50 protein-coding genes and 4 pseudogenes are annotated in these 57,185 nt (G+C 69.4%); 15 read left to right on the top strand and 39 right to left on the bottom strand.

All coding sequences use genetic code 11. From position 1 onward, the window contains the following. Positions 1-311: 311 nt before the first annotated feature. The 7 genes from AB0I21_RS45250 to AB0I21_RS45220 all read right to left on the bottom strand — a co-directional run bounded on the left by AB0I21_RS45250 (position 312) and on the right by AB0I21_RS45220 (position 5,347). Positions 312-578, bottom strand: a complete 267-nt coding sequence (locus AB0I21_RS45250) for a hypothetical protein (protein ID WP_360570288.1) — start codon at positions 576-578, stop codon at positions 312-314. Positions 579-1,002: 424 nt separating this feature from the next. After that, the gene (locus tag AB0I21_RS45245) at positions 1,003-1,722 is read right to left on the bottom strand and encodes an RICIN domain-containing protein (protein ID WP_360570286.1); all 720 of its coding nucleotides are present in this window, start codon (positions 1,720-1,722) and stop codon (positions 1,003-1,005) included. Between the two features lie 25 nt (positions 1,723-1,747). After that, the gene (locus tag AB0I21_RS45240; RefSeq protein WP_360570284.1) at positions 1,748-2,296 is read right to left on the bottom strand and encodes a hypothetical protein; all 549 of its coding nucleotides are present in this window, start codon (positions 2,294-2,296) and stop codon (positions 1,748-1,750) included. Positions 2,297-2,533: 237 nt separating this feature from the next. Then, positions 2,534-3,337 carry a methyltransferase domain-containing protein gene (locus tag AB0I21_RS45235; RefSeq protein ID WP_360570282.1) on the bottom strand — a complete coding sequence of 268 codons (804 nt, stop codon included), beginning with the start codon at positions 3,335-3,337 and terminating at the stop codon, positions 2,534-2,536. Between the two features lie 201 nt (positions 3,338-3,538). Continuing rightward, positions 3,539-4,408, bottom strand: coding sequence for an alpha/beta hydrolase (locus AB0I21_RS45230; RefSeq protein WP_360570280.1), 870 nt, complete (start codon positions 4,406-4,408; stop codon positions 3,539-3,541). Then, positions 4,401-4,682: a hypothetical protein gene (locus tag AB0I21_RS45225; RefSeq protein WP_360570278.1), complete on the bottom strand. Its 282-nt coding sequence runs from the start codon at positions 4,680-4,682 to the stop codon at positions 4,401-4,403. The genes AB0I21_RS45230 and AB0I21_RS45225 overlap by 8 nt, the downstream gene beginning before the upstream one ends. A 56-nt stretch (positions 4,683-4,738) precedes the next feature. After that, on the bottom strand, positions 4,739-5,347 hold the full coding sequence (locus tag AB0I21_RS45220; RefSeq protein WP_360570276.1) for an RNA polymerase sigma factor: 609 nt from the start codon (positions 5,345-5,347) through the stop codon (positions 4,739-4,741). 685 nt (positions 5,348-6,032) lie between these two features. On the opposite strand from AB0I21_RS45220, the pseudogene AB0I21_RS45215 reads away from it, so the two are divergent. Then, positions 6,033-6,176: pseudogene (locus AB0I21_RS45215) on the top strand (IS5/IS1182 family transposase); the annotation flags it as partial. 26 nt (positions 6,177-6,202) lie between these two features. Here the strand turns inward: AB0I21_RS45215 and AB0I21_RS45210 are convergent. The 6 genes from AB0I21_RS45210 to AB0I21_RS45185 form a co-directional block, all read right to left on the bottom strand. Continuing rightward, complete coding sequence (locus AB0I21_RS45210) at positions 6,203-7,240, bottom strand: aminotransferase class V-fold PLP-dependent enzyme (RefSeq protein WP_360570274.1); 1,038 nt, start codon at positions 7,238-7,240, stop codon at positions 6,203-6,205. Positions 7,241-7,756: 516 nt separating this feature from the next. Next, a complete protein-coding gene (locus AB0I21_RS45205; RefSeq protein WP_360570272.1) occupies positions 7,757-8,221 on the bottom strand; it encodes an ester cyclase in 465 nt (154 codons plus the stop codon). A gap of 435 nt (positions 8,222-8,656) precedes the next feature. Next, the gene (locus AB0I21_RS45200; RefSeq protein ID WP_360570270.1) at positions 8,657-9,586 is read right to left on the bottom strand and encodes an NADP-dependent oxidoreductase; all 930 of its coding nucleotides are present in this window, start codon (positions 9,584-9,586) and stop codon (positions 8,657-8,659) included. A 578-nt stretch (positions 9,587-10,164) separates the two neighbouring features. After that, on the bottom strand, positions 10,165-13,149 hold the full coding sequence (locus AB0I21_RS45195; protein WP_360570268.1) for a BTAD domain-containing putative transcriptional regulator: 2,985 nt from the start codon (positions 13,147-13,149) through the stop codon (positions 10,165-10,167). Next, positions 13,047-13,451, bottom strand: a complete 405-nt coding sequence (locus tag AB0I21_RS45190) for a cyclic nucleotide-binding domain-containing protein (protein WP_360570298.1) — start codon at positions 13,449-13,451, stop codon at positions 13,047-13,049. Before AB0I21_RS45190 ends, AB0I21_RS45195 begins: the two co-directional genes overlap by 103 nt. 81 nt (positions 13,452-13,532) lie before the next feature. Beyond that, positions 13,533-14,039 carry a cupin domain-containing protein gene (locus AB0I21_RS45185; RefSeq protein WP_360570266.1) on the bottom strand — a complete coding sequence of 169 codons (507 nt, stop codon included), beginning with the start codon at positions 14,037-14,039 and terminating at the stop codon, positions 13,533-13,535. Positions 14,040-14,204: 165 nt separating this feature from the next. Here AB0I21_RS45185 and AB0I21_RS45180 point away from each other — a divergent pair, with 165 nt between their 5' ends. The 3 genes from AB0I21_RS45180 to AB0I21_RS45170 are packed head-to-tail and all read left to right on the top strand — an operon-like array spanning position 14,205 to position 17,254. Beyond that, positions 14,205-15,716 (top strand): FAD-dependent monooxygenase, encoded by a 1,512-nt coding sequence (locus AB0I21_RS45180; RefSeq protein ID WP_360570264.1) that lies wholly within the window; start codon positions 14,205-14,207, stop codon positions 15,714-15,716. 11 nt (positions 15,717-15,727) lie between these two features. After that, entirely contained in the window at positions 15,728-16,564 is an 837-nt protein-coding gene (locus AB0I21_RS45175; RefSeq protein ID WP_360570262.1) for an alpha/beta hydrolase, read from the top strand. A 39-nt stretch (positions 16,565-16,603) separates the two neighbouring features. Beyond that, positions 16,604-17,254: a TetR/AcrR family transcriptional regulator gene (locus tag AB0I21_RS45170; RefSeq protein WP_360570260.1), complete on the top strand. Its 651-nt coding sequence runs from the start codon at positions 16,604-16,606 to the stop codon at positions 17,252-17,254. Between the two features lie 108 nt (positions 17,255-17,362). Here AB0I21_RS45170 and AB0I21_RS45165 read toward each other — a convergent pair whose 3' ends face one another. Then, entirely contained in the window at positions 17,363-18,613 is a 1,251-nt protein-coding gene (locus AB0I21_RS45165; protein ID WP_360570258.1) for an ROK family protein, read from the bottom strand. Positions 18,614-18,675: 62 nt separating this feature from the next. On the opposite strand from AB0I21_RS45165, the gene nagA reads away from it, so the two are divergent. Beyond that, positions 18,676-19,848, top strand: coding sequence for an N-acetylglucosamine-6-phosphate deacetylase (gene nagA / locus AB0I21_RS45160; protein ID WP_360570256.1), 1,173 nt, complete (start codon positions 18,676-18,678; stop codon positions 19,846-19,848). A 65-nt stretch (positions 19,849-19,913) separates the two neighbouring features. Here the strand turns inward: nagA and AB0I21_RS45155 are convergent, their stop codons facing one another. From AB0I21_RS45155 to AB0I21_RS45130, 6 genes are all read right to left on the bottom strand, one after another. Next, entirely contained in the window at positions 19,914-20,537 is a 624-nt protein-coding gene (locus AB0I21_RS45155) for an ISAs1 family transposase (protein ID WP_360570296.1), read from the bottom strand. Between the two features lie 6 nt (positions 20,538-20,543). Further along, positions 20,544-20,843: a transposase family protein gene (locus AB0I21_RS45150; RefSeq protein WP_360570254.1), complete on the bottom strand. Its 300-nt coding sequence runs from the start codon at positions 20,841-20,843 to the stop codon at positions 20,544-20,546. Positions 20,844-21,003: 160 nt separating this feature from the next. Then, positions 21,004-21,348, bottom strand: coding sequence for a DoxX family protein (locus AB0I21_RS45145; protein ID WP_360570252.1), 345 nt, complete (start codon positions 21,346-21,348; stop codon positions 21,004-21,006). 481 nt (positions 21,349-21,829) lie between these two features. Continuing rightward, a complete protein-coding gene (locus AB0I21_RS45140) occupies positions 21,830-22,411 on the bottom strand; it encodes a dihydrofolate reductase family protein (RefSeq protein ID WP_360570250.1) in 582 nt (193 codons plus the stop codon). 274 nt (positions 22,412-22,685) lie between these two features. Then, positions 22,686-23,087: a hypothetical protein gene (locus AB0I21_RS45135; protein WP_360570248.1), complete on the bottom strand. Its 402-nt coding sequence runs from the start codon at positions 23,085-23,087 to the stop codon at positions 22,686-22,688. 282 nt (positions 23,088-23,369) lie between these two features. After that, positions 23,370-23,882: a hypothetical protein gene (locus AB0I21_RS45130; RefSeq protein ID WP_360570246.1), complete on the bottom strand. Its 513-nt coding sequence runs from the start codon at positions 23,880-23,882 to the stop codon at positions 23,370-23,372. Between the two features lie 142 nt (positions 23,883-24,024). Between AB0I21_RS45130 and AB0I21_RS45125 the strand changes: the two genes are divergently transcribed. Then, on the top strand, positions 24,025-24,771 hold the full coding sequence (locus tag AB0I21_RS45125; protein ID WP_360570244.1) for a hypothetical protein: 747 nt from the start codon (positions 24,025-24,027) through the stop codon (positions 24,769-24,771). A gap of 258 nt (positions 24,772-25,029) precedes the next feature. Here the strand turns inward: AB0I21_RS45125 and AB0I21_RS45120 are convergent, their stop codons facing one another. From AB0I21_RS45120 to AB0I21_RS45105, 4 genes are all read right to left on the bottom strand, one after another. Then, positions 25,030-25,896: a S41 family peptidase gene (locus AB0I21_RS45120; RefSeq protein ID WP_360570242.1), complete on the bottom strand. Its 867-nt coding sequence runs from the start codon at positions 25,894-25,896 to the stop codon at positions 25,030-25,032. Between the two features lie 450 nt (positions 25,897-26,346). Beyond that, positions 26,347-27,096 (bottom strand): MFS transporter, encoded by a 750-nt coding sequence (locus AB0I21_RS45115; protein WP_360570294.1) that lies wholly within the window; start codon positions 27,094-27,096, stop codon positions 26,347-26,349. Positions 27,097-27,307: 211 nt separating this feature from the next. Next, positions 27,308-27,961, bottom strand: coding sequence for a response regulator transcription factor (locus AB0I21_RS45110; protein WP_360570240.1), 654 nt, complete (start codon positions 27,959-27,961; stop codon positions 27,308-27,310). Next, positions 27,958-29,898 carry a sensor histidine kinase gene (locus tag AB0I21_RS45105; protein ID WP_360570238.1) on the bottom strand — a complete coding sequence of 647 codons (1,941 nt, stop codon included), beginning with the start codon at positions 29,896-29,898 and terminating at the stop codon, positions 27,958-27,960. The genes AB0I21_RS45110 and AB0I21_RS45105 overlap by 4 nt, the downstream gene beginning before the upstream one ends. A gap of 165 nt (positions 29,899-30,063) precedes the next feature. Here AB0I21_RS45105 and AB0I21_RS45100 point away from each other — a divergent pair, with 165 nt between their 5' ends. Next, positions 30,064-30,780: a hypothetical protein gene (locus tag AB0I21_RS45100; protein WP_360570236.1), complete on the top strand. Its 717-nt coding sequence runs from the start codon at positions 30,064-30,066 to the stop codon at positions 30,778-30,780. 288 nt (positions 30,781-31,068) lie between these two features. Here the strand turns inward: AB0I21_RS45100 and AB0I21_RS45095 are convergent, their stop codons facing one another. From AB0I21_RS45095 to AB0I21_RS45075, 5 genes and pseudogenes are all read right to left on the bottom strand, one after another. Further along, complete coding sequence (locus AB0I21_RS45095) at positions 31,069-31,209, bottom strand: hypothetical protein (protein WP_360570234.1); 141 nt, start codon at positions 31,207-31,209, stop codon at positions 31,069-31,071. Positions 31,210-31,523: 314 nt separating this feature from the next. Next, positions 31,524-31,948: pseudogene (locus AB0I21_RS45090) on the bottom strand (transposase family protein); the annotation flags it as partial. A 604-nt stretch (positions 31,949-32,552) separates the two neighbouring features. Next, on the bottom strand, positions 32,553-32,699 hold the full coding sequence (locus AB0I21_RS45085; protein ID WP_360570232.1) for a hypothetical protein: 147 nt from the start codon (positions 32,697-32,699) through the stop codon (positions 32,553-32,555). 149 nt (positions 32,700-32,848) lie between these two features. Further along, the gene (locus tag AB0I21_RS45080; RefSeq protein WP_360570230.1) at positions 32,849-33,865 is read right to left on the bottom strand and encodes a LacI family DNA-binding transcriptional regulator; all 1,017 of its coding nucleotides are present in this window, start codon (positions 33,863-33,865) and stop codon (positions 32,849-32,851) included. Positions 33,866-34,052: 187 nt separating this feature from the next. Continuing rightward, positions 34,053-35,858 carry a cellulase family glycosylhydrolase gene (locus AB0I21_RS45075; protein ID WP_360570228.1) on the bottom strand — a complete coding sequence of 602 codons (1,806 nt, stop codon included), beginning with the start codon at positions 35,856-35,858 and terminating at the stop codon, positions 34,053-34,055. 277 nt (positions 35,859-36,135) lie between these two features. Here AB0I21_RS45075 and AB0I21_RS45070 point away from each other — a divergent pair, with 277 nt between their 5' ends. Continuing rightward, the gene (locus AB0I21_RS45070) at positions 36,136-36,447 is read left to right on the top strand and encodes a hypothetical protein (RefSeq protein WP_360570226.1); all 312 of its coding nucleotides are present in this window, start codon (positions 36,136-36,138) and stop codon (positions 36,445-36,447) included. A gap of 144 nt (positions 36,448-36,591) precedes the next feature. Here the strand turns inward: AB0I21_RS45070 and AB0I21_RS45065 are convergent. From AB0I21_RS45065 to AB0I21_RS45050, 4 genes and pseudogenes are all read right to left on the bottom strand, one after another. After that, positions 36,592-36,870 (bottom strand): annotated as a pseudogene (locus tag AB0I21_RS45065) (transposase); the annotation flags it as partial. Between the two features lie 421 nt (positions 36,871-37,291). Continuing rightward, positions 37,292-37,462, bottom strand: coding sequence for a hypothetical protein (locus AB0I21_RS45060; RefSeq protein ID WP_360570224.1), 171 nt, complete (start codon positions 37,460-37,462; stop codon positions 37,292-37,294). 103 nt (positions 37,463-37,565) lie between these two features. Further along, complete coding sequence (locus tag AB0I21_RS45055) at positions 37,566-37,970, bottom strand: globin domain-containing protein (RefSeq protein WP_360570222.1); 405 nt, start codon at positions 37,968-37,970, stop codon at positions 37,566-37,568. Beyond that, positions 37,967-40,615, bottom strand: coding sequence for a LuxR C-terminal-related transcriptional regulator (locus tag AB0I21_RS45050; protein ID WP_360570219.1), 2,649 nt, complete (start codon positions 40,613-40,615; stop codon positions 37,967-37,969). The genes AB0I21_RS45055 and AB0I21_RS45050 overlap by 4 nt, the downstream gene beginning before the upstream one ends. Positions 40,616-40,896: 281 nt before the next feature. On the opposite strand from AB0I21_RS45050, the gene AB0I21_RS45045 reads away from it, so the two are divergent. Continuing rightward, positions 40,897-42,312 (top strand): squalene monooxygenase, encoded by a 1,416-nt coding sequence (locus AB0I21_RS45045; RefSeq protein ID WP_360570217.1) that lies wholly within the window; start codon positions 40,897-40,899, stop codon positions 42,310-42,312. Positions 42,313-42,609: 297 nt separating this feature from the next. Here the strand turns inward: AB0I21_RS45045 and AB0I21_RS45040 are convergent. The 3 genes and pseudogenes from AB0I21_RS45040 to AB0I21_RS45030 all read right to left on the bottom strand — a co-directional run. Beyond that, positions 42,610-42,935, bottom strand: a pseudogene (locus AB0I21_RS45040) (DDE-type integrase/transposase/recombinase); the annotation flags it as partial. A 318-nt stretch (positions 42,936-43,253) separates the two neighbouring features. Further along, on the bottom strand, positions 43,254-43,421 hold the full coding sequence (locus AB0I21_RS45035) for a hypothetical protein (protein WP_360570215.1): 168 nt from the start codon (positions 43,419-43,421) through the stop codon (positions 43,254-43,256). 73 nt (positions 43,422-43,494) lie between these two features. Further along, the gene (locus AB0I21_RS45030) at positions 43,495-49,992 is read right to left on the bottom strand and encodes an FG-GAP-like repeat-containing protein (RefSeq protein WP_360570213.1); all 6,498 of its coding nucleotides are present in this window, start codon (positions 49,990-49,992) and stop codon (positions 43,495-43,497) included. 260 nt (positions 49,993-50,252) lie between these two features. Between AB0I21_RS45030 and AB0I21_RS45025 the strand changes: the two genes are divergently transcribed. Beyond that, on the top strand, positions 50,253-50,972 hold the full coding sequence (locus AB0I21_RS45025; RefSeq protein ID WP_360570211.1) for an IS6 family transposase: 720 nt from the start codon (positions 50,253-50,255) through the stop codon (positions 50,970-50,972). 149 nt (positions 50,973-51,121) lie between these two features. On the opposite strand, the gene AB0I21_RS45020 is transcribed toward AB0I21_RS45025, so the two are convergent. Further along, on the bottom strand, positions 51,122-52,150 hold the full coding sequence (locus AB0I21_RS45020) for an acyl-CoA desaturase (RefSeq protein ID WP_360570209.1): 1,029 nt from the start codon (positions 52,148-52,150) through the stop codon (positions 51,122-51,124). A gap of 117 nt (positions 52,151-52,267) precedes the next feature. Here AB0I21_RS45020 and AB0I21_RS45015 point away from each other — a divergent pair, with 117 nt between their 5' ends. The 4 genes from AB0I21_RS45015 to AB0I21_RS45000 all read left to right on the top strand — a co-directional run bounded on the left by AB0I21_RS45015 (position 52,268) and on the right by AB0I21_RS45000 (position 55,894). Then, positions 52,268-53,569 carry a sensor histidine kinase gene (locus AB0I21_RS45015; protein WP_360570207.1) on the top strand — a complete coding sequence of 434 codons (1,302 nt, stop codon included), beginning with the start codon at positions 52,268-52,270 and terminating at the stop codon, positions 53,567-53,569. Then, positions 53,521-54,156, top strand: a complete 636-nt coding sequence (locus AB0I21_RS45010; RefSeq protein ID WP_360570206.1) for a response regulator transcription factor — start codon at positions 53,521-53,523, stop codon at positions 54,154-54,156. Before AB0I21_RS45015 ends, AB0I21_RS45010 begins: the two co-directional genes overlap by 49 nt. 281 nt (positions 54,157-54,437) lie before the next feature. After that, positions 54,438-55,388, top strand: a complete 951-nt coding sequence (locus tag AB0I21_RS45005; RefSeq protein ID WP_360570204.1) for a nitroreductase — start codon at positions 54,438-54,440, stop codon at positions 55,386-55,388. A gap of 209 nt (positions 55,389-55,597) precedes the next feature. Next, positions 55,598-55,894: a hypothetical protein gene (locus AB0I21_RS45000; RefSeq protein WP_360570202.1), complete on the top strand. Its 297-nt coding sequence runs from the start codon at positions 55,598-55,600 to the stop codon at positions 55,892-55,894. A gap of 45 nt (positions 55,895-55,939) precedes the next feature. On the opposite strand, the gene AB0I21_RS44995 is transcribed toward AB0I21_RS45000, so the two are convergent. Both AB0I21_RS44995 and AB0I21_RS44990 read right to left on the bottom strand, forming a co-directional pair. Next, entirely contained in the window at positions 55,940-56,455 is a 516-nt protein-coding gene (locus AB0I21_RS44995) for an inorganic diphosphatase (protein WP_360570200.1), read from the bottom strand. A 41-nt stretch (positions 56,456-56,496) separates the two neighbouring features. Further along, complete coding sequence (locus AB0I21_RS44990; protein ID WP_360570198.1) at positions 56,497-56,679, bottom strand: hypothetical protein; 183 nt, start codon at positions 56,677-56,679, stop codon at positions 56,497-56,499. Positions 56,680-56,940: 261 nt separating this feature from the next. Between AB0I21_RS44990 and AB0I21_RS44985 the strand changes: the two genes are divergently transcribed. Then, positions 56,941-57,185 (top strand): TCP-1/cpn60 chaperonin family protein (locus AB0I21_RS44985; protein ID WP_360570196.1); only part of this gene is annotated, 245 nt, incomplete at its 3' end.

Genomic DNA, 57,185 nt, shown 5'->3' with positions numbered 1-57,185 from the left:
ACGCCGGGCGACCGCCAACGACGGTAACCGTACGGTCGTACGGGCAAAATCGCGTGTCATGACACGATCAGAACATCCATAACAGTCAACACAAAAGGCCAGCTGAGCTGGCCTTTGTCACCCGGTCGGGACGGCGGGATTCGAACCCACGACCCCTTGACCCCCAGGTCGTCGGAGGCCCCAGCGACGTGCTCAAGCACGTTCTCCCAGGTCACCACAAGCATAAACCGGCCGAGTAAGGGATCCACGCATCACCTCACCGCCGGATCCGGGCTATCGTCCGGAACTGGCGTTTGTCGTTCGTGCCGCGCTCAGCGACTCGGCGGGCGGGGTGAAGTCCTGTGCGATGAGTCCCACAAGGTCGTCGGCGGTTTGCCGCCGGTACCTGGCTGGTGGAGGGGCAGGACGGCGACGATGTTGCGCACGTGCGCCATGCCGCCGTCGCTGGACATGGCGGCGTTGACGCCGACCGCGTCCTGGACTTCGGGATGCAGGCCGTAGCCAGTGAGGGTGTCGACGACGTACTGCCGGACCCGGTCGGCGGCCGGGCTCCCGGTGACGTAGACCTCCTGGGCCATGCGTAGCACGTGCTCGAGCGCGCGGCCGGCGGAGAAGTCGGCGGCCGACGCGGAGGCCTGCGGAGGCGACGGCGGCGACACCGAGGGCGGCGACAGCGGCCAGGACGATCAGGGCGCCGGCGGCGACGAGCGGCCCTCGGGAGAGAGCGGCAAGGCGCCGGTCAGGCGTCCTTCTCGAAGAGGAAGACGAAGGCAAGGTGGCGTTCTCCTGGAACCGCGGGGTGATCCGGATCGCGCCCGCGTGCTGGGTCCCGAGCCGCTCGGCAGTGCCATGAGCGTGCGGCCACCGGCTGGATCGAGTCGTTGGCCTCCAGCGCGTGCAGAACTCGTCCGAAGGCTGGCAGCGGCCAGGCGCAAGCCCTTGGGCGAGCGACGTGGTGCGGGTCCAGGGGGCCCGGACCCGCACCACGGGTGTGTTGCTGGATCAGGCGCCGCCGACGCCGAACGCCTTCGGGCTGAGCAGGAAGTGCTGGGCGTTGTTGCGGGCCTGCAGCGCCTGGCGCTCGGCCGGAGTCGCGTTCGCCGGAACCCGGCCCACGAACGGCTGCTGCACGACGGCGCCGTTCGCCTGGACCTCCATGTTCAGTCCACTGAGGACGTTCTGCACGAACGGCACCTGTACGTCGCCGACCCGGACGAACACCTGGCTCGGCGTGCCGTCGCAGGGCCGCAGTTCGAACGCGGCACCGGCCTGTTTGGAGTCGCCGACCACGTCGATGCACAGGGCACGGACGCCCGGCTTGCCGAACGTGGGCTGGAAGACGAAGCTGACGCCGCCTGAAATGGGCTTGCCGTTCTGATCGAACTTCTTGCTGTTGTCGAAGGTCCAGACCTGCGACTCGGGCGTGTCCTGCGCCTGGCCGATGCGTGGCTTGGCGACGATCCGCGCGCCCGCGTTCGCGCCGGTCGGCACCAGTAGATTCTTGGTGCCCTGAGGCTGAATCACCCGATCCTTCGCCGGTGGCACGTCCCCGGGCGCCGCGTTCGCGGTGCCGGCGAGGCCGGACAGCAGACCGGTGGCGAGCGCCGCGCCGGCGACGACGGCGAAGCCGCGAAACATATTGGTGTAGTACATGAATTTCTCGCTTTCGTTATGGCTTGGAATGGTGCCGATGCCGTCAGAACACGCACGCCGGCACGGCATGGTTCAGGATCCGCGTACCGGACGGCTACTTCTTCACGACGGGCTTGCCATCGGGCCGTACGACGGACCAGTTGCCGCCGACACCCTCGCCGAGCGTGTCATCCGGGGACTGGTCATTCTTGAACAGGTACAGTGGCCAGCCGTCCAGCGTGACCTGCGTGAACCCGTCAGCGCGCGTGACCGTGCCGACCAGGTTCGTATCGACACCGCTCAGCTGCACCGGCGTACCGTCGGTGAGCAGCGGCGGCCAGACGATCAGGCAGTCCTCGGCGCAGTTGACCTTCGACGGCCGGTTCTCGTCGGCCTCGAAGCGGTACACGATCCGTTCCTTGAATCGCACGACGTCCGCCTCGTTTCCGGCAACGGCTGCTTTGCCGGCGGTCAGACTGATCTTTTCCCGCACCGGCGGGGGGACCTGTTGCGGTGCGGGCTGGCTGAGCGTGCTGTCCGGTTCTGCGCCCGCGGAGGCGGACGCTGTCGCCGAGCCGGCCTGGGTCTGGTCGCCGGACGAGCCGCAGGCGGCAAGGCCGCCGAGGGCGACGGTGAGTGCCAGGACAGCGGTCAGGGTCTTCATTGCAGTTCTCCTGTTCTGCGGAGCTCTCGATCCGGTCGGCTCCGCACTCGGTCATGTGTTGGTTGCCGGTTGGCCGCCGTGAGGCGGCCACGCCCACCGATACCGCTGGGGCGATCCCCCGTCTGGGCTGCCCAAGCCGACGACCTCGGCCATCTGCAGCGGCCGAGAGATCGGGCATGGGGCAGCCCTGCGCGGCTTCTGGCTCAGGAACCCCAGGGCACCCGACCGGCTCGGCACTCAGCGTGTGGTGTCGAGGCGCAGTAGGGGCGCTGGCTGGTAGTCGGTGGCGATCCTGGTGATCGGGGGGTCGAGCGGGACCGGGTTGCGTCGGGCGACGACCCGCACGTAGCCGAGGGTGCGGCCGGCGTCGGTGCTGATCGCGTCGATCTCGACGGCGTTGCCTGGGTTGACGAGGTGCTGCCAGTCCAGCCAGCGGCGCCAGCCGTCGGGCATGGTGTCGGCGGTCGACACCGTCACGATGCCGGTGCGGTCCCAGTGGTGGCGCCACCATTCGGCGCTGTGCAGGCACCACAGGCTCGGCTCCCACCACTGTTGCAGGTGGTCGGGGACGCCGGTGGTGAGCTCCTGGATGAGGCCGGCGCCGGCGATGGCGATGGCGCCGCCGGGCTGCACGAAGCGGGCCAGGTCGGCGAGGTACAGGTCGTCGGTGCCGTAGTAGACGTAGGAGTCGATCGACACGATGGCGTCGAAAAACCCTTCTGCGAACGGGAGGTGACGGGCGTCGGCGTGGATGGGGTACAGGCCGGCGGCGACGCCGGCGTCGCGGATGCGCCGCAGGTTCTCCGTGGCGGAGAACCACAGATCGGTGGCCCAGACCTGCACGCCGTACTCACGATGGAGAAAGATCGACGAGGCGGCCCGTCCGCAGCCGAGGTCGAGCACCCGCATGCCAGGGCGCAGGCCCAGATCGGCGGCGAGCCATTCGGTGAGCCACAGCGGGTTCGCGCCGCCGCTGGCGGCGGCGCGTAGCCAATCCGGTGAGTAGGCGTTCGATCGTGGAAAGTCCGGCAGGTTGGTCATGCGGTGTCTTTCTCCGGTTGGAGGGATTCGGTCGGCGACCAGCACTCAGGCGCGAACGCGGCGGCGAAGTCGCGCGGCGCGGACCGTCCCGGCGCGGGGCAGTGCGGTGACGATGTGCCCGTCCAGGTCAGCGGCGAGGGCAGTGGCGATCTGCCCCGCAGGGCGTCGGCCTGCTCGATGATGCCGATGAGCGAGCGTGCGTCACCGGGTCGTCGATGACCGGCAGAAGTCATCGATGATCCGGCCGAGTTCAGTGGGTTTCGTCAGTGGCAGCAGGTGGTTGGCGTCGGGAATGGTGGCGATCGTGGCGTTGGGGATCAGGCCGGCGAGACGGGCGATGAGGCGGTGGACCGTCGGGTGGCTGGCACCGCCTTGGATCAGGAGCACGGGTGGGTGCGGGTGTGCCAGGGTTGCCGGGTCGAAGGTCCATGCGTTGATGGCGGGCGATTCCTGGGTGAACAGGTACCGGCAGCGGTTCACCGCGTCCTCGACGACGTCGGCTCCGAGCGTGGCGGTCATGACGGCGCGGTGGTCCGCTCCGCACACCAGGGTCATGAACGTGTCGAACGCGGCAGGGAGGTCACCGCGGGAGACGGCCGCGATCGCCGCGCCGATCGCCGGCCCGAACTGGGCGCGGAGCAGCTCGTGGTCGACCGGATCGGCAAGCGCGGCCACCAGCGGTGGCTCGCAGAGGCTGAGGGTGCGGACCAGGTCCGGGTGCGTCATGGCGAGTTGGAGCGCGACAGTGCAGCCCGATGAATGCGCGACCACGTGGGCGGGCGCGACGCCGAGGTGCCGAAGCAGCGCGGCGGCGTGCTCGCTGTGGTCGCTGACGGTAAGCCCGTCCGGCACCGGTGCGTCGGTGTACCCGGCGCGGACCAAGCGGATCACGCGGTTGCCGTGCAGTGCCGGGTCGGCGGCTAGCGGCGTGAACCAGTCGGCGAGCCCACCGCCGTGGAGCAGCAACATGACATCGCCGTCACCACCGGAGTCGGTGTAGCTGAGTTCGACGTCGCCGGTGCGCCACCGGATCAGTTCCGGGCGGACATGCGTGGAAGCGGTGTCAGTCATGGTGGTCCTCCTCAGGATGTTGGGTCGTACGGTCGGTCGGGTAGAGTCGGATTTCGATGCCGTCGGGGTCGTGCAGGCCGGCGAGCACCGAACCGCCCGGGTGTCCGGTCACGACGCCGCCGTGTGGCCGGCCGAGCTCGACAGCAGCTTCGACGGCGGCGGGAACCGGTGCCCATACTTCTTCCCGCCGCAGAATTGCGTCGACATCAAGCGCTGTCAGGCGGATCGGGTCCTCGGCATGTGCCGATTCATGCATGTCGTGGTCCTCGCCCACGTGGCTCCTCGCTCCGTGCCGATGTTCCGATTCACGTGAAGTACGGGCAGAGCGGCTCAACCGGTTCGGGCATGGCGCCGCAGCCCGCTCGATTCCGCATGCGCCTCGGTGTCATCCCGCAGATGAGTGAGCAACGCAGCAAGGCGCTTCTGCGCACGAGACGTCCGACTCTTGACCGTGCCGACCGCGATACCCAGCCTTGCTGCGATCTCGGTCTGGCTCAGCCCGCCGTAGTACGCCAGCTCCAGCACCTTCCGCTCGTCGGGGTGGATCTGATCGAGAGCTTGGCGCACCTGCCAGACCTTCCATGCCGTGTCCAGCGAAGGCCCCTCGAGCTCAAGCTCACCGTTGACCGACCACGCGTCGTCGTATGGGACCTGGGATGAGCTGCGATGTTGCCGACGGTAGACGTCAACCGCAGCTCGCCGCGTGATGGCGTACAGCCACGGCTGCAGACCACGGGTGGCGTCGAAGGTGGCCGACGCGCGCCACGCCTGCACAAACGCCTGCTGCAGGGCATCCGCCGCCAGGTCGCGATTTCCGAGCAGGCTGAACGCGGTTGCGAACATCGGTCCGGAAAACTGGCGATAGGCTTCGATCACTGCCGCCTCGTCGCCGTCGCGGAAACGTTCCTCGAGCGATCGTGCATCTAATGTTCTAGTCATACTCCATGCGCCACAGATGGCTTCCCGCCATTCTTGGCGCCGCCCCCTCGCTTCGTAGTTGAAGGAATACCCTCAACGCTCCGGAAGGAGCTTTCGCCCCGCTTTCACCTCGCTTTCGCCCCGCTGCCGACGCGCCTTCACGCCACTCCCACCGGTTCCCATTCATGCCTTCTGGTTCCGTGATCGAGGGCGCGATATCAAAGCGTGATGGCGGCGGGTCGGAATGACCGGTGAAATGCACCGAAACCAGTGCGCCATCGGTCCCCGTGACGCATCACAGGGCAGATTTCCACCGGATGGTCCAGCCCGCCGCCTTGACCGGTGGGTCGAGGCTCATGATCGCGAGGTAGACACACTGAGCGCGGCGGCTTCGTTGAGGCAGTGACCCGGGGCGCGGACCGTCAGGCCCCCGAGCCTGTCGCAGACGACCGGCCGTGCCGGGCGGGCCTGGATCTCCGGTGGTCAGATCCTTGGCCGGCAAGAGATGACCATGTCGTCCAACCCGGACAATCGACGCTGCCGCTCGCGGACAATCTGTGGCGTGATCTCACCCTCGGGCACTGATTCCAGGACTCGCTTCGTGAGCCGCTGCGGCAGACCGCCATCACCGGTCGGTCACAAACCCGCGCACTGGACCGCCCCACCAGCCGGCCGGCCCGTCGTCGACTCGTTCGCCGGCGGGCGCGTCGCTGACCCGGCCGGCTGCCTCGTGAGGGCTGCGCCAGCACTGCCCGGCTCGATCTACAACCTGACCGCGGCCCGGGCCGACAGCATCATCGAAGCGCTGACCAGGGCGCGCATGATGACCTTCGCCGACCTGGGCCATAGGCCCTGCGGTCGGTGGGATGCCCCTTGTCAGCTGGTCAGCGCGTCAAGGGCCAGGTCGACGTCGGCCTCGGTGGAGTAGAGGTGGAAGGAGGCACGGACACGGCCGGCGCGGACCGCCGCCCGCACACCGGCGCGTTGCAGCTTCTCCTGCGCGCCCGGCACCTCCACGGTCACGATCGCGCTGTCGCCGGGTGGCCGGCCCAGGCCGGTGAGGAACCGGTTGGCCAGGGCCACGTTGTGCGCGTGAACCGCCTGCATGCCGATCTCCAGCAGCAGTTCCAGGGCCGGAGCGGCGCCGACCCAGCTGAACCAGGCCGGGGAGATGTCGAACCGCCGCGCGTCGTCGGCGAGGCGCAGCGGTGGGCCGTAGTAGGCGGCGTGCGGGTCGGTACCGGCGTACCAGTTGGCCGCGTCGGGGCGCATCCGGTCGCGCAGGTGCGGTGCGTAGTAGGCGAGGGCGACGCCACGCGGAGCCATCAGCCACTTGTACGCGGCGACGACGATCGTGTCGGCGAGCCCAGCGTCGAACGGGAGCCAGCCGCACGCTTGGGTGGCGTCGACCGCCACAAGGGCACCGTGCGCGCGGGCGGCGGCCACGATCTCCTCGTACGGGGCGATCGCGCCGTCGGACGACTGCACCAGACTGAACGCGACGAGATCGGTCTCGGCGTCGATCGCGTCGACGAGACCGGCCAGCGGGACCGTGCGGACCCGGACCCCGCGCTGCTCCTGCACCAGCCAAGGGAAGAGGTTGGAGGTGAACTCGACCTCGGGGACCACCACGGTCGCCCCCGCCGGCAGCGCCGCCGCCACCGGGGCGAGCAGCTGCGACGCCGTGCTGCCGACCGCGACGTCCTCCGCAGGCACGCCGACCAGGTGCGCGAACGCGGCGCGGGAGCGCGACGTGGACGTATCCCAGCTCTCCCATGCCGTGCGCCCCACTCGCCAGCCGGCGAGCGCCTCCTGCAGGGCCTCCCATGCCGGGTCGGGCGGCAACCCGTAGCTCGCGGTGTTCAGCCAGCCCGGGGAGGGCCGCCACAGCTGCTGTGCCTTCACGATCTCCACTCCACCAACAGTAATCAGCGCGGTCTGCGGCGAGCAGTGCCAATTCGCCGCCTCTGGATTTACGCCTGCGTCACGGTAGGACAGCAACGACGCTTCCGACTGGGAAATCGGGTTCGGTCCGCTGCGGTCTTACCGGAGGCATCGCCCTACGTCGGCCAGGTCACCCCCGCACGGGTGGGACCTTGTCGATCGGTGGCACGAGTTCGGTGCCGGTGCGGTTGCCGCCGGTCAGTGAGCACCTGCCGGTCCGGCACTCACGGCTGTCCCGGACGCCGCGGATCGCGCTTGGGCTGTGGCAGCAACGGTTCGATGGGCTGCCACAGCCGGTCCGGCACGATCCACGGCGGCTCACCGCGTCTCACGGCGGAACAGGAACGGTCATCCTCCACAGAGGACGGACGACGTTGGTTCAAGATTTGTCAGGGCCTACGGCCAGGCCCGTCACTTCCACTGCCGGGAAACGGAACCACACCCGACGGCGATGTTCCGTCCGCCCGGGGGTTACCCGCCAGGACGTCATTGCGCGCGGCGGGCCCGCCGACGGGCGATGGCGGAGCGCAGGAGGTACGCCGGCGTCGGCGGCACCCATCCGAGCTGCAGGGCGGTGCCGAGGTCGTCGCGGTTCGCCCAGTGCTCGACGACGAGATCGTCGGCGACGCGGAACCAGTGCGACTGCGTGCTCGCGAACGTGCGCCCGGTCGGCGGGAACACCTGAGTGACCGAGCCGTCGGCACCGTATTTGACGAAGTTGCCGGTGTGGCGACCGTGCATCGTCGTGTGCAACGCCACCAGGTCCCCGGCTGCGGCGGTGTCGTGGATCTCCCAACGCAGGTTGCTGTACGCGGCGCGCAGCCACAGGGCAGTCGCGTAGTACGCGCTGGGGCCCCTGCCGCGGCTGGCGGGCGGTTCGTCCTTGGCCTCCCGGTTGGTGGCGTCAGGATGGACCAGCCGCGTGAAATCGGCGAGGTCGCCGGTGGCCATCAAGTGGACGCTCTCCACACAGATAGCGGTCAGGTCTGCCATTGGGGGTATCTCCTGTTCGATACAGATGAGTCAGGTGTTGGCCGACTGTCGGACGGTCCTCCGAAAGGTGCTCTTGCCAGCGGTACGCACGCACGGACGCGGCCGGTTCGAGTCTGTCGGCCTCAATTTGGGGGCAGATCAGGCGCCTGCCGATCAAACCGCGGTCGTGGCGACGGCCAGGGCCGCTACGGGCGAGCGGCGGTACGATCGCCGTACGGAGGAGACGCACTTCGCGTGGCCCGACAGCCGGGTTGTGCAGGATGGGCGGCGTCGTGGCCGGCAGGCCGTCGGCGGTGGCGATCATCCACATCGGCAAAGATCTGTCGTTGAGCCGGATGCTCACCCGGAACGGTCCGCTTTTGCCATCGGCTGCAGCGCGGGCGGTGTCTGTTGCTACGGAACGACTACGAGATGACCTCTGACGCTTCCTGCCGCGAACCGGTCGTGCGCCTCGGCGACTGCCGCTAGAGCGAACGTCTCGGCGACGCGCGGAGTCAGATGTCCCTCATCCACCAGAACGGCGAGCTCCGCCAGGCGCTCGGCATCAGGCTTGGCCCAGACGGTTCGCACCCGCACGTTACGACCTGGCTTCGGCTCACCGCCGATGACCAAGGCAACGAACCTGCCGCCGTCCCTGACCGCTTCCGCTGCGGCGTCCCTCAGGACGGCCGTGTCCACGACGCCGTCGACGCCATCCGGCGCCCATTCGCGGACCGCGGTCGCCAGATCGGCGCCACGTGGAATGAAGTGCTCCGCTCCCATGCTTCGTAGCGTCTCCTCGTCGGAGTCGCGGGCGGCGGCCGCCACGCGCAGACCACGGTGCCTAGCGAGTTCCACGACGAAGCCACCAACGCATCCGGCGGCGCCCGTCACCAGGACGGTGGCCCCCTCGGGCACGTCAAGTGCCTGTAGCGCCTGGTCGGCGGTCAACCCGTTGAGCGGAAGTGTGGACGCCTGCGCCAGGGACGCCCGACGGGGTACGTGCACGACGTGACCGCGGTCGAAGACGACCTTCTCCGCCTGCGCCGCGTAGAGGGCAGCGAGGGGCCCGCAAACGCCCATCACCTGATCGCCCTCGACGAAGTCCGTGACCTGGGCTCCGACCCGTTCGACGACACCGGCGGCTGATCGGCCGAGGGCGTAGTGGTCGAGCTCGGCGAGATAGCCCGCGAGCTCCCCGGACCGGATGTCCAGGTCGACGGCGGTCACCGGCGCGGCGGCCACCCGCACCAGGACCTGCCCCTCACCGGCCTCCGGTTCCGGCAGGTCGGCGACCTCCAGCACTTCAGGGCCGCCGAAGGAACGTACAACAATCGACTTCATCTCTGTCTCTTCCGTGGCTGTGTGGTAGGAGCTCCGACCCTCGTGGCCGCCGAGTAGTGGGCCGGTGGTCAGAGCAGGGCTTGTATGTTCGGCGACCTCGGTGAAACGGGGCGGTCTGTGCCAGGCGACGCGGTCAGGGGCGCCCCGATGTTGGACCCCGCGCTGATCTCCTCGACGACGATCCGCCCTTCGCGCAGGGCCTCCGCTGATCCGTGGGCTGGTTCGCTGAGGAATACGCTCGGTTCGCCGCGCCGGTTCGCCCGGCCGCTTCGGTGGGCCCGTGTCTCGGTGCCGGGTCGACAGCCGCCCGCCGACCTCCATCTGCGGGTGATGAGATCCGGGCTCATCCGGAAAGGGCAGACAGCAGTAGTAGGCGGGTTCGGTCGGTTCGGGATGCTGCAGCGGACCAAAGCCAGCGGGTATGGCCGAGTTCAGCGGTGCCGGTGTCCGGCAGCGCGGTCACCGCCCAGTCGTGAACACATGGGCCCCTTCACCCCGTCGGCGCAGCTGCGCCGTTTGCAGCCGCGAAACCGCCTCTGAACTGCAATAAGATCCAAGGTGGAAGTGCGGCTGGAGTGTCAATACGACTCGATAGGGCGGGAACTTGGCCGCTCGTCGTCGACCTTGACGTCATCCAAGTCGCGATTGATCAAGTCCACCACTGCGCCAACCGGCGCGCCGGTCCATCGGAGTCGGATCTCTATCGCGAGATCGCCGAGCCGGGCCTCCGATCGGGCGACCGCCTGCCGCAGCCTGTCCGGATCGACGCCGGGAGAATCTCGCGCCGGCGATGTAGTGACGGCCGAGTCAAGTGCGACCGCGAGTTCGTCCTCCCCTTCGTCGCTGTACACGGGAATCATGAAACGAAGGTGAATCCAGACCCGGAACTGGTCGCCTACGCCCTGCCAGTACCGGACGGCATCTGCCCAGTGCGTGATACGTTTCCGCCCGGAAGAAAGGTTCGCCGCCACGCTGGCCATGCCACTGCGCGCAAGTGTGACAAGAAACCTCGCCCCGATCGGGGAGGCCAGAGCATGACAGCGTTCGAAGCTGGCAAGAGCAGACACGGGATTGACCAGGGACCTGGTCTCCCCGGCGACAAGTTCCACTGCCGCACGGGCGGAAGGGCCAGGAAGGCTGGCGACTGCGGAAAAGCTTCGGCGCAGCCACCGCTTGCTACCCATCGGTTGCGCCATGTTGCAAAGTACGGAAGTCATGCCCGCGGCAGTAACAGTCTCGCCCCATCGATTTCCGACTGCCCGGGCCAACCGCCACCCGCGGTGCAGGGATCGCAGGCTTTCAGCGAAATCGCCGGCCAGCAGCAGCAGCATGCCATGAGCCCACCAGATCAACGGGGTCAGTTGAGCGTCAGGGTCCGCAGTCCGGAGCGCTTCCGCGATCAGGCGGCCCGCGGGCTCAACGGCACCGCGTGCCGCACTTCCCATCGCTGCGGCCGCGAGCACAATGGGCCGCATCGGGTGCCCGTTACTGCCAGGAAGCTGGCTTGCGGCCTCGGCCCATCCGCGAGCCTCGTTGTCACCTCTCAACTCGGTGTGCAGCCACAAGGCGGCGGACAGTCGCAGCGCCAGGTCCGGGTCGTGCCGACGGGCCCAGGCATGGGTGGTGCGCAGGTCATTCGCGGCTTCCGACAGCTCGATGAACTCGTTGTCGTCAGCGAGGCCGAGCCTGGCAGCGCGTTCTTCGGCCCAGTTCACGACGAACCGGGCGTACTCCTGCCGGAATTGATTCGCCTCGCCGGCGGCATCGAGTCGCTCCTCGGCATACTGCCGGATGATTTGTAGCAGTTGATGGTGGCGACGCCCACTACCGCTCTGCCGATCGTTGAGGACGAGGGACTTCTCGACCAGCCGCGCCAGCACGGGCAAAACGTTCTTAGCCGTCAGTTCTCCGTCAGCGCAGACGCTCGTGGCCCAGGACAGCGGAAACCGGGACGGAAACACCGCGAGACGACGCAGGAGGCGCTGCTCGTCGGGGTCCAGCCGTTCGAAGGACCAGTCGAGGGTGGCTCGTAGGCTCCGGTGGCTCGCCCGTTCAGCCCGCCGTCCGCTGGCGAGCCCCAACAGGTCCGCCGCCGTCGCGACGGCAGGCAGCCCCAGACTTGCGGTTTGAACGGCCGTCAGCTCGATCGCGAGTGGCAAGCCGTCGAGCCGTTGACAGATCGCTATCACCAGGTCCCTCACCGCCGGATCGCGTTCGTTGACGGGGCTGCCGGCAGCGTGGACGCGGTTCAGGAACAGACTCACCGACGGTGATTCGGTGGCACCAGGGCCATGCCGGTCCCGGACCGGGAGCGGGAGCGGCTGCAGGACGAGGACGTGTTCGCCGTCAACGGCGAGACGCTCACGGCTCGTGGCGACCACGCGCACATGGGGGCAAGAACGTACGACGGCCGCCAGGGTTTGGGCCACCGCCTCTATGACATGCTCGCAGTTGTCGACGATCAGGAAGATGGATCGTGCACGCAGAGCGGTGATCAGCGCGTCCTGGGGTGTTGTACGAGATGGATGTGGAATGTCAATCGCGTCCAGAAACATGTTCACGACTGCGGCTGGATCTGTCAGAGCGGCGAGTTCCACCCGCGCGATCTGTTGATCCGTGGGGAGACGGCCCGTCCACTCCGTTGCCAACCGGGTCTTACCGACTCCACCCGGCCCGACGAGCGTTACGAGCCGCGACCGGGACAGCGCCTCCGAGATCGTCTGCAGCTCGTCCTCTCGCCCGAAGAATGCGCTGACGGGCACCGGTGCCGTCCGCAGGCGCGCGGTAGGCGATGCTTGGTCCGGTGTGCTCCCCCGGCGAGGCTGAACCTCCTCCTCGCGCAGGATCTCCACGTGCAACGCCTGCACCTCGACCGAAGGCTCGCTGCCGAGCCCTTCGGCGAGCACCCGGCGCAGGCGTTGATACAGGGCCAAGGCCTCGCCGCGCCGGCTGCCGTTTGCCAAGGCCCGCATGGCCAGTGCATACGGTCGCTCTCGGAAGGGGTCGGTCGCGATGAGTCCTTCAGCTTCTGCTGCCGCTTCGGCCCACTCGCCGATGGCTACCATCGCGGATATTCTGTCTTCGAGGGCGCGTAGCCGCAGTTGTTCCAGACGGACGGCTTCGGCTCGGGCGAATGTGTCGGCGAACTCGGCATAGGCGCGGCCCCGCCAAAGTGCGAGAGCCTGGTCGATGCCTGCCAGAGCCGCCCGCGGCGCCGACGGCATCAGGTCTCGACACTCTCGAAGGCCTGCCTCGAAGACATGAGCGTCTATCGCCGTCGGCGCAACGTCAAGCCGGTATCCGGGTGGATGCGTGAGCAGATGGCGCCCCGCCGCCCCGAGCAGGGACCGGATACGGGATATTTGCGCGTGTAGCGCGGATCGCGCGTGTTGAGGGGTAGGTTCTCCCTCCCACACTGCCGCCACCAGCGCGTCCACAGACACGGTCGAACCGGGTTCGATCAGAAGCCGAGCCAACACCGCACGCTGCCGCCGACTCGGAATGTGGATCGGGGTACCGCCGATCCCGACCACGAGAGGGCCCAGAACGCGAAACTTATCCATGGGCACCGCCATCTCGAAACTGCCATCCTGTTGGAATCGCCCGACTCATGCTCGTCGTTTCGGCAGCCACCGCACGGACAACGGTCGCCAGGCTGCTCCTGGCCAACGGCGGCGACGTCGTCCAACATTGTGACGGTGGCTGACCTGGGCAGCCCGTCCAGCGCGGACACGTCGCCGATCCGGGTGTCCGGGCCGCAGATCGCGAGCACGACGTCGTTGCCGTCCGGGGTGTGGGCGCGGACCTTGACGTGGCCGGAGTGCAGCAGGGCCGCCCAGTCTGGATTTTCGCCCTGGTGGCACAGCGATTCGCCGCCGCCGGCGCCGGACGCTGCCGTCGAGGTAGGCCTGGCGCTCGGCGGCGGTCAGCCGCGTCCAGAACTCCGTCATGTCGTGCCGAGGCCGTACCGTTCGATGACGCCGGCGAGCCAGTCGGGCTCGGCGAACCGCAGCCCGTAGCGGTCGGCGAGGGCGGGGCCCCGCACCGCGGCGGTCTCCGGGTCGCCGATCAGCTCGCTCACCTCGCGGAAGAAGTGCTCGAACCCGGCCGGGCTGATGATCTCAATCATGCGCGCGGGCACGCTGCCGGCGTTCCACATCGCGTGGTACTCGCCGCGCGGCTTGGTGATATAGCCGCCGGCGCCGAGAACGACCTCGCGGTCGCCGGAGCGGAATCCGATCTCGCCCTCGAGAACGATCGAGAACTCATCCTCGAAGCTGTGCAGGTGGGGCGGGACCAGGGCGCCGACCGGGAACGGGTGCTCGACGACCGACAGCGCGCCGCCGGTGTCGTGGCCCCACAGCTTGAACTGCACACCGATGGCGCCGAGATCTCCGGTCCGGCCTTCCCCGGGATGGACGACGGTCAGCGGTGGCGGGTCGGGTGGTGTCATGCGATCTCCAATATCAGTAGACACACTGTACGGCGAAATGATGGGACCGGGTTGAGGAGACGTCAACCCGTTTGAGCGCTCCGCCATATTGACTTGACAGCGTGTCCGGCGAACCCCGACAGTGTTATTTCACTGTACATGCTGTCGTCTGAAAAGAGTCCCGACATGACACACCATGACGTCGTCGTCGTCGGTGCCGGACCGGCCGGCCTGGTCGCCGCCTCGCAGCTGGCCCGGCACGGCCTCGACGTGCTCGTGCTCGACAAGCGGGCCGGGGTGTCCACGCTGCCCCGCGCCGTGGGAGTGACCGTCCGGCAGATGGAGATCTTCCGCGGCTGGGGACTGGAGGAGCAGCTGCGGGCCGGGACCGACGACGTCGAGCTCGCCCTCCTGCAGACCCGCACCGTCGCCGACGCCGGGGACGGCACCCGTGTGCCGATCAACGTGCCCGACCTGGCGCAGAGCGCCGTGGTCAGCCCCACGTCCTCGGCCCGGGTGCCGCAGGACCACCTCGAGCAGGTGCTCGCCGGCCACCTCGCCCGCCTGACCGGCCGCCCGATCCGCCGAGGCACGGAGGTCGTCGGGATCAGCCAGGACGAGGACGGCGTGCGGCTCTCGGTCCGCCACGGCGGCGAAGCGGGTGAACCGCTCAGCGCGGCATACGTCGTCGCAGCGGACGGCGCGTACAGCCCGATCCGCGAGCATCTGGGCATCGGGTCCGTGGGGCCGGACGGGCTGATGCGCGGGATCAGCGCCGAGTTCCGTGCCCCGCTGTGGCCAGTCCTCGGTCCGCACCGCTACGCGCTCTACTCGATCAGCCACCCGGACGGCGCCGGCGTGCTCATCCCCTCCGGCGGCGGCACCCGGTGGCAGTTCGGCGTGGTCCTCGGGCCCGACGACGACGCGGAGGCGCTCGCGCACCCCGAGGCCCTCGCGGAGCAGATCCGGCGCGCTTCGGGGCTTCCCGATCTCCCCGTCGACCTCGTGCGCCACAGCACCTTCACGGCCGACGCCAAGCTCTCGACGACGTTCTCGTCCGGCCGCGTGTTCCTGGCCGGGGACGCCGCACACCGGGTCACGCCCCGGGGCGGCAACGGCCTGGCCATGGCCGTACGCGACGGGATCGCGATCGGGTGGCGCCTCGCGTGGGTCCTGCGGGGCTGGGCGCCGGCCCACCTCCTCGACACCTACGAGGCGGAGCTGCGGCCGCTGGCGGCCGCCGACGTCGCCCGGGCCACCGACCCGCAGGGTCACTGCCACGCCGTCATCACCGAACTCCTCCACGACCTCGGCGGGCGCCTTCAGCACGCCTGGGTCGCACCCGGTGCGCCCGGCCGGTCGCCGGTATCCACGCTGGACCTGGTGGGCGACGGGCTGACCCTCTTCGTCGGCGACGACGACTCCGCCTGGCGGACAGCCGTCACCCGCCTCGACCGCGGCGTGCCAGTCGACGTCGTGACAGTGCCCCCGGCCACCGCTCACGCGCTCGGCCTCCACGCCGGCGGCGGGCGGCTGGTGCGGCCGGACGCCGTCCCGGTCGCCGGCTGGTACCGCGTGACCGACGTGTCCCGGGCCGTGGCCGAGCTGCAGCGCGCGATCGACGACGTCCTCGACCGCCCGGCCGCAACACCGGCCGGGACTGCACCATCCGGAACCGATCGGCTCTACGCCCACTGAAAGGCATTGTCATGACCGAGATTCGCAACGCCCTGACCAAGACCCTGATCGACGGCGCCGAGATCGCGTACACCGACTCCGGGGAACACGGCGAGCCGCTCGTGCTGATGCACGGCGGCGGCCTCGCCGACTGGATGACGCCGCTGGCCGCCGAACTGCGCGGCCACCGCGTGATCCGGCTGGTCCGGGCGGGCTACACCGGCGGACCCTTCCCGGACGATCTGACCGTCGCCGACCACGCCCGGCACGCGGCGACGCTGCTGCACCGCCTGGGCGCCGCGCCGGCACACGTGGTGGCGCACTCGTCCGGCTCGGCGATCGCGCTCCAGCTCGCGGTGGACAGCCCTTCCTCCGTGCGCACCCTCTGCCTGCTGGAGCCGCCGCTCGTAGACGCGCTGGCCGATCCGTCCGATGTGGACGATCTGCGCGCGGCCTTCGGCCCCACGATCGGCGCGGCGATGGCCGCGACCGCCCGCGGCGACCACGCGGCGGCGTTCGACGCCTTCATGCCCCTGGTGTGCGGGCCCCGCTATCGCGAGGTCATGGACGAAGTCCTCGGCGCGGCCGTCGTCGACGACGCGGTGAGCCGGAGCGGACCGCTCTTCACCAGCGAGGCTCCCGCGCTCGCCGCGTGGACCTTCGACTCGGCGGTCGCCCGGCCGGTCGTGCTGGTCCAGGGCGCGGACAGCCCACCTCCGGTGCACCGGCTGGTCGCGCATCTGGCCGGGCGGCTGCCGCAGGCAACGGTCGAGACCGTCGAGAACGTCAACCACCTGATGCCGCTCACCGCGCCGGCCACGCTCGCCGCCTTGATCTCGCGAGTCACGGGACTGTCGGACGCAAGTTGAGCAGACTGCCTGTCGGATGAATATGCCATGATAGGCGGCATGGCACCCCGGAAGTACGAGCAGGTCCTTCGCGCCGAGGCCGCGGAGGACACGAGGCGCCGGATCCTGGACGCGGTCGGTCAGTGTCTGCGCGAGGCGCCGACCGAGCAGCCCAGCCTGGGGCGGGTGGCCGAGCTGGCCAAGGTGTCGAGGTCGACGATCTACGCCGACTTCGGGTCGCGGTCGGGGCTGTTCGACGCGTTCGTGGTCGACCTCTGGCAGCGCACCGGTGTGGGCGAGCTCGGCCGAGCGGTGGCCGCCGCCGACGCACGGGACCACCTGCGCGAGGGCATCCGGGCGGCCAGCCGGATGAAGGGTCAGGAGCTGGCGGTCTACCGCGTGCTGCACGCCATGGACCGGCTGGACCCCGAGTCCGCCGGCGGCGCCGTGCGCCACATGGAGACCGACCGGCGCGCCGGCATGCAAAGCCTGGCCGAGCACCTCGAACGGGAGGGCGAGCTGCGCGACGGGCTCACCCTCGACGAGGCGATCGACGCGCTGTGGGTGCTGACCAGCTTCGAGAGCCTCGACCTGCTGGTGACCGGCCGCGGCCGCACGGTCGACGAGGCGATCGACACCCTCGTCGACATGGCCGAGCGAGCCGTCTGCCGGACACCGCGCGCCCCGGCAGCACGCAGCCGGAGCGCCTGAAGTCGAGTCGCGCCGGGACCAGCAAACCACCACGATGCTGAACGGCAGCGGGGCGACGGTGCTACGCCTGCCCGAGACTCCCGCCTCGCCACGTAAGAAAGACCGAGGTTAACGCCTAGGGTGATCTTGTTCGGCCGGCGAGACGGGGCGGAGCGCGGTCCAGGGGTCGTCGAGCAGTGGTTCGAATGCTTTGTCCGCCGCTCCGAGCAGTGTCGGGTGTGCAAGTGTGCCAGTGCAGATGGTGACACGGCCGGTGCGCGCGACGATGGACGAGCGGGAGAGTTCATCGATGATCAGGCGTGAAGCGGCGTGGTGAACTTTGGCCAGTAGGCCGTTTAGGACGATACGTTCAGGGCTGAGGGTGTTGACGAGTCCGACCAGTCCGGCGGCCAGATAACGGGCGGTTGTTTCGATTGCCTGGATGGCTGCGGGCGAACCTGCGGCGGCGTTAGCCAAGACGTCAGCGGTCTGGCCGGTGAGGTCGCCTCGTGGGTCAGCGTTGACGTTGGCGGCGCGCAGTAGCGCGCGGCCGTCGGCGTACATCTCCAGGCAGCCTCGGGCTCCGCAGAGGCATTGCCGCCCGTTGGGCTCGATGGTGATATGCCCAGCCTCGATGGCGTAGCCGGATCCAGCAAACAGGTCACCTCCGGTGACGAACCCGCCGCCGATGCCGGCGTGTTCGCAGTTGAGCGCCAGTAAATCGGCGGCGCCGCGGCCTGCCCCGTAGCGGTACTCGGCGAGGGCGGCAAGACCGCTGCCGCGGTGGATCGTCACCGGCAGATTGGCAGGCAGGTGAGCCCTGAGCAACTGAGCGAAGGGGACGTCGGTCCAGCCGAGGTGAAGCGAGGATGGTACGTAGCCGTCGGCTTCCCGGACAGTTGCTGACAGCGCCACGCTGACCGCGACGCAGCGCTGTCGGCGCATTACACCAATGGCCAGGTCGGCCAATCGCCGCGCCAGGGTTTCGGGTACCACTGCGGCCGCATCCAGTGGATCCCAGGACAAATCGAGCATCCGCTGCCCGAGCCCGACCGTGGCATGGATGATCCGGTCCGGACGTACGTATGCGGCGAACACGGTTGGTCCATCCGGGTGGATCTCGATGACCGGAGAGGGGCGACCTCGCCCGCGCGTCGAACCGGTCTGCGCCTTCTCACTCAGACGAGCGACGCCGAGTGCGGCCAACTCCTCCAGCGCGGTGCCGACGGCACTGCGCGCCAGCCCGAGTTGCTCAGTTGCCTGCGATCGGGTTATCGGACCGTGCCGGTGCAGCAGGGTAACCAGGCGCGCGGCGGCCATCTTGGGCCGGTTCGCGCCACCAGGTGCGGATGGGCCTGACACAGGCTGGACCTCGCTCACCAACTCGCCTCCTCATTATGTACTCTCACAGAATAAATTACCCGACGGAAGGGGACTTGTTCATGATCACTCTGGCTAACGCGCGGGTCGTAACGCCGCTGCGGGTAATCGAACCGGGCTGGATCGTCATCGACAATGGCCGCATCCATGCGGTCGGGCGCGCAGAGCCACCTGCCACCGACGGCCACGTCGTCGATCTCGCGCTGGACTACGTGCTGCCCGGGTTCATCGATCTGCACATGCACGGCGGTGCGGGTGCGCAAGTCACCTCCATCGACCCGGACGAGATCTTGCGCGCCGTAACGTTCCATCGCAGTCACGGAACGACCCGGACGCTGCTGAGCCTGGTCACCTCACCGATCGAAGACATGGTGGCCGCAGCACGCACGATCGCCGACATGATCCACTCGGGTGACCTCGCCTGCCGATCCATGGTCGGCATCCACCTTGAAGGCCCATTCCTCAACCCGCTCAAGCCCGGATCACACCACACCGACCACATCCTCGCCCCCGACCCGGCAGCGCTACGTCATCTGCTCGCCGCAGGTGACGGCACAGTGCGCAGCGTCACCCTCGCCCCGGAACTGCCCGGCGGGATGGATCTGCTGCGTGAAGTGGTCGCCTATGGAGCGGTGGCCTCCGTCGGGCACACCGATGCGACCCACCGGCAGACAACCGAGGCCTTTGCTGCAGGTGCGCGACTGGTCACCCATCTGTTCAACGCTATGCGGGAGTTCCACCACCGCGAACCCGGAACTGTCGGCGCCGCACTCGCTGACGACAGCGTCACCTGCGAACTCATCAACGATGGCCATCACGTCCACGACGACGTGACTCGTCTGGTGCTGGCCGCTGCCGGACACGATCGCATCGCTTTCATCACCGACGCCACCCCGGCAGCCGGCATGGGCAACGGAAGCTTCAAACTCGGGCCACTGCCGGTGCAGTCCCGCGACGGTAAGGTGACTCTGCTCGACGGTGTCACCCACGCCGGTAGCACACTCACGATGGACGCGGCAGTGCGCCACGCGGTGCGCTGCGTCGGCATTCCCATCACGCACGCCGCCACGGCCGCCGCCAGCACACCCGCTCGTGTCCTTGGCCTGGACGAGCGCACTGGCAGCATCCAGCCAGGCAAAGACGCAGACCTCGTCGTACTCGACCAGGACCTTCGGATCCGCGCCGTGATCGCCGAAGGTGTCGTTGTACACGGACTACTGCCCGGTTCCAGGTAGCGCCTACCGGAGCAGTACTACGGCCGCCTCCGACTCCCTCCCGACACGAGATCCACTTCCCGAGATCATCGGTCATAGGACTCGACACTCCGACAGCACATCCGTAGGCGGCCGGGCCGGGGAGGGCCTCCCCCAGTTCCCGCCGTCACCATCTGAACGTTCCGCGCCCCAAACGCCGGGGAGTTCCTCGCGGCTGCAATCAGGGTCATTGCGCGGCGGCCGTGGCCGCGGTTGCGGGTGCGGTCCCCGGCCGGGACCTGTGCCCAGGGCAGGCGTTTGAGCTGTGTGTGCAGGGTCGGCTGGTTGGCTTTGACCTGCACGAGCAGGTGCGCGCCGCGGGCCGCGACCTGCCGGGCGTGTTCTGTCTGGGCGTGCAGGGCATCGGCGACGAAGATGACACCGGTCAGATCGCCGAGTACGGCTGCGACGGCGTCCAGCAGAGGGGTGAACGCCGGGATCTCGTTGCTCTTCGCTGCGATGGTGACCTGCGCCAGGACGATGCCGGTGCTGGTGTCCAGGGCGGAGAGCAGGTGGATCTGGCCGTCGGGGCGGCTGGCGCCTCGGAGGGTCTTGTCGTCCACTGCGATGACGGTGCGGTACCGGCGTGGCCGGTGCGGTGCCGGTCGGGTGCGGGTGCGCAGCCAGCCGGCCAGGACCTGGGCGAGCAGGCCGGCGTCGAGGCGGGTCAGCAGCCGCTACACCGTGGCGCCCGCGGGGATGCGGCGGTCGAACCCGAGTCTGGTCCGGGCCTGCTCGTCGAGGTCATGCAGCCAGTCGCTGATCGCGGCGAACGACGACGCGCCGGCGAGGACGGCGCAGACCGCGACGGTGAGCAGGCCTGCGAGGGGATACCGGATCCCGCATGGGTCACGCGGATCCGGGACCGAGGCCAAGGCGTGCAGCAGCCCGCCGTGCTCACGATCGGTGACCGCAACAAGCGGGGACTCTACGCCGGGTGCGGTGAGGGTCAGTGCGGGGATGAGGGATGATGCCATCTGCGGGTGAGGTCCTTGGCGAACCGGGCGGCAACCCGAGCCATCCCCGTGTCGAGCAGCGCTCGCCACCGCTCTGGGTCCGCGCTATGGCACGCGGCCCCGCTCGTTCTTCAGTTGTCTTCACAAACCATCGATGATCACCACGGTGGCCGTCTTCATACTAAAGGTTCGCGGCGGTCGCCGCGATCGCAGCAGCCGACATCAGCCCTAACAAGATCGGCGCTACGAGGCCGTTGTAGTCCTTGCTCCGAATATGGAAGATCACCGCCCCGATCATGAGCAGGGCCAACCCGGCGGCAGCCGCCGCGCCCAGCGCGGGAAAGAAGAGGCCTGCCACGAGACCGGTTCCGGCCGCGATTTCGAGCAGGGCAATTACGGCACTCAAGGTTTTGTCAACGCCGACCTTCTTCATAACTGCAACGTAGAATGGAATGCCGAGCAAGGTGCCGATTCCACCTGCAGTGAAACCGATGGCCAGAATTGCGAAGAGAATGCGGAAAACCACGAAATATTCCTTTCATTGCCAGGTCGTTCTAAATGGGCTCAACACCTACACCCATACCGTGCCACGAGTCGAGCCCGCGAAGGAATGTTTTAACTAGCAATCGCCTTTATCTCCCTTTTCGGGAAGGGATAGATTTGCGCTTCCCGAAAATGGCCTTTCCACAACTTCCCGCCATGCACCCGTTGCGGTGGATCCGATGAGTCGCAGGGCGACGGCGGCTCCGCGTCCGGGCCGCGCCGTGGTGGCCGACCTACGGCTGTACGGCTGGGCGAAGGATTCGGCCGAGAGTAACGCTCTCGTGTGGATGGAGGTCGGCGGGCTGCTTCATCAACTTCAGGAAGCGCGGCCTATTCGGGCTCGAGTAGCACGGCGGTCCACCGGCGCGACCTTTGGCAGCCAGAAGGTCTTGTTGCACGGCCGGTCGACTGGCTCGCAACTCCGAGCCGGCGCCAGTCTTCATTACCCCCCCCCCCCCCGTGAGTCAGACGTCCTTTTGTTCCGCCCGCTCGTATCGCGCGATGGTCACACCGTTGCCCAACACCTTCGAGGAGGTGCAAGCAAATAGAACTGGGTTGAGGCCACCGTCGAAGATCCGTACGCCATCTCCGGCGACGACCGGGTGGATGATCAAGATGAGATCGTCCACCAATTCAACCAATGAGGAGGCCAGCTTGCCGCCGCCGGACAGCCAGATATCCCGGCCCTGCTGTTGCTTGAGGAGCGTGAGCAGTCCGACGGGATCGGCGACGACCGACACGGCAGGGTCAACCTCGGTCAAGGTCTGCGACACAACGTACTGCTTGAGTTGCGGGAACGGGACGGCCATACCGTGCTCAAGCGCGGGACGGTAGCTGCCGCTGCCCATGACGACGGTGTCGAAGCGCTTGTTGACGACACCTTCGACGCCCATCATGGCTCGCATCGGCGCGCTGACCGTCTCCGGGAACTCCGCTGCGAGTGCCTGCAGGTGATCGCCCGCGAAGGAGAAGAAGCCCACCTCGCCTTCCGGCCCGGCGATGCAGCCATCAACGGACATGTTGATCATATAGACGAGTTTGCGCATGCTGCTTCCTATCGAGTCCTATGATATGTGGGTCATGATGGCCGGCAGTCCGGATGGGGGCAGCCGTTGCCGTGCACCGTAGTAGCGAAGACTGTGATTCGAAGACGTGACTGTTCCCTCTCGATCGACCCCCTTGTCAGTTGCACACCATGCAATACGCACGCGCGACCGATCCGGTTCCGCTCCGGTTGGCGCCAGCAGTGTCGGCGACGCCTGAAAACTGGCTCTGGCGCAAGTTCCGGATGCGATTGGTGATCTTGGTATCAGTCGTCGGTCATGGCGCGGAAGAGTTCGGCCTCAAGGAGGTACTTGTAGCCCAGGGCCCGCCCTCGGCCGACAGGTACGGGTCGTTGGTCGACAGCAGGTACTTGCCGTCGAGCTTGGTGTCGGCGGCGACCTTCGCCCGGTTGATGACGAGCCGGCCGTTGGCCTGCTGGCGCAGATAGCGGCCCAGCGTCGGATGATCGCGCAGGGCGCACTCGGCCCGCCGGTGCGGCTCGTCGTTGTCGATCCTGCCGGCCTTGGCGGCCTTCGCGCTGGCCTTGGCCCAGGCAGCGGCGATACGGGCCAGTTCAGCCTCGATGCGGGCCAGGTGCTTGTCGCGGGGGCGCTGGTCGCGTTCGGCCTCGACCGGGTTGTGGCAGATGATCCACCGCTTGCCCGGTGTCGCGTCCACGGCGACCTCCTTGACCCGCAAGGTTGTCACACACCACCTGGTAGCGGCCCTGCCGGGCGAGCGCGGCCTGGGCGTCGGGGCTGCCGTCGCGCATCCGTTGACCGGCGGCCACCCGCCGCCGGCCCGGGCCAGGTAGGCCAGGTTGGCATCCGAGGAGGACCCGCGGTCGACCACGGTGATCACCCGGCCCAGCCGCCACCCGCGCAGATTGTCCTTGACCTGCGGGATCACCGTGGCGTCCGGGGTTTGCCCGGCCCAACCCAGCACCGCACCGGGATGCCCTCACGGGTGACGGCCAGACCGATGACCACCTGCGGCAGATCCGGTCGATGGTCCTTGCTTGCCGAACCGGCGCAGCGTGGACACGGTGCCGCCGTCGGAGTCGTCCTCGTCGTCGAGTTCGAAGTAGGTGCTGATGGTGTCGAAGAACAGCACGTCGACTTCCAGGTTGAGCAGGTTGGCCACGGCGAAGAACACCGTCTCCTGCACGGTGGCGTGTGCGCCGGCATCGGCGTCGATGAGCAGATCCATCGCCCGGTAGGCATGATCGGCGTCCATCCGCTCCAGCCCCGGCACGGCCATGTCCCAGTTCACCCAGTCGGATGCGGCCAGCTTCGACGCCGGCGCCACCGCACGGTTGGCCACCAGCGCAAACAACACGCGTTCGACCTGCGTACGGAACCGGCGTCCGTCGAGGACTTCACCGAGGGCCTTGCACCATGTCCGACCCCGACCGGCCTGACGCCACGCCGACCAACATCTCAACGACCGCCCGAGCGGAAGCACAGAAACCATGGCGTGCCCCCACGGTGTCACGGCTCTCTCGTCGTAACGACGTTGGTGACATCAATGATGACGTCACAGCTGGGCAGCTTCTCCGGCAGGCCGGCCCCGTGGTGAGGTTGACGCCTAGCGAGCGCGCCAGGACCACCGGCGTGTGACCGGCGACGCGCAGCCGGTCCGCCTCCTCCTGCTCCACCAGGCCGGCACGACCGGCAACCGCGCACGCATCCGGCTCACCCCGTCCCGTCGCTTGGTTCGTCGGGACACCTTGACATCGCGGGAGCGCTTCATGTACCTCACCAGCGCGGTGTGGTTCTCCGCTCGTGGGGCCAATGTCGGCTTTGTATCACGTGACGCTCCTGACGTCGGCTACGCGTACAAAGACCATGTGCGCGACGACGGCTCGTCGAACGATGCCATCATGAATGTTCACGTGCAGCGCGGCGTTGGGCGCGGCAGGATCGTCGCGGCGATCCTTGCCCTGATCGCCGCCATGACCTCGGTAGTTGCTCTTGCCGGCCCGGCCGCTGCCGACCCGCCGTACGCCAAGCCGAACCTGAAGGTGCTGTCCTGCGGTGTTTTCGACGATCCCGTCGACTACGGCGACGGCATCGACTGGTGGAAATTCCGGTTCACCTACACCAACAGTGGTCTCATCGACACCCGGACCTCCTTCAACGTCCGCGTCCAGTGGGTGTGGACCGCCACCGGCGGTAACGAAACCACGGCCAACTTCGTCCAACCGGGGCTGGCCAGGGGTGCGCACGTGACCCGGGAGTTCTGGGTGACCCAGCATGTGGCGGTCGCCGGTCTGGCGAGTGTGTGGCTGGACTCCGACCACGACGTTGACGAGTACGGGTTCGAAAGCGACAACCTCTGCTCGACCCACCAAGGCTGGTAGTTCCGACGAGTCGAAATGGTGCTGCCGGGTCTGCTGTTGCGCGCCCGGCAGCACGCCAACCCTACGATTCCGGCACCACTGGCAGGTGCATGGAGTAGACGAAGTCGCCGATCCCTTCGATGTGTACCCGATGCCCACCGGGCGGTGACCACATCAGACGCTTCACCGAGCGGTGGGCGACCGAGCATCAGCCACGTGTCCGAGGGCGCGGTGCGGCCACGGGGTCCCGGGTACCTGGCCCGGCTCGCCCAGCAGCCGTCAGCGCAGCGCCGCCACCGCAGTCTCGATCACCGTTTCGGCCGGGCTGACGACGTCGGGCACGACGCCGGCGCCCTCCCAGTTGGTGCCGGTGATGCTGTCGACGACGTAGGCCTCGGGCAGGTGCGCCAGAACCGTCGGCGCCAGTCGGATCGGCGTGATGTGATCGGCGGCGCCGGGCGTGGTCTCACCCACGACGGCCACCCTGCCCCGTGCCTGCAGGTGATAGGCGAGCGCTTCGCCGGACGAGAACGTGCCCGGGCCGACGAGGACGGCGACCGGCTGCCGCAGGCTCGTGCCGGACGGCAGGGCGGGTGTCCACCACTGGCGCCGCCGGTCCGGGTAGACGACCTCGGACAGCTGCGTCGGCGTGTCGCCGAGCAGCCGGCCTGCGATGTGCGCCACCGTCGCCGGGTCGCCGCCCCCGTTGGCGCGCAGGTCGAGCAGGATCCGGGCCGATCCCTGAGCGAGGGCGAACGCGGCGTCGAGATACGGCTGGGCGAGGCTGACGGCGTCAAGGTCGTCGACGCTGATGAGGCAGGTGCCGTCCGCCAGCCGCCGCACCTGCGAAACGCACGCGGCCCGGGCCCGGACCACATCCGGGTCGGGATCAGGCCAACCCGGCGACACGGTGTCAGGCCGGCCGGTGCCGCCGGGCTCGAAGGTGAGCGCGAGATGGCGGGAGACCTTCCACGCACACTGTTCGATCACCACGCAGTCGGCGCCAGTGACCGGGGCGTCCACGGCCCCGAACCGTTCGGTGAGCACGGCGATGAGCGCGTCGCGGCGCGCGCCGGGTGGCATCAGCCGGAGCAGCCAGTCCGTGAGTTGCTCGACGAGGTCATGCACCAGGAGGGCGTCGGACATGATCGAACGGTAGAGCAACGGGTTCGCGTCCAGCAGCCTCGACCGCTACGCCCGCAGCGAACCGGCTTACTGTAACGCCCTGCACAGCTCAGGCCGGGCGGTGAACAGCACCGACCCATCCGGCGGATAGTCTTGTTTCGCTGGCTGCGAGATCCGCACCGATCGGCCCGCTCGCCGAATCGCCGCCACTCGGCAGCCGCTTCCGCTCCGCTGCAGTACTCCTCAAGTATCGTGATCAGCTGCACGGCCGCGTACACGCGTTCTTGAGTGATAGCCCGGACGACCGGCAGCGCGCCACTCACGTCCCCCGTTGCGGCACGCGCAACGGCCTGCGCCAAGCGATACGTCCACTCCGGCGTGATCGACCGTGCGAGGAGGTCGTCGGCTTCGGGAATCGGCCAGACACCCAGGTGCGCCAGCGGCAGCAAGCACTGGGCTCGCCCTCGATCGTCATCGGCCGCGTTCAGCGCATCGCGCCACGCTGCCCGCCGCAGTTCCGGTTCCGCACCCGCGCGTTCGAGTCCGTGTGCCGCGGCTGATCAAGGTGGAACGCAGATCGAGGCGAAGCTCTGTTCTGTCAGGCTTCTGGTGATGCGGCTGTTCCGGCCGGGAAGGGGTCGGCGGCTCGGCCTGCCTGGGTGTCGCCCGGGTGAGCCGCCGGGTGCCGGGGATGAATAGCTGGGATAAGGCAGACGTGAAGAGGACTCCGGCGCACACCGTGAGGACCCGGTCAGTGCCGTACGCCTGTGAAAGCGGCGCCGCCAGTACGTTGCCGACAGGCATGGCGATGAACGAGGTCAGGGTGTCCCACGAGCCCACGCGTCCGAGGGCGCGGTGCGGCACGTTGTCCTGGATGGCGGTCTCCCAGGCGCTGCTGACCGCGCGCCATCCGTCGGCGAGCTCGCGGAGCATCGACGCGCGCGGGCCGCGCTCGGCGCGCACCCGTAGCAGCAGCGCCGCGGCCATCGAGGCGAGGAAGCTGGCTGCGTTGACGGCGAAGCCGGCCGGTGCGCCGAGGGCGGCGACCGTAAGACCGCCGAACGCGGGGCCTGCCACCGAACTGCCGGTCTGGAGCATGCTGAGCGTCGCGTTCGCCGCTTGCCGCTTGTCGACCGGGACGAGTAGCGGCTTGAGCGCGAGCATCGCCGGGCTGAAGAAGCTGCCGGCGCCCGCCGAGATCGTGGCGAGCGCGCAGAGCAGAAGCAGGTGGTAGTCATCTACGGCTCGTGATTACGAAACGTGACGGAACGCGATGCGGGCGGCATCCGGATTTGCTTGATGTACCGAATGCAGCGCACCCGATCCCGGCAACGAGCACCCGTCATCCGTTGGTAGGACCGTTCACCCGGCGGGGGTGGTGCGAGCCGTCACGCGGGGCTCTGGCCTAAGCCCGCCCTCCCGGAACGCCGCGTCACGGCCGGCGGGTGCCCAGGCCGGCCTGGCGGGCCCGGACGATGGCTTCGGCGCGGTCGGCGACCTGGAGCTTGGCGAAGATGGCGGTGATGTGGTTGCTAACCGTCTTCGCACTGATGACGAGGTCCCGGGCGATCGCGCTGTTGCTGCGGCCGGAGGCGATGAGGTCGAGAACCTCCCGTTCCCGGTCGGTCAGCTCCGGAAACGGGTCGGCGGCCGGGCCGTGCGCCGCGCCACCGGCGAAGAAGTCAATGATCCGGCGGGCCACGCTGGGGCCGAAGATCGCCTGCCCGGCGGCGACCGACCGGATCGCGCGCAGGATCTCGTCCTGCTGTGCGCCCTTGACCAGGTAGCCGGAGGCGCCCGCGCGCATCGCGGCGAAGACCGAGTCGTCGTCCTCGAACATCGTCAGCACGAGCACCCGGGTCGACGGCACTGTACGCAGGATCGCCCGGGTGGCGTCCACACCGTTGACGCCGGGCATGTGCAGGTCCATGACGACCACGTCGGGCTGGGTGAGCTGCGCCTCCCGACGGGCGGCGTCGCCGTCGCCGGCGTCGGCCACCACCTCGATCTCGGGCACGGAGGCGACGAGCGCCCGCAGGCCCTCCCGCATCAGCGGGTGGTCGTCGACGATCAGGATCCGGATCATGCGTTCTCCAGTGGCAGTTGCGCGTGCACGAGGCCGCCCTGGTCGGTCGGGCCCGCGGTGAGTGTGCCACCGAGCTCGCCGGCCCGTTCGTGCATCGAGCGCAGTCCCACCCCGCGCGTCCAGGCCGCGCCCGGGTCGCCCCGGTTGTCGTCGCGGACCTCCAGGTGCAGGGCGTGATCGGCGCGCAGCGTGACGTGGCACCGGGTGGGCCGGCCGTGGCGCACCGCGTTGGTGATGGCCTCGGTGACGATGCGGTACGCGGCGACCTCCACCGCGGCGGGCAACGGCGGCAGGTCACCGGCGTCGATGCTGACCAGGCAGGTCGGCGTCTGCTCGGCCCGCTGCCGCAGCGCGCCGAGCAGGCCGAGCTCGTCGAGGTCCGGCGGGCGCAGGTCGTAGACGACCCGGCGGATGTCGGCGATCGCCGCGGTGAGGTCGGCCCGCAGGCTCAGCAGCAGGTCCGCCGAGCGGCCTGGGTCGCTGGCGCGCACATTGTAGGCGGCGTCGGCCTTGAGCGAGATGGCGGTCAGCGCGGTGCCGAGCCCGTCGTGCAGGTCCCGGCGCAGCCTGCGGCGCTCCTCCTCACGGGCGGCGACGATGCGGGTACGAGACTCGCCCAGTTGCTCGGAGAGGCGCACGCTCTGCACGGCGAGGCCCACCGGGGCGGCGAGCAGTTCCAGCGCCCGCCGGTCGGCGGCGGCCAGGCGGGTCTCCCCGGAACGCAGGCCGATCAGCAGGTCGGCCGGCGGGCCGTCTGCCACCTCGAGGGCGACCGTCTCCCGCGCCGCCGGCGCTATGCCGAACGTCGCCACCAGCCTGCCGTCCGACGTGATCGCGGCGTACGGCAGCCGCAGCGCCTCGCAGACCGCCTGCAGGACGCCGTCGAGGCCGGTGCCGAGGCGCACCCCGACCCGGGCGGCCGCCTCGGCAGGGTCCCCGCGCCGGCCGTACATGAGGCGGTCGACGAAGGTCTGCGTCGCCGACCGGGCCGGCGCGAACGCCACCGCGACGGCCGCCGTGGCGATCAGCGGAGTCACCGGGAGACGATGGCTGGCCACCGCCGACAGCACCCAGACGATGCCCAGGTACGCCCCGGCGACGCCGAGCGTCAGAAGCCCGTAGACCACCGACCGGTTGATGATGAGGCGGATGTCGTACAGCTGATGGCGCACGATCGCGACGGTCGCGGCGGCCGGGATCAGCGGCAGGGTCAGCAGGAACAGGATCGGCCCGTCGGCACCGACGACGCGCGGGCCGTTGAGCATGACGTAGAACGCGACCGCCCACAGCAGCCACAGGATCTGCAGGCGTTGGGCACCCCGCGACCGCCAGGCCCGGACCGCCAGGGCCGTCACGCTGAGCGCGAGGACGATCACGGTGGCGGCGGCATACATGGGCACCAGCGCCCCGACGATCCGCCCGGCGGCGTCCGGCAGGATCGGGCTGCGATCCGCGAGCGGCTCGTTGTCGAGCGAACCCGGCGCAAGTGTCGCCAGAGGGCTCGCCGCGGTGAGCGCCAGGGTCGCCACCGCCAGCCACCGCCACCGCGGCGTCAGCGGCCGGCCAGCCGGGAACAGCTGCAGGATGAGCGGCAGGCATACGGTGACCGCCGGGATCCAGATGGTGATGCCGACGAGGGTGATCACTCGCTCGGCGGCCGGGGACCAGTCGACCACCCCGGACATCAGGCCGAGGCAGGCCACGCTCACGGCGTAGCAGGCGCCGTAGGCGACGAAGAGCCAGCCGATGCGCTGGCCCGGCCGGTACGCCAGCACAAGCGCGCCGAACGCCGTGAACGTCGCGGCCATCGCGGTGTTGGTCAGCAGGTACGTCTCGGCGGCGTCGGCGAACGTCAGCCCGCCCACGAACCAGGACACCCACGCCCCGGCGAGCGTCGCGACGACGACACCGAGCACCCACCAAGACCGCTTGACCACGCACACATCATCGGGCCGCGTCACCCCCACCGGCCATAGGTGCCAGGTCCCATCCCGGCCGCGCGAACTGGGATCGACCTGGGACAGCACCCCCGTGCGCGCGGGGTCCGCCGGGGCCGACGCTGTGGAAGTCCGGCTGTCACCACGAAGATCTCTGGAGTCTTGATGACGATCAACCAGCTCGCCGCCGAGTCACCGGTGGCCACCGCCACCCCGCGGGACGTCCGCGGCTTCTGGCGGGTCCTCCTCGCCGTCCTCGCACCGTTGCCGATGCTCGCCAAAGGCATCTACTACATCATCGTCCCCGTCGACGGCGGGGCGGACTTCGCGACCAGCGTCGCGGGGTTCACCGCGCACGACGGGATCACGCGGATCCTCCCGTACCTCGATATGGTCTTCGTCGCCGGGCTCATCCCGGCCACGATCGCCGTGGCGTGGGCAGCCCGGCGGACGGCTCCCCGGCTGACCACCGTCGGGGCGGCGATCGCCCTGACCGGCTTCTTCGCCGGCGTCAGCCTGCTCGGCGGGATCCTCACCCCGTCGCTCATGACCGCCCGGCACGCGCTCGACACCGCTGCGATCGGCAAGCTCGACGACGCGCTCAACGAGGAGCCGATCGTACTCGGTGCAGGCCTGCTGTTCATCATCGCCGTCGTTTTCGGGCTGCTGTTGCTCGGCCTGGCGCTGTGGCGCAGCCGGGTCGCGCCGGCCTGGATGGGATTCGCGCTGGCCGTCGGCGGCTTCACCCACCCGTTCCTGCCCGGGCACGTGGCCCAGGGCGCCGGCCTGTTCGTCGCGGCGGTCGGTTTCGCCGGCGCGTCGGTGGCGCTGCTACGGATGCGCAACGACGAGTTCGACCTGCCGCCCCGCGCCGCAGCGTGACGGCGGATTGAGGGCGGTGCAGCCTCGCAGCCGGTGTTCCCACCTGCTGCGAGGCGCTACTCGTTGGGCACGGCGAACGCCGCTTGGTAGGTGCCGTCGGTCACCCAGTACAGGTTCCGCTCCACCTGCCCGACGTAGTACCCCTGCTCGTTGAGGCCCGGGCCCAGCGCCGACGCTGGAACAGGAGCGTACTCGGGGAGAGTGGCTTCGGCGGCTTCGGCCGCCGCGGGTGCGGCGATTGCAGGTGCGGTGAGGGTGCCGACCGCGGGACTGAGTCGAAAATGAACCTCAGTGGATGGGGTCGAGGATGACCTGGTAGCCGAGTTGGTTGAGCTGGCCGATGAGTCTGCGGGCGTGTCGGGCAGGGTCGGTGCGGGTGAGGAAGTAGGCGGCGCCGAGGTCGTGGTAGTCGGTGTTGTGGGTGATCATGTGCCAGGTCGCGGTGAGGATGCTGGGCCGACGGCGACGACGGCGCGTTTGGTGCCGCGTCGGCTGGCTATGCGCCGGTAGCGGGCTGGAGGTAGGTGTCTTTGCTGCGGCCGGCTGAGGCGGCGGCTTCGCCGAGGGCGCCGCGGAGCCAGGAGTTGCCTTTGCGGGTGGCGCTGCCGCGCACCACGCCGCCCGCGGCCGGTGTCGCGCAGCACGACCAGGGTCCGCAGCCCCAGGTAGTTGGCGACGAGGGCTTACGCGGCGGCGTAATGCTCGTCGTTGTCGCGACGGCTCGGCATTGAGCCTTTCCAACCTCATCCATGCTGGTCTTCGATCTGTTGAAGGACGAGGATCGCGGCGGTCAGGGCGGTTGCGCGTTGCAGGCAGCAGCGCAGCTGGCGCGGAGCCGCCAGGTCTTGAGGGTGGCGTTGGCGCGTTCGCCGATCCTGCGGATCTGGTTGTGGCTGCTGTTGCAGTCCCGCATCCGTTCCGGCAGGTCGCGGCCGTTGAACGGCACACCGACGGCGCCACCGGCTCCGCGGTACGCCTTGTCGGCGAGGGCCGCCACAACAGCGGCGATCAGCGCGGCGATGATGCCGTGAGCGCGAGCGGCGGTCAGGTCGTGCGTCGCGCCCGGCAGCGCTGGTGACAGTCACATGAGCCGGCCGTGCGGGTCGGCGATGACCTGCACGTTCACCCCGTGACGCTTGTGCTTGATGCCCGAGTAGTGCGGCCGGTCCTTGTGGCCGCGGGTCCGGTCGATCGCGACATGCATCGACACCGGCCCATGTCCTACTGTCCGAAGCCCACCTGAACTGCGAAATCAGGTTGGAAGAGGCTCACTGTCGCGATGGCGGCTGTCGCACTAACCGGCCTTGCCGCAGCGCGTGCCGCTCGGTGCCTCGCCGAGCTCGGGGGCGTTGACGTAGGGGGCGATCTTGTCGGGATCTCCACGCGTACAGCCTGCGCTTCGTTCGTGGGACGACCGCCGACCGCGCCCGTCCTGCGGCACGCGCTACGACAGCTATGCCCGGCTCCCCGTCAGCGAACAACGCAGGGCCCTGTTCGAGTCAAGGGGCCCGGTAGGGGCATGGTTGACCCCTGACAGTTGGGTCTTGCACAAAACAGGAAGCTTGATGGGCTTCGACCTGCGGAACCGCTGTCGCAGTCCAGACGGCGGGATTCGAACCCACGACCCCTTGACCCCCAGTCGTTGGAGGCCCCAGCGACGTGCTCAAGCACGTTCTCCCAGGTCGTCTCAAGCATAAACCGGCCGAGTAAAGGGGTCCACGAATCACCTCGCCGCCGGTGCCCGGCCAGTGTCCCGAGCTGGCGTTTGTCGTTCATACGCTCAGCGACGCGGCGACCGGAGTGAAGTCCGGCGCGATGAGCCCCGCGAGGTCGTCGGCGCTCTGCCGCCGGCGGCAGGCGCTGACCCGGGAGTAGTAGCGCATCAACGTCGCCGGATCATGACCGAGACGCTCAGCCACCTCTGCAATGCCGTACCCGAGATCCAGCAGATCCTCGCACCATCGCCTGAGAGCCACACCGGCGCGACCGGTGCCACGCTCACGTCAAGCCTCCGACGCCGTGCCCACGCGCGGCGCCGGAGGCCGACCGGCAGCGGGTGTGGATGGGGTCAGGAGGGTGGAGGGCCGGTGCTCGCGCGGACGACCAGGCGGGCGACCCGTTCCTGGTGCGAGGCGGGGGATCGACCGTCGATCGTCTCCAGCAGGACGCGCGCGGTATGCGCGCCGTACGCCTGGATGTCCCAGGACAAAGCGGTCAGCGCCGGCCGCACCAGGACGCACAGCTGCGAGTCGTCACCACCCACGATGGACAGTTCCTGGGGCACGGCGACTCCCATCTCCTGTGCCACGTTGAGTGCGGCGAGGGCCATCACGTCGTTGTCGAACATGACGGCGGTCGGCCGGTCGCGGCGGGACAGCAGCGTCCGGGTGGCGCGGGCCCCCTCCTCCCACGTGTAGTCGGTCTCGACGACCTGCGGCTCGCCGATGCCGTGCCTGTGCACGGCCGCCCGAAACGCCGCTATGCGCACCTGCGTGTGCTCCAGCGCCGGCAGCCCCGCGACACGGGCGATACGGCGGTGCCCGAGTGCCACCAGGTAGTCGACGGCCGAGTCCACCGCCGCTGAGTCGTCGGTCCAGACCGCGGGCAGCCGGGTGTCGGCCCGGGGGCGGCCGGCCAGCACGGCCGGCATCTGCAGCTCCGCCAGGACCGGGATTCGCGCGTCCTCGGCCCACAGATCGGTGATCACGATGCCGTCGATGCGCCGCTCAGCCCAGCACAGTCGCATCGCCTCGATGGCGGCGCGGTGGTCCTCGACGACCTGCAGCAGCAGCGCGATGCGCCGCCCGGACAGCTCGCGCTCCAGTCCCGCGATGAACCGCATGAAGAACGGCTCGACGCCGAGGGTCTCCGCCGGTCGGGTGACGATAAGGCCGACGGTGTGGGCCTGAGAACCGGACAGCGACCTGGCCGCGACGCTCGGCCGCCAGCCGATCTCGTCGGCGATGTCGAGGATGCGCTGGCGGGTCTTCGCGGACACGCCGGGCCGACCGTTGAGCGCGTACGACACGGCGCCGATCGAGACGCCAGCCCGCGCCGCGATCTCGGCGATGGTCGGCCGCTTCACCGCCGCGCCCCACCGATGCCGAGAACGGCGGCCGGCTCGTTGACGGCGAGCACGGTGAGGTCACGGACGAACGTGGGGGCGTTCATCCTCAGAAGGTACGCCGTCTGTTCTTGAACGTTTAAGTAGCCCGCGGCGCGGCAGCGGTGTGACGGGCCGGGTCGCGGCCCGGCCCGTCACCTCGACCCGGCTACGGGTTCTGGGTCAGCAGGTGTGCCTTGAACCCCTCACCGAAGCCGGCGGTCGGCGTGCCGGCGTAGTCGGTGATGAGGACGTTGCCCTGGGAGCAGCCCCACGGGTTCCAGGTCCACGCCAGGTAGCCGACGCCGTGCGTGTCCGCCCAGGCCATCACCTGGTCGATGTAGTCGTGGGCGCACGTGTTCTGGCCGATCTCGCCGGCCACGACGGGCACCTGCGCGGCGACCACGCCGATCTGGCTGTCCCAGCAGGCAACGGTGACGCACGCGTTGAAGTTGTACGTGTGCCACGAGGCCATGATGTTGCCGGCCGGGTCGGTCGGCTTATATTTCAGCCACTGGGTCAGGTCGTTGGTCCAGGTGAGGCCGGCGACCATGATGACGTTGGTGGCCCCGGTCGCGCGGACCGCGTTGACGAGGCTCTGCATGCCGGCCACCTGGTAGCCGATGCCGGTACAGGTGCCGCCGTCGCGCAGGCAAGTCCACGCTGCGGTCGCGTCCGTCCAGTTGTTGGCCGCGTCCGGGTAGGGCTCGTTGAACAGGTCGAAGATCACCGCGTTGTTGCCCTTGAACATGGTGGCCAGCTGGGTCCAGAACGTAGGCGCGTACTGCGCGTCGGGCATCGGCTTCTGACAGGTGGCGGTGGCGTCCGCGCAGGCCGACGACGTGCCGGTGTACACGCCGTGGTTCCAGTGCATCTCCACGATCGGTGTGATCCCGTTGGCCACGAGCAGGTCTACGTAGGCCTTGACGCCCTGCTGGTAGGTGGCGCCGCTGGGGGTACCGAACGTGCCCAGCCAGCAGTCCTCGTTCAGCGGAATCCGCACGGTGTGGATGTTCCAGGCCTTCATCGCATCGACGCTGGCCTGATCCGGCTGCGCACCGTCCCACTGGCCCTTGCCCTGCACGCAGGCGAACTCGGCGCTGGCCCGGTTGACCCCCAGCAACCGGTACGTCGCACCGGCCGCGGTCACCAGGTGGTTGCCGTTGACGTGCAGCGCCGGGGCCGCCCCGCCGGTGTTCGGCTGGTTGACCCGGATCGAGACCGGGGTGGTGGTCGTGCTCGCGCCCAGGTTGTCCACCGCGCGGGCACTCACCGAGTACGTGCCGGCCGGGACATTCGCCCACGCATACGTGTATGGCGGCGTGGTATCCGATCCGAGCACCGTCGAGCCGTTGAGGAAGTCGACCCGGGCGACCGAGCCGCCCGGGTCGCTCGCGGTGGCCGTAAGGTTGACCGTCGCCGGCACTGTGTACGTCTGGCCGGCCGTCGGGCTGGTCAGGGCAACCGCCGGTGCCTGGTTACCGCCCGGCGAACTGCTGGCCGACGGGCTCGGGCTGGTCGTGCCGCCGGTGCACGCGACCCCGTTGAGGGCGAAGTTCGTCGGCTGCGGCAACGGCGCCGGCGGGGTGGACCCGGCGGTCGCCCTGGTCCATTCGCCCTGCAGGCCGACGCTCGCGTTGGTCGCGCCGGTGCCGATGGCGCCGTTCCAGCCCGCATCGGTGGCGGAGACCGCGGCGGTGCCCGTGAACGTCGCGTTCCAGCCACCGGTGCGGGTCTGCCCGGCGGGCAGCGTGAACGTGAGGGTCCAGTGGCTGACCGGGTCACCGAGGTTGGTGATCGCCAGCGTGGTGTTGAAGCCGCCCGACGTGGGCGACGACTGCCACGCACTGGTGTTCTGATACGTGACGGCGCAGCCGGCGGCCGCGGCCGAGGCCGGCAGTGTCACGACCACGGCGGCGGCGGCCACGAGCGCGCCCACCGCGCCAGATGCCAGCAGCACTCTTCGGTGCCTCATGAGGTCTCCTCGTTCCACAGGTCATCGTCAATCGACGTGCCATGGAACGTGGCTAACTTAAACCTTTAAGTCAATGCTCGCCCGCAACGGTAGAAATCCGGACCAACTCGGTGGCCAGGAAAAACCAACGACCTGCGAGGAAACCGCGGCCTCAGCGAACACGACGAGTCCTGAAACTTTCCAGCCGCGCCCCTTGAACGGTGAAGCACTCGCGGTAAGCCGACAATGCAGGAGTACCGGGTGTGTTCCTTCCATTCGCGGACGTGGGAGCCTGAGCGTGGACAACCCGTGGAACGCCGCCGGGACCGACGCCGTCAACACCTGGCACGGGCGGCCCGACACTCCGTCCGCACCGGAGTGGAACTTCGGGCTCGACCTGCAGGCCACCCGGGCGGTGGTCGCGGGGTGGCCGGGGCCGGTCGTGTACGACGGGTTCGAGGTGGGCGGGCGCGTCCTCGTCGGTAACCAGGTGTGCGCCACGCATCCGGCTGGCAGCCCGGTGGCCGGAGCCAGCGGTACCTGGTGTCGGCCGACGCCGCCGGTGAGTCACCGCGACCCGACCCAGAGGGCATGCCTTATTCGAGCGTGAGCAGGCTCCTATCAAGCCACTCCCGGTTCGGGCGCGGGCGTCCGGCAGTGCCGCACATCAGGGACAAGCCACCAGCCGCTGGCCAGGGCAGCGAAGAAATGAGCGAACCCCACCGGACATCGATCATCATGGCAATAACGCGAAGAAAGCCGTCGCACGTTTGACAATGTCGACATCCTCCTGCAACCGGCGGTTCTCCCGCCGCAACCGGGCCAGCTCAGCTCGCTCGTCCGACGTCAACTCACCAACAGCCGGAACAGCAGCAGGGTTCACGCTGGCACGGCTGTCGACGTCGGCCTGCTTGACCCAGCCCCGCACCGCCGTCTCAGTCAGATCGAAGTCCCGACACACCTGCGCAATCGAACGATCCCCACGCTGGCACAACTCCACGACCTCAGCCTTGAACGCCCGCCGTAAACGCACGACGAGGCCGAGGCCGCTTCTTACCCATGCTCGGCCGGCGGACCTTGCGCAAACCTGTGCTCGCACCTGACCGAGCCCGCCGCACTGCGCCGTGAACGGCACCGCAACCGGGCTCGACGTTACAACGGCCACGCCGACGTCGATCTGTCTGTGAGATTCTTCCGCCCGTGTGCACGCCGACAACCATGCCGGCCACGTCGACGTGCTCGCCCAGGTCCATCACCGGAACGCGGCTGCGCCACGACACCGGATTCGCCGCGTCGAACACCGTGTCCACCGTGCAGCAGCACGCGAGATTGCAGGTACCAGATGCCCTCTCGACCGGGTGGCGAAAGCTGAGACACCCCGCCTGCCCGGATTGCCGACGGCCCGTCCGCAGGGGGCGCGAACGGGCCGTGATAGTGGGGGAAGATCGGGATCGTCAGATGTCCGGACCGATGATCCAGGTCACCGGCTGGATGTCGCCGGTCACGGTCGGGCCGGGCGGAAATGCGGTGTCGTGGACGATGATGCCGGCGTGCGCGGGGCTGGCCAGGCCGATGACTGCGAGGACGAGGCCGGCGATGACGACGCCGGCGCGGCGGATGTTCATGGTGTACCTCCCTGATGTGACGGCTTTCGCTGCCACCCATGCTTGCTTCGACGGGGCGCGGGGCGCCTGAGCAAGCCGTGCTCATTTCCGTGCACGGCGTTGCTCAGCGCAGGTTGAGCAGCATCGCCTCGGTGATCATGTCGTAGGCGGCCGTCCAGGCCTGTTCGTGTTCCGCGGTCCAGGTCGATCCCATGTCGGCGGCGATCGTGGTGATCAGGACGGTGCGGACCTGGTTGTAGTGGGCCACCCGGACGCCGTAGCCGGCGTGGCGGTTGCCGAGACGGGCGGCGCTGGCGAGGAATGCCGGCAGGTCGGGCAGCGCCACCACCAGGGTGTGCAGTTCGTCGGCGAACTTGATGCGTTGGCGGGTCAGGTCGGCCGGGAACATCGGGCGCAGTTGCGGGTGGCGGTCGAACAGTTCGGCGTAGAAGGCGTCGGCGATCTGCGGCAGTCGCGGTCGCATCCGCTCAATGCCGTCCAGCACCAGGTTCACCTGCTCCGGTGTCATCTCACGTCCTCCTCCGGCGTCAGCCCGAGTCGCAGCGCGGCGGCGAGTTCACCGCGGTTGGAGACCCCGAGCTTGGTGTACGCGTTCTGCAGATGGTTGTTGACCGTCCGTATCGACAGGAACAGCTGCTCGGCGATCGTCCGGCTGGCGTGACCCTTCGCGGCAAGGATCGCAATCTCGCGTTCGCGGGTGCTCAGCGGCGACGTGGTCACCGGTCGCAGCAGGCCCGGGCTGCGCACGTCCGGGCATCGGGCCAGCCACTGGACGGTCAGTGCACCGGCGCGCGATCGGAGCCGCCCGTCGCCCGCGGCGGCGGCGTGGGTGGCAGTCTCGGCGGCGGCGAGCAGCGCGTCCAGGTCGGCGTAGCGGTGCGCGGCGGTCAGCAACCCGGTGCTGTCGCCGCGGACTGCGGCCTCGGCGTGGGCCCGCACCGTCGCGGTGATCTCGCTGGCCCACGGGAGGTTCCGGAGGCGGTCCAGCACGATCTCGGGTCGGCCGAGCCGGACCACGTCGTGCAGCAGCCGGAACTCGCGGGTGTACGCACCGACCTGCGCGCACCGCTCGGCCGCGCGGGTCAGCCGGGTCAACGCGGCCGGCACGTTGCCGTGCTGGGCCTCGACCCAGGCCAGGGCGCGCTGCTGCTGGATGACCGGGCCCGCGGTGTCGGAGGCGGCGGCGTCGAGGTCGGTGGTCAATCGCTCCAGCGCTGGCCGGTCCACGGCCCCGGCGAGCGCGGTCGCCATCACCAGGCCAGCCACCGGGCTGCGGACCGCATCGGAGGCGGCGACCGGCCCGATCTCGCTCAGCGCCGCCCGGAACGCGACGATCGCCGCCGCGACGTCGCCCCGGTCGAGCTGCGTCCAACCCGCAACCGTCGCGAACACTGCGCTCAGCGACCGGTCCCCGGCAGCGACCGCCTCGTCCTGCCCTTGCGCGCAGACGTCCAGCGCGGCGCCGAACTGCCCACGCAGGTCCAGGACCATGGCCAGGACCGCGAGGTGCACCACCGCTGGCGGCAGTCCGTCTCCCACCTCCGGGCGGTCGTGCGCCAGCCGGCACAGCTCCTCGGCCTCGTCCAGCCGGCCGAGCTCGGCCAGGCTCGCCGAGCGCACGTGCCAGGCCAGTGCCTGGCCCGGCGACGCGCCCGGCCTGGCGTCGCGGCCGGGCGGATCGACCGAGCCCACCAGCTCCAACGCCGCACGGGGGCGCCCGGCATACGCCGACAGCAGCGCCCGCGCGGCGACGAAACGCCCGTCGCGGTCGGCGCCGACGACGTCGGCCGCGCCCTGCAGGATCCGGCCGGCGTCGTCCAGGCGGCCCAGCCGGTACGCCAGGTTCAGGCTCCGGGTCACCGCCCAGGTGGTGTAGGTGTGCGGGTCCGCGCCCGGGTCCTCCGCAGCGGCAAGCACCGTCTCGGCCTCGGCCGGGTCTCCCTCGTCCACCAACGTCTCGGCCAGCACGATGCTCGCGCGAAGGTGCCGCCCGGTCTGCAGGACGGCGCCGGCCAGCCGCTTGGCGCGCGCGTTGTCGCGCGCGGCCCGGGCGGCGACCGCGGCCTCGGCCAGCAGCGCCGCGTCGCCGGCGCCCGTCGCGTCCAGCCGCCACGTCGCCAGCCGCAGCGGATCGGCCGCGCGCCGGGCCCCGTGGGCGACGACGCGGTCGATCTGGTCGAGCAGCATCCGCCGGGCGGCCAGGGTCGGGATACCCTCGCGGAGGATCGCTCCGTGCAGCGGGTGGGCCAGGGCGATCTGGTACCTGCGCCCGTCCACACGCACCATGATCCATTCGCGGGCCTCGAGCCCCGGCAGGTCGGCCGCCGGGAACTGCTCCGCCAGGTCGTCGGCGCCGAGCGGACCGCAGACGGCCAGCCGGTCCAGCACCTGCCGGTCGTGTGCGGGGAGCTCGGCCAGCCGACGCCGGACGATGGCGGCCACCCCGGCGCCCGGCAGTAGCGGGGCGCGCAACGTCCACACCCCGCCGGTGCCGACCAGCGCACCGTCCTCGAGAGCCCCGAGGACGAGTTCCCGCAGGTACAGGACGTTGCCCTGACTGGCGTCCCACAGGGCCAGGGCGGACGGGGCCGTCACCGGGCCGAGCAGGCTCAGGTGCAGCAGCCGCTCGCACGCGCCGCGGTCAAGTGGGCCGAGTTCGATGCGGGTAGCGTGCCCGGCCCGCCACAGCGCGTCGAGCGGCTCCGGCGCCGTGGCAGGGGCCGCCACAGTTGCCACCACGAAGATGGCGCGCTGCTGAAGCAGGTGGCCCAGCAGGACCGTCGATGCCGGGTCCAGCAGGTCCGCGTCATCGACGCCGACCATCACGCGACGTCCGCCGAACGTCGCGCGCAGGTGCTCGAGGCACGCAACGAGGAGCGCGACAGGATCGTCGAGCCCGGCGCCGACCGGCAGCAGCGCCGCGACCGCCGAGAACGGGATCGCGGCCGCGGCGACGGAGACCGCCACGTGTAGCACCGGCCACCCGTCGTCGCGGGCACGCCGCAGCGCCTCCCGCGCCAGCCGCGACTTGCCCACCCCCGAGCGACCGGTGATGATCACCGCACCGTGGTCGGACTCCGCGAGAGCATCGGCGATGCGTTCCAGCTCCCGGTGCCGGCTCACGAACGGCCACGCCGCTACGGCACTGCCCACCGACACCACCCGTCCGGACCCACCAGCCGCAGGGCCGAGCAACCGTCCACTGTGGGGCAACCCGGCCCGCGCAGCCGCGACACGCCCCGAACGTGCGTCATGCCGATCAGCATGACACGGCCCGTACGACCCGGACTGGACGAAACCCGACAGCGCAGCTGAGTAGTCGGCTCAGCGACCGCCACGGCTGAGCAACCGTTGCTCAGGCGCGAGGGGTCCGGTCCGGCTTGTGCTTGAGGTAGGCGAGCGTTCGGCTCGCCACCGACGCAAGGAGAGCCGCCATGACAAGCAGGGACCGCTCCGGCCACGCCGTCGTACTGGGCGCCAGCATCGCAGGGTTGCTCGCCGCCCGGGTACTCAGCGACACGTTCGCGCGGGTAACGGTGATCGATCGCGACGAGCTGCCGGTGGCGGCGGCGCCACGGCGCTGCGTACCGCAGGGCGAGCACGGGCACGGCCTGCTCGCCGCGGGCCACGCGGCGCTCGCCGAGCTGTTCGACGGATTCACAGCCGACACCGTGGCGCTCGGCGGCGTCCCAGTCGACGTCCAGCGCGACATCCTGTGGATCACCGACGGGCACCCGCTGCGCAACGCCGAGTCCGGACTGCGCGGCCTGTGCCTGAGCCGCCCCGCCATCGAGGGCTACGTTCGAGCCCGGGTCACAGCGCTGCCGAACATCGAGATCCGGGCCCAGCACGAGGCCGTCGGCCTGCTCGGCACTCCGGACCGGACCCGCGTCACCGGAGCTCGGGTGCTGCCGAAGGGCGGCGCCGTGCAGCAGCTCGACGCCGACCTCGTCGTCGACGCGACCGGGCGCGGCAACCGCGGCCCGACGTGGCTGGCCGCGCTCGGGTACGACCCGGCGCCCGAGGAGACCGTAGACGCGAACATGGTGTACGTGACGCGCGAGTTCCGCCGGACGCCCGGCGACGCGCCGCACGCCGCGATCGCGCAGAGCCCGTGGCCGGGCCAGCCCTACGGAGTCGTGGCCATCAACGTCGAGGGCGACCGCCGGCAGGTCACCCTCCTCGGCTGCGGCCCGGGTATCACGCTGCCGAGCGACGTCGACGAGTTCGTCGCCTTCACCGCTCGGCTGCCCGACCGGCGGGTACATGACCTGATCTCCGGCGCGGAGCCGCTCGGCCCGCCGCACCGGATGCGGCTACCCGTCAGCGTCCGGCGCCGCTACGAGCGCCTCACCCAACTGCCGGAGGGGTTCGTGTCCGTCGGCGACGCGATGTGCTCGTTCAACCCGGCATACGGGCAGGGCATAACCGTCGCCGCCGCCGAGGCCCTAGCCCTGCGCGACTGCCTGGCCCGCGGACGCCGGGGCCTGCCGCGGCGGTTCTACGCCCGCACAGCGCGGCTGCTCCGGGCACCGTGGGAGATCGCCGTCGGCGGCGACCTGCGCTTCGCCCACGTCGACGGCGTCCGCACGCGCAAGACGAAACTCATCAACGCATACATCGGCCGGGTCTGCCGCGCCGCGGAGCACGACCCGGTGGTCGGCCGAGCGTTCCTGCGGGTCGCCAACCTGGTGGCCGCGCCGCCGACCCTGTTCGCCCCGGCGATCGTGGCCCGCGTCCTGTGGGGCCGCCGCCCCACACCCAACGTGAACACCACCCAGGCGTGCGCTATTCACGACGCGCCGCACCACCCACAGAAGCGGCAGGAGAGCCAAAAGGGAAGCCGCTGACGGCGACGGCGAACCACTGATTCCCCTGTCCAGTAACGAGATCCGACGACTCTTCAACCGGATCACAGCCCCGTTGACGCGCGTTATCGCACACGACGTGCACTGGTCAACCTGGAGACGGATCAGCCAGACCCGCGCCCGCATCAGCCACTACAAGCGACGCGGGCATCATCACAACCTGTCGTTGCAGTACTAAAACCGGATAATGCAATGGGGAGGGCCGGGCACAGCCCGGTCCTCCCCGTCTCACGTCCCGGTACCGCGGGTTGAGCGGGGCCTCGCGTCGTTCGATCTCTCTTGAGCGGTCTTGTCGGTCTGGAGTCCACGCATCGGTCTCAACCGGTGTTTGAGCTGGCTGTGGTCGGCCTCGATCGAGGTGTTGGCGTGGCGTTCTACGTGATGCCACGCCTGCGGGACCAGTTCATCCAGCACCGCCGGGTAAACCGCTGCGGCATCGGTCACGACCTCCGACGGTGTCACCTTCCACGTCGACAGCGCCCGGTGGAAGAACTTGCGGGCCGCAGCGGCGTCGCGGCTGGCGGACACGAGCACGTCGATGACCTGCCGTGCTGGTCGACCGCCCGGTACACGTATCGCCACACCCCGCCGACCTTGACGTAGGTCACCGCACGGCGACCACGATCACCTCCGGGGGAACCGGAACCCGGCGAACGCCGACCTCGCGGGCAGCCACGGACGCGAGCAGGGCGACGACTTCACTGGTCGAGTCTGACGTCGATCATGCCAACGCTCAACGCAACAGACCCCATCAGCGTGACAGGGAGGGGTCATCGGCTTTCGGGTGACCGCGAGAACGCACGCCGTTCCCACGCGACGTCAAAGGGAGACCGCGGTGCCCCCGGGCGAGACCGCACCGGACGCGGGGCGGCACCCGGTAGGTCAGCCGACCGGCCGGGTGCCGCCGTTGCTGTGCCGGAGGTTCAGTACTCGGCGGTGCGGGCGTTGCCGGTAGCGGCCTGCGAGTGCACGCCGCCGTCCTGCACCGCGTAGACGCTGACCAAGTAGCACGTGTTCGCGGGGAACCCGTCGACCGCGTACGACATCGGTCCGGTGCCGGGGTTGGCCGGCAGCGCCCAGGTGCTGCTCATCGGTACCGGTCTGCCGTCCGGCAGCAGCATCTGGGCTGCTTGCCGGATCCCGGAGCATGCCCACTGCCGGTGATCACGGGCCAGGCACCACCTTCACCCAGTGGGTGAAGGGCACGGGGGCACGGATGACGTACTCGTGCCCGCCGCCGAGGCCGATGCCCGTGACGGGCAGGCCCTGGGTCTCGATGCCGAAGGCCCATTCGGTGAAGGCCGGCCCTTTTGTGGTGTCACCGGGCCACAGGATTTGGGCCAGCAGCGCCGGGTCGGTGATCGTGCCGGGCTCGACGTTGGTGACGTAGACGCCCGGGCCGCTTCCACCGCTGCCCATGTTGATGACACCGGCTCGCTCGATGGCCTCCTTGTTCGCCTGCGATGTGTAGTGCCAGAGGATCTCGGAGTTGCAGTAGTCGATCTCGTGCAGCGGGATCATGACGCTTGCCGCGCCAAGTGCCGCCGGTGCGAGCTCGGGCTGCAGGATGGACACGATCACCAGAGCGATGACCACGACCGCTTTCAGCGCCTCGGCGCGCCGCTGTGCCAGGCACTTCTCCTGATCGTAGGCGGGTGACACCGGGCTGTGTGAGGCAAGCTCGATGTCGGGGTCGAGCTCCCGCAGCTGGCTCAGCGCATCGGCCAGGGTGCTGTCGGTCATCACCGGGTTGCCGTTCTGCCCGCCATAGATGGCCGCCATCGCTAGGTAGAACGCGAGGTCCGAGGAGCTGATCGTGCCGGTGCCGCCGCCGGGCGCCGGGGTCGCCGGCCCACTGGCGGGCTGGTACCCGGCGGCGTCCGACCGCGCCGCCTGAAGCGCCGCAGCCCGGTCGGCCGCATTGGCCTGCGACCACAACTTGTCCGCGTCGCTGCCGGAGTTGTCGCCGATGATCGGCGCGGTGAACCAGGCATCCGGGTTCTCCGGCCCCTGGGCCAGCCCGTGGCGGGTGCACTCCGCCGGGTCGTAGTTGTCCGGGCCCAGCAGGTCACCGTCCCCGCAGGGCCGGTACCCGGTGGGGTCGGTGAAGCTCAGCGGGCTGTTGTACGCGTAGTTATAAGGATTGTTGCCGCTGCTGCCCAGCGGGTCGGTGGTCAGGAAGACGTGCTGGGCCGGATCGTAGAGCCGCCCCTTCATATCGATCAGGTGCAGGGCGTCCTGCGCTTCCTGCCCGGTGAACTGGTGGGCCAGCTCACTGGACACAGTGGACAATGGCGTGCCGTCCACTGTGGTGTGGCCGCCGAACGGCTCGTACCAGAATCGCTGCATCACGGTTCCGCCGCCGTCGACGGTGGCCGTGGCCGACCCGATGGCGTCGTGCAGCACGTACTCGAGCTTTGTGGACCCGTCGTAGAGCACCTGGCCGATCGGGCCGTCGAGGCCCTGCAGGTAGAACACGTCGAGATTGCTGTTGCCGGTGGTCCGGTGCTCGAAATACCCGGGCACGTAGAAGGTCTCCCCGGCAGGGCCGGTCTCCTTGATCTTGTTGCCGAAGGCGTCGTAGGCGTAGGTCGTCTTGCCCGCGCTTGTCGTGACGGACTTGGGGAGATCGTAGGCGGTGAAGGTGACCGAGTCCCGGCCGTCACCCGAGGTCTGTCTTCCTTGACCGTCGTAGGTGGACAGTGCAGCGCTCTGGCCTGCAGGCGTCGTCCGGGTCAGCGTGTGCGGCTGGCCTCCGGCTGCGTTGCCGTAGTCCCGGTGCTCGGTGGGTACGCCGTTGCGGGTGATGTCGGTCAGGTTGCTGAGCGTGTCGTAGGTGTAGGAGGTGGTGGCCGTGGGCTGGTTGGCATAGGTCAACGACCACGAGGTCAGCTCGCCCAGCCCGTCGTACCCGTAGTCCTCCGACCGCATGTTCAGCAGATCTTTCCTGGTCTTGACCAGGCCGTCGGGATAGTACGCGTAGGACAGGTCGGAGAGCTTGGCGTTGGCCGTCGCCGTGGTGGCGCCGATGAGCTGCCCGGTGACCGGATCGTAGGTGTCGGTCTCCGTCATCGGCCCTGAGCTCGTCGGGAAGCTGGTGCTGATGGCTGCGCCGTTAGGCTGACGCGAGTTCACCATGGTGAGCAGGCCGAGGTTGGCACCCGAGCTCACATCGCTGACGGTCGAGGCGAAGCCGCCGCTGTTGTAGCCGATCTGGGTGGTGAATCTGCTGCGCCCGGGCACGTCCGGATAGGCCAGTGTGGACGGTCGCCCCGAGCTGTCGTAGCCCTTGGCGATGCCATAGCTCGTACCCTTGGCGAGGTCCTTGTAGTCCACGGTGGACTCCCGGCCGGAGGCGTCGTATCCGTAGGCCACCTGGATCTGGTCTGGGCTGGTCGCCGAGGCGAGCTTGCCGATGCCGTGCGGGGCGGTGTCATAGGTGTAGGCAGTGTCGCCGTCCTCGCTGTGCTTCACCGTGGTGCGACCGAGGTCGTCGTACTCGAACTTGGTCACATTGCCCGTCGACACATGTGTTTCCAACCGGGGATCACCCGTGCCGAAGTAGGAATCAGCGATCTTGCCGCGATCAGGATCATCCACCTGCGTGCGCCGACCGCGCACGTCATAGGTGTAGACCGTGGGGTGGCCCTTGTCGTCGATCGCCTTGTAGAGCAGGCCGAACGGGGCGTACTGGTAATTGGCGGTCACCGAGGTTCCGCCCCGGTGCGCGATCGTCTTTGCCACCGCACCGTCCACGTTGTACACGGTGTCGGAGACCGATCCATTGGGGTCGGTGGCGTTGGCCGTGAAGAAGGTCCGGTTCACCGTCGCCTTTGCGCCGCCCGGCAGCGTGGTGCTCAGCAGCCGATCGAGCCCGTCGTAGGTGTAGGACGTGGTACCACCGGGAGCAGGAGCAGTCTGCTCGGCGACCCGGCCCAGCACGTCATAGGTCGAGGTGCTGACGGCGACGCCGCCGCCGAAGGCGGTCTTGCTGACGTAGATGGTGCGGCCCAGGGCATCGGTGTGTGTCACGACGTCCTGGGGCTGTTGCGGCGCGATGCCGGTGCGCGCCAGGGTGATCGTGCCATTGGTCCCGCCTGCGGCATCGTTGCGGTTGTCGTAGAGGTACGTCACCGGTGCCTCGCCGTCGTGAGCGCGGCTGACGATCCGGCCCAGATCGTCGTAGACCGCGGTGGCCTGCACCCCGTTCGCGTCCATGCTCGCCACCGTCGCGCCATAGGCCGGCTGCACCATCGCCCACTGCGAGGGCTGGTAGGCCGCCACGTTGTGCTCGTACCAGAGCTGCGAGGTGTAGATCTCCTCGTTCGGCTGGCCCGCGAACATCGGCGTGTATTCGAGGTGGGTGATGCGGTCGGGCAGGCCGTCAGCCGAGACGGTGGTCGACCGGGTTACGCCGTAGGCGTCGATGACGCTCGTGACCCTCTGGCGCACATCGGGGTCGGGGTTGTTCTTCTCCAGCCAGGTCGTGTCGAGCCGCCCCAGCGCGTCGTAGCCGTTGTCGACGGTCCGGGTGACCTGCGGCGGCACGTTGCCGGGGACGGAGGACGTGGTCTCCTCGTGCACGGGCAGGCTGATCAGCCAGTCGGCCAGGCGGTTGTCGAAGTCGGTCTTCACGGTCTGCGTTGATCCACCGGTGACCGCGCGGGTGTACTGCGTCCGGTTGCCGTAGTCGTCGAAGCCGAACGTCTCATCGACGCGGGTTGCCGGCGAGGCGGGCTCGGCGAGGCCGGTGACGTGCTCGGTCACCGGTTTGCCGACCAGCGACCCCCAGGTGAGGTCCACCTTTTGCTCCCACTGACGGGTGCTGGTGGTCTGCGGATAGGCGACGTAGACCGGCAGCGCGTTGCCTGGCTGCAGGTTCCGCACGAGATACGTGAGTGTGGATTTACTGACCCGAGCGTTGGCCGTGGCCGGGGCGCGGCTCACACCCTGCAGCGGCAGCAGCGGCACGGCTGTGGTGATCGTCGTGGGGCGGTCCACATAGGCGTAGTACTTGCCGTCGATCTTTGTCCGATGTGGATAGTCGAGCACGGTCTCCGCAGGACGCTGCGGATCCCACACCCGCATCCTGGCGAAGCCGAGGAAGCCCGAGCCGCGGACGTCAACCACCGGGTCCTCATAGGAGTAGTACAGCGAGTAGCCGTCGGCGGGATTGACCGGGTCGGTCAGGTAGTCGCGGGACACCACGCGGCGCACCACCGGCATGCCGCGCCGGCCGCACAGCAGCGGATACCCGCAGACCTGGGCACCCAGCGCCTCCATGTGATCACTCCACGCATCGCCATAGGTCACCGTCTGGCGCGCCCATGCGGTGTCCTGATCGGACACGGTCAGCAGCCTGTCGGGATAGGACACGTTCTGGGTGAGGAGCATCATCTGGGTGCCCACCATCCGCACCACATCCGCGCGACCGTCTCCGTTGAAATCCCCGACCCGCGAGGTGGCCCGGCCGTTGTGCACGTCCGCCGCGCCCCCGTCCGCGGCGATCTGGCGCTCGGCAAAGGCGCCGTTGCCCAGCGAAACCATCACCCGCGTACCGCCCGGCCCGAAGGTGACCAGATCCGAGCGGCCGTCACTGTTCACATCGGACACCCGCACATCGACGTGCTGGTCGTAGGAGATGGCGGGGCTGCCACCGGCCGCCAGGCCCGCTCCGGTGTTCCACAGCAGCACCGGGCTTCCGACGATCTTGCCATTCATGTCGACGGTCGTCGGGAGCAGCAGGTAGTCCTCGAGGCCGTCGCCGTTCCAGTCGCCGATCACCTGCCCGTACGAGTGCAACATCGGCAGTGCGTGGTAATAGCCGAGCCCGCCGACGTCGCTCCAGCCCGGCTGCGGCGCGCCCGGCTGATCGTTGACGTCGAGGCCTTGGACGTATTCGGTATTGCACTGACCCGGCGGGTCGCCCGGCAGATGCTCGAAGCCGACGAGCTCCGCCCGCCCGTCACCGTTGGTGTCGGTGATCCTGGGCGCGGGGCATGTGCCGCCGTTGCCGTCGTCGAGCGTGAGCGACGTCGGCATCGGCACGCCGAAGGCACCACCGGTGTTGAGCCGGATCGACACCCCGGTCACGTAGTCCATCCTCCCGTCACCGTCCATATCGGCCAGCGTCGTCGGCGCCGACGTGTCCAACGTGGACCCCGATTCGACGAACCGGCCCTGGGCGGCACTCCAGTTGAGCACCCGGTCGTGCTTGCCCGATCCGTCGGGATAGCGGGCCGAGAAGGACCCTGTGCCGTCGGCGTCGAGGTCGAGCGGCCGGCTCGCTTCCAGATCCACGTTGGATGGCCACGCCGGGGAATTGTTTGCGGTCAGCAGGACGTCGTCGTGCAAGGGCTGCACGGCCCCGGTCGCAGGATCCCGCCGGCCCAGCTTGGCCCAGTCGGGACTGTCCGCATCGGACGTTCCGCCGTGCGTCCACACGATGTCATCCGCGCCGTCACCATTGAGGTCGAGCACGTGCATCATGGGAGATCGGCTCTGCCCCAGGTTGAACGGGCTCATGTTGCCCAGATCGGCCTCGGTGAACGTCGGGACTGCAGACTCCGGCCCGCCCGGATCCCAGCCGAAAAGCTTGGCGCGCAGGCAGCCACCGGACACGCCGCACTTGCGCACGGAGGCCAGCAGGCTGTGCCCGGCGAGGTCTTGTGTGTAGTCGAGCTGGTATTTCCAGGCCAAACTCGTTACGCCCGGGTTCGGCGCATACATCGAGACCGCCTTCAGCCGCTGCGTGAGGTTGAACCTGACCCCGGCCACATAGCTGAACGACTTGTCCGGGCGCGTCTCGTATCCGAACTCCACGTATCGCTGCCCCGCCAGCGGGCTGCCCTTCACCGAGTGGAAGGTGTATCTGATGCGCAGGGGGAGATACTCGTTGCCCTGCGCCCCGGTCGAGGCCGAGTACTCGTACTGGATCTCGTTGCCCGACCGGTCCATCTCGCTGGCCAGCAACCACATCACCCGGGACGTGGAGGTCATTACGTCACCCGTGGTCGGTTTCGGGTTCCAGCCGACGCCCGAGCTGACCCGGGTGCCGGTCTGCGGTTTGTACGTTCTGATCAGGCCGGACTTGGTGCGCACCACGAACTCGTCGGGCCCGCTGAGCAGGCCGGCCTGCGTCACCGTCGAGGTGATCTGCGCGAACGAGTCGGTTCGGGTGCGATACTCCGCCTGCAGAAAGGGCGGCCACCCCGGCGGCGGCGCACCGAGCTGGATCAGCTTCTCCCCGTCCAGGCAGAAGGCATCTCCTGCGTCAAAGCCGACCGGGCTGATCTTCCCTTCCACGCCGAGGGATCTGCCGCACCGGGTGATCGCCGAGCTCGCTCCGGCGACATGCCAGCCCATGCCGAGCGTCCCGTCGCCGCTGCCGCTGGAGTAGGTAAGCACGAGCGACGGCTGCATGCCCGCACGCCCCTGCGGAACATCGAGTGGAATCGAGTAGGTGAACGCCCCTTCGGGCGCGACATCCCAGGATCCGGGAACGTAGCCGATGGCGCCCTTGGCCGCGACGATCGGCTTGTCGTTAGCCGGCATGGGTTTCGGCAGTTCGGGCTGCTGAGCCGCGTAAGCCGCCAGCGGCCGGCCGCCGAACACGGTGAGCACTGTGGTCAGACTCGACCCGAGCAGGGCCATCACCGTCATGGCGGCAATCCATTTCCGCGTCCGTCGATGTGTTGTCCTTCGCATGCGGGCACCGTCTCACCGCGGCCTCCGCCGCTGCCTGAGTAACAGCTACTCATCGCGGCACGGCCTCCTGCTCAGCGGGCCTGCCATCCCGCAGCTCAGCAGCTGCGCCTGTCGTGTATGTGCCCGCCGTGTGTCGAAACGACGACGGCCACGCCGGCGACATCAGCCAAGGGTCCGTTGCATTGATCGATGCCCTGGTCAGGCAGGCTTGAACGGTGAAGCGCTCGAACCGCCTGCGTTCAGTCCAGCCACCGCGGTCAGCGTTCGCCGGGTTCCGGTTCCCACCCGACGTCATCATGGTCGCCGTCCGGCTCTACCTGCGGTACAACCTGTCCTACCGCGACGTCGAGGAACTCCTACTCGAGCGTGGTGTCGAGGTCGACCACGTCACCATCTTCCGGTGGGTGCAACGCTTCACCCCGCTACTGGCCGCCGCCGCCAGATTCTGCCGGCATGCACCTGGCGACAGATGGTTCACCGACGAGACCTATGTCAAGGCCAACGGCGTCTGGCGGTACGTGTACCGCGCCGTCGACCAGCACGGCCAGGACATCGACGTACTCGTCTCCGCCCGCCGCGACGCCGTGGCGGCACGCCGGTTCTTCCGTCGGGCGATGGCCACGTTGAAGGTGCGACCCACCGAGGTGATCACCGACGCGGCACCGGTGTACCCGGCGGTGCTCGATGAGCTGGTCCCGTCGGCGTGGCACCACGTCGAACGCCACGCCAACAACCGGGTGGAAGCCGACCACAGCCAACTCAAGCACCGGCTCAGACCGATGCGCGGGCTACAGGCCGACCGCACCGCACAGACGATCATCGCCGGACATGCCTTCATGCAGAACCTCCGCCGCGGACACTACGAACTCGGCGTCGACGCCCCACGCGGGCTGCGCGTCGCCGCAGCGTTCACCGAACTCGCCATCGCCATCTGAAGACCGGCCGGCACGCGCTTGAACGCGCCCTCCGATCGGCAAATGCAACAGCGCCCTCCAGACGAACCTCACGACGAAGAATTTCCGGCGCTCGATCAACGCGATCGCTCAATGCAACAGCGCCGTGAGTGGCGGTGATCGCCCGTCGGTCAGCAGGCCGCGTGCTCCGTGCGGGCGGGCGCTCCCACGTCGTGCAGGTACCGCAGGGCCTGCCGGTAGGAGGTGACGAGGCTGGTCTGCTCGTACGGCACACCGATGTCGGCGCAGTACGCCTCCACGATGGGCTGGGCCCGGCGGAGGCTCGGGGTCGGCATGCCCGGGAAGAGGTGGTGCTCGATCTGGTAGTTGAGGCCGCCGAGCGCCGCGTCGGTCAGCCGGCTGCCACGCACGTTGCGCGAGGTGAGCACCTGCTTGCGGAGGAAGTCCTCGTCGCCGGAGGGGTGCGGCATGCCCTTGTGGTTCGGCGCGAACGTCATGCCCAGATACACGCCGAACAGCGCCTGGTGCACGAGGAGGAAGGCGACGGCCTGCAGCGGGGACAGGACGGTCAGCAGCGCAGTGAGGTAGGCCGTCGCGTGCAGTACGAGCAGCGCGATCTCCAGCCGGCGGCGCTTCATCCCGCTGCGGCGCAGGGCCTTGACGCTGGACACCTTCAGGTCGATCGCGAGCAGCGTGAGCAGCGGGAAGAACAGGCCGGCCTGGTGCCGGGTGATGAAGCCAGCCAGTCCGCGCCGGCCGACGGCCGATTCGGTTGCCCAGATGAGCACCTCGGGAGCGACGTCTGGGTCGAGGTCGTCGTGGTTGGGGTTGTTGTGGTGGCGGGTGTGCTTGTCCATCCACCAGCCGTAGCTCATGCCGACCGCCAGGTTGCCGGCCAGTAGCCCGGCGAGCTCGCTGGGCCGTTTGGTGCGGAACACCTGGCGGTGCGCCAGGTCATGGGCCAGGAGGGCGACCTGGGTGAACGTGACCGCGAGGACGGCGGCGGTCACCAGCTGCCACCATGACGAGCCGATCAGGACGAACGCGGTCCACCCGCCGAGCAGCATCAGCGTGACGACGCCCATCCGGGCGGCGTAGTAGGCGGGCCGGCGTTGCATGAGTCCCGCCTGATTGATCCGCCGGGCCAGGACGGCGAAGTCGCTGCCGGACGGCGCCCGCGGCGTCATCGTGATCGTCATATGTCCAGTACACCTGGCGCTGGCAGCTTCGTCAGGAGCGCCAGGTTCCCCGGCACGGGGGTGGTAGCACCCCCGTCACCACCGCTGGGCCGCACCCGCGACTGGCAGAATGGAAACGTGAGCGGGACCGGCAGACCGGTGCGTCGATGGGCCGGCCAGGGCATGCGCGGCGTCCTGTCCGCCCTGGCGGCCGTCGGCCTGGCGTTCACCAACCTGCCGCTGCTGCTCATCTCCGTGGTCGCGCTGGCGCTCAGCCCGGTGCCGTTCCTCGGCCTGGCGCTCACTCCCTGGGCGATGAGCCTGGTGCGGATGCGCGCGGACCTGGAGCGCCGGCGCGCGTCGCGGACCGGTGTGCTGGTGCGACGCCCCTACCACCCGGCGCCCGAGCGGGCGCTGCCCGGCGGCTGGCAACGCTTCCGGTGGACGGTGACGGACCCGGCCACCTGGCGCGACCTCGCCTGGCTCGTGCCGGGGGCCCTGGTCGGCTTCGGACTCGGGGCCGCCGGTGTACTCGTGCCGCTCTACGGGATCGCCGGTCTGACGCTGACGCCGCTGTGGATCTGGCTCGGCACCGGCTGGTACGGCTACGGCGTGATCTGGTCCGTCGAGTCAGTCGGCGCAGGCCTGCTGTGCCTACCGCAGGGCGCGGCCTTCCTGGCCACCGGCCTGTCGGTGGCGCCCTGGCTGCGCCGGGTCGACGCCCATTTCGCGCACCTGTTCCTCGCGCCGACGAAGAACGCCGAGCTCCGGCTGCGTATCACCCAGCTGACGGTGACCCGGGCCGACACGGTCGACGCCCAGGCGGCGGAGCTGCGCCGCATCGAGCGGGACCTGCACGACGGCGTCCAGGCGCGACTGGTCTCGCTGAGCATGGTGATCGGCCTTGCCGACGAGCTGCTCGACCGCAACCCCGCCGACGCTCGCAAGCTGCTCGTCGAGGCCCGCGAGTCCAGCGGCGCGGCGCTGGTCGAGCTGCGCCATCTCGTCCGCGGCATCCATCCGCCCGTCCTGGCCGAGCGGGGCCTGGCCGGGGCCGTCCGCGCGCTCGCGATCGGGCTGCCGGTGGACATCTCGGTCGAGGTCGACCTGCCGGGGCGCCCGGCCACGCCGGTGGAGTCCGCGGCGTACTTCGCCGTCGCAGAGACGCTGACCAATCTGGTCCGGCACAGCCAAGCCCGGCACGGATCAGTGGTCATGGGGTATGCGGGCGGGGCGCTGAACATCGTGGTCACCGACGACGGTGTCGGAGGCGCCGACCCGGCGGGCGGCTCGGGGCTGCGCGGCATCGAGCGCCGTCTCGCCGCGTTCGACGGCACCGTAACGTTGTCGAGCCCGCCGTCGGGGCCCACCGTCATCACCATGGAGCTGCCGTGCGCGTTGTCATTGCCGAAGACCATGCCCTCCTCCGGGACGGGCTGACGCGGCTGCTGCAGGCGTTCGACTTCGACGTCGTCGCGTCCGTCGACAACGGGCCGGCCCTGCTGCCCGCGCTCGTCGAGCACCGGCCCGACGTCGCCGTCATCGACGTGCGGTTGCCGCCGACGTTCACCGACGAAGGGCTGCAGGCGGCGATCTCGGCCCGGAGCCGGATACCGGGACTGCCGACGCTGATGTTGTCCCAGCACGTGGAGCCCCTCTACGCGCGCGAACTGCTGGCCACGCCGCACGGCGGCGTCGGCTATCTGCTTAAGGACCGGGTGTCCAACATCGGGGAGTTCATCGACGCCGTGCACCGCGTCGCCGGCGGTGGCACGGCCATGGATCCGGAAGTGATCGCTCAGCTGCTCGCCCGCCGGGAGCCGCTCGCGGTACTCACCGCGCGGGAGCTCGGCGTGCTCGGCGAGATGGCCGAGGGCCGCTCCAACTCCGCGATCGCGGCCAAGCTGGGTATCACCGAGAAGGCCGTGAGCAAGCACATCAACAGCCTGCTGGCCAAGCTGGACCTGCCGCCGTCCGACGACGACAACCGCCGGGTTCGCGCCGTGCTCACCTACCTCAACGCCTGAGCCGCTCGGCGGCGGATCCGGTCACCGAGCGCGCGCCGCGCATGTCGTCACCTCGCGCGCCATCAGGAAGATGAGGGCCTGAACGGCGCACGACGCTGACGGGGCGGTGTTCCGGACGTTCTTCCCTGGACGAAGGGGCGCGCATCATAGGGTCTGCGCGCGAACTGGCGTAGGGTTGGCTGCGCGGCCCGTGGTGATGCGGCCGCATGTGGCCGGGGCGACTACTCCTTCTCGCCTGCACCCGCCGTGTTCTGCGGCGTTGGTCCGGAGGTCTCAGCCCGATGCAGGTCATGCAGTTCAAGCCCAGGCCCGATCGCCGTCACGACTCGACAGGTCCAGCTGCCGGCGGCGCGTCGCTGGGCGATGCGACGATCCATCCGATCGGCGCCCAGGCCGTCATCCACGCGCTCCTCGCCGCAGCCAACGCGGCCGGGTTCGCGCCGTCGATTCTCGACTCCCAGCCGTGGCGGTGGCGGCTGACCGGCAACACCCTGTCCCTGTACCACGACCGCACCTGCGTCGACGACGACGTCGACGCGGACGGCCGCTTGGCGATCATCAGCTGCGGGGCAGCCCTGCACCACGCGCGGATCGCGCTGGTGGCGGCCGGCTGGCGACTCACGATCAACCGCCGGCCGGACCGGGCCGACCCGGACCGGCTCGCGTCCTTGCGGCTCAAGGAGCGCTCGCCGGCGGAACCGGCCGAGGCACCGCTCGTGGACAGCATGCCCCTGCGCCGCACCGACCGGACCCCCGTCACCGGCGCGCCGATCGCGGCCGCGCAGCTCAGGGCCGTTTCGTTCGCGGTGCGGGCGGAGGAGACGTCGCTGCACGTGCTCTACCCCGACGAGGTGCTCGAGCTTGCCCGGGTCGCCTCCGGTGGCCGCCCCGTGCCGGTCGGATCGGGGGACCGCGCGACCGGCGTGGGCCCGGCCGGCCTCACCGACGGCACCGGCGCGACCTTCGTGCTGCTGTACGGCCACACCGACGAGCCGGAGGACTGGCTGCGCGCGGGTGAGGCACTGTCCGCCGGCTGGCTGACCGCGACCGCCGCTGGCGTCTCCGTCCTGCCGCTGAGCGCGGCCGTCGAGGTGGTTGCCACGCGGCAGGCCGTCCAGATGATGATCGGCTGCGTGGGCTACCCGTACCTGCTGCTGCGCCTCGGCCGGGCCGGTATGCCACCGCCGGGGCCGCGCCGCGCACCGGCCGCCCAGATCATCGATCGGCGCTGACGCTATGCGGGTGGCGGCACGCGTGCGTCGCGGCGTACGGTCGCTACCACAGCCGCTCTGGACCCCGGTGGTATCGACACCTCGTCCACCGCAGGAGGGCTCATGATCGGCGGTCATGCCGGTCCGATCGCCGTCGCGGCAACCTGTGACAGGCTCGTCCGGAAGATCGCCGACGGCGACCCGGCTGCGCTGCCGGGCTGTACCGCCTGATGGTGCACCAGATCCTCGCTCACATTCGTCCCGGGCTGGACGACGTGGCCGCGGTGTGCGTCACGCGGGCGGTCTTCGTCGAGGTGTGGCTGCTGGCGCCGGTGTCGCAGCGGTGGCACGCGGACGCGCAGGCATGGCTCTTCGCGATCGCTGACCGGCGCGCCGGCGAGCAGGCGCGGGAGGCGAGCCCCCGGATGGCGACGGTTGCGGTCTACGACCAGCATCTCAGCTCGGAACTCAACGACCTGCTGCGGCCGCCGGACGGTCGCCGCCCGGCGGTCGCCGGCCCGCAGTGACGTCTGCCGTCCCGCGGTCGCCACCTGCTGCGTCGGCGGCGCGGCCTACCCGGCGTGCGGCCGCGCCGTGCGGGCGTTGCTCGCGGCCCGCAGGCGGGACCGGGTGACCTCCGCTTCGGCCTCCGCCCGGTCCGCCCAGATGCCGTGCTCGGCGTCGATGGCCTTGCCCGGCTCGAGGTCCTCGTAAATCTCGAAGAAGTGCTGGATCTCCAGCTTGTGGAACGGATCCAGGTCCGGGAGGTCCTGGAGGTAGGTCAGGCGTGGATCGGCGGTGGGGACGCAGAGCACCTTCGGGTCCGGGCCCTTGTCGTCGCGCATCCGGAACATGCCGAACGCGCGGCAGCGGATCTGGCAGCCAGGGAACGTCGCCTCGCGCGTCAGCACGAGCGCGTCGAGCGGGTCAGCGTCCTCGCCGAGGGTGTCCTCGATGAAGCCGTAGTCCTCTGGGTACTGGGTGGCGGTGAACAGGGTGCGGTCCAGTCGGATCCGGCCGGTGGGCCGGTCCATCTCGTACTTGTTGCGGGTCCCCTTCGGACTCTCGACCGTCACGTCGAACTCCACGCGTGCCACGCTCCCCAGCCGTCGTCGGATTGCGGTGGCGCCTACCGCGGCGCGGCGTGTGCCTTGCCGGTCATGCTCGCCACGTCGAGGGCGAGGAGGTCGAGCAGTCCCGCGTTTCGGGCTGTGTCGATGTCTTCGGGCAGGGACCTGTCGACCCAGGCGGCGCGATCATGTTGACCTCGGCTGCGGAGTGCGGCGAGGACGTTGGACTTTGCGATGATCATGGCTGCCTTCGCGGTGCGGTTGTGCCGGCAGTCGCCCGAGACCGGGCGACTCGGCCAACGGTACGCCTGATCGGCGACGGGCGCCGCGCCGCCCGGCCGGGCTTGTGATCCGGGCCGATGAGTGCTGCACTGGACTTAGCACTCGGGACATGCGAGTGCTAAGCCGAATGGGATGCAGCTCCGGGGCGACGCAGCCGTAGCCATCGCAGGTCGGTCCGAACAGTGCCGGACATCCGGCGCGATACGTGAAGGACGACACAGATGGCAAAACTGATCGCGTTCGGGGAAGACGCCCGCCGTGGCCTCGAGCGGGGCATGAACACCCTCGCCGACGCCGTCAAGGTGACGCTCGGACCGCGCGGCCGCAATGTCGTGCTGGACACCGGCTACGGGGTGCCCACCGTCACCAATGATGGTGTGAGCATCGCCAAGGAGATCGAGCTCGAGGACCCCTACGAGAAGATCGGCGCCGAGCTGGTCAAGGAGGTCGCGAAGAAGACGGACGA

The sequence above is a fragment of the Dactylosporangium sp. NPDC050588 genome (genome assembly GCF_040654975.1).
In the GTDB taxonomy this organism is placed as follows: Bacteria; Actinomycetota; Actinomycetes; order Mycobacteriales; family Micromonosporaceae; genus Dactylosporangium; species Dactylosporangium maewongense.
This window is presented reverse-complemented; position numbering and strand designations above follow the sequence as displayed.

What these genes read in the sequence shown, in the direction of transcription:
- AB0I21_RS45250 (WP_360570288.1), bottom strand. Translation starts at nt 578, where the DNA reads ATGGCCCAGGAGGTCTACGTCACCGGGAGCCCGGCCGCCGACCGGGTC.
- AB0I21_RS45245 (WP_360570286.1), bottom strand. Translation starts at nt 1,722, where the DNA reads ATGCCGTGCCGGCGTGCGTGTTCTGACGGCATCGGCACCATTCCAAGC.
- AB0I21_RS45240 (WP_360570284.1), bottom strand. Translation starts at nt 2,296, where the DNA reads ATGAAGACCCTGACCGCTGTCCTGGCACTCACCGTCGCCCTCGGCGGC.
- AB0I21_RS45235 (WP_360570282.1), bottom strand. Translation starts at nt 3,337, where the DNA reads ATGACCAACCTGCCGGACTTTCCACGATCGAACGCCTACTCACCGGAT.
- AB0I21_RS45230 (WP_360570280.1), bottom strand. Translation starts at nt 4,408, where the DNA reads ATGACTGACACCGCTTCCACGCATGTCCGCCCGGAACTGATCCGGTGG.
- AB0I21_RS45220 (WP_360570276.1), bottom strand. Translation starts at nt 5,347, where the DNA reads ATGACTAGAACATTAGATGCACGATCGCTCGAGGAACGTTTCCGCGAC.
- AB0I21_RS45205 (WP_360570272.1), bottom strand. Translation starts at nt 8,221, where the DNA reads ATGGCCACCGGCGACCTCGCCGATTTCACGCGGCTGGTCCATCCTGAC.
- AB0I21_RS45200 (WP_360570270.1), bottom strand. Translation starts at nt 9,586, where the DNA reads ATGAAGTCGATTGTTGTACGTTCCTTCGGCGGCCCTGAAGTGCTGGAG.
- AB0I21_RS45195 (WP_360570268.1), bottom strand. Translation starts at nt 13,149, where the DNA reads ATGGATAAGTTTCGCGTTCTGGGCCCTCTCGTGGTCGGGATCGGCGGT.
- AB0I21_RS45185 (WP_360570266.1), bottom strand. Translation starts at nt 14,039, where the DNA reads ATGACACCACCCGACCCGCCACCGCTGACCGTCGTCCATCCCGGGGAA.
- AB0I21_RS45180 (WP_360570264.1), top strand. Translation starts at nt 14,205, where the DNA reads ATGACACACCATGACGTCGTCGTCGTCGGTGCCGGACCGGCCGGCCTG.
- AB0I21_RS45175 (WP_360570262.1), top strand. Translation starts at nt 15,728, where the DNA reads ATGACCGAGATTCGCAACGCCCTGACCAAGACCCTGATCGACGGCGCC.
- AB0I21_RS45170 (WP_360570260.1), top strand. Translation starts at nt 16,604, where the DNA reads ATGGCACCCCGGAAGTACGAGCAGGTCCTTCGCGCCGAGGCCGCGGAG.
- nagA (WP_360570256.1), top strand. Translation starts at nt 18,676, where the DNA reads ATGATCACTCTGGCTAACGCGCGGGTCGTAACGCCGCTGCGGGTAATC.
- AB0I21_RS45150 (WP_360570254.1), bottom strand. Translation starts at nt 20,843, where the DNA reads ATGGCATCATCCCTCATCCCCGCACTGACCCTCACCGCACCCGGCGTA.
- AB0I21_RS45140 (WP_360570250.1), bottom strand. Translation starts at nt 22,411, where the DNA reads ATGCGCAAACTCGTCTATATGATCAACATGTCCGTTGATGGCTGCATC.
- AB0I21_RS45130 (WP_360570246.1), bottom strand. Translation starts at nt 23,882, where the DNA reads ATGGTTTCTGTGCTTCCGCTCGGGCGGTCGTTGAGATGTTGGTCGGCG.
- AB0I21_RS45120 (WP_360570242.1), bottom strand. Translation starts at nt 25,896, where the DNA reads ATGTCCGACGCCCTCCTGGTGCATGACCTCGTCGAGCAACTCACGGAC.
- AB0I21_RS45110 (WP_360570240.1), bottom strand. Translation starts at nt 27,961, where the DNA reads ATGATCCGGATCCTGATCGTCGACGACCACCCGCTGATGCGGGAGGGC.
- AB0I21_RS45100 (WP_360570236.1), top strand. Translation starts at nt 30,064, where the DNA reads ATGACGATCAACCAGCTCGCCGCCGAGTCACCGGTGGCCACCGCCACC.
- AB0I21_RS45095 (WP_360570234.1), bottom strand. Translation starts at nt 31,209, where the DNA reads ATGATCACCCACAACACCGACTACCACGACCTCGGCGCCGCCTACTTC.
- AB0I21_RS45075 (WP_360570228.1), bottom strand. Translation starts at nt 35,858, where the DNA reads ATGAGGCACCGAAGAGTGCTGCTGGCATCTGGCGCGGTGGGCGCGCTC.
- AB0I21_RS45060 (WP_360570224.1), bottom strand. Translation starts at nt 37,462, where the DNA reads ATGAACATCCGCCGCGCCGGCGTCGTCATCGCCGGCCTCGTCCTCGCA.
- AB0I21_RS45055 (WP_360570222.1), bottom strand. Translation starts at nt 37,970, where the DNA reads ATGACACCGGAGCAGGTGAACCTGGTGCTGGACGGCATTGAGCGGATG.
- AB0I21_RS45045 (WP_360570217.1), top strand. Translation starts at nt 40,897, where the DNA reads ATGACAAGCAGGGACCGCTCCGGCCACGCCGTCGTACTGGGCGCCAGC.
- AB0I21_RS45035 (WP_360570215.1), bottom strand. Translation starts at nt 43,421, where the DNA reads ATGAGCAGCACCTGGGCGCTGCCGGCCAACCCCGGCACCGGACCGATG.
- AB0I21_RS45030 (WP_360570213.1), bottom strand. Translation starts at nt 49,992, where the DNA reads ATGACGGTGATGGCCCTGCTCGGGTCGAGTCTGACCACAGTGCTCACC.
- AB0I21_RS45020 (WP_360570209.1), bottom strand. Translation starts at nt 52,150, where the DNA reads ATGACGATCACGATGACGCCGCGGGCGCCGTCCGGCAGCGACTTCGCC.
- AB0I21_RS45005 (WP_360570204.1), top strand. Translation starts at nt 54,438, where the DNA reads ATGCAGGTCATGCAGTTCAAGCCCAGGCCCGATCGCCGTCACGACTCG.
- AB0I21_RS45000 (WP_360570202.1), top strand. Translation starts at nt 55,598, where the DNA reads ATGGTGCACCAGATCCTCGCTCACATTCGTCCCGGGCTGGACGACGTG.
- AB0I21_RS44990 (WP_360570198.1), bottom strand. Translation starts at nt 56,679, where the DNA reads ATGATCATCGCAAAGTCCAACGTCCTCGCCGCACTCCGCAGCCGAGGT.